The sequence below is a fragment of the Streptococcus mitis ATCC 6249 genome (genome assembly GCF_000146585.1).
GTDB classification, from domain to species: Bacteria; Bacillota; Bacilli; order Lactobacillales; family Streptococcaceae; genus Streptococcus; species Streptococcus mitis_AZ.
The window spans coordinates 709,937-767,607 of the sequence record NZ_GL397179.1 but is presented as its reverse complement, the minus strand read 5'-3'; the positions used below and the strand labels follow the sequence as shown (position 1 = coordinate 767,607).

General features: G+C 40.6%; 53 protein-coding genes and 3 riboswitches. Of the genes, 8 read left to right on the top strand and 45 right to left on the bottom strand.

The window, feature by feature from the left end; translation table 11 throughout:
• Positions 1-48 precede the first annotated feature (48 nt).
• Together HMPREF8571_RS05510 and HMPREF8571_RS05505 are read right to left on the bottom strand one after the other, a co-directional pair.
• Positions 49-516, bottom strand: a complete 468-nt coding sequence (locus HMPREF8571_RS05510) for a deoxycytidylate deaminase (protein ID WP_000136991.1) — start codon at positions 514-516, stop codon at positions 49-51.
• Between the two features lie 18 nt (positions 517-534).
• The gene (locus HMPREF8571_RS05505; RefSeq protein ID WP_000003902.1) at positions 535-1,092 is read right to left on the bottom strand and encodes a TetR/AcrR family transcriptional regulator; all 558 of its coding nucleotides are present in this window, start codon (positions 1,090-1,092) and stop codon (positions 535-537) included.
• A 124-nt stretch (positions 1,093-1,216) separates the two neighbouring features.
• Here HMPREF8571_RS05505 and HMPREF8571_RS05500 point away from each other — a divergent pair, with 124 nt between their 5' ends.
• From HMPREF8571_RS05500 to HMPREF8571_RS05490, 3 genes are read left to right on the top strand one after another with little or no spacing between them, the layout of a single operon-like run.
• A complete protein-coding gene (locus HMPREF8571_RS05500) occupies positions 1,217-2,062 on the top strand; it encodes a DegV family protein (protein WP_000219958.1) in 846 nt (281 codons plus the stop codon).
• A 57-nt stretch (positions 2,063-2,119) separates the two neighbouring features.
• Positions 2,120-3,295: an NAD(P)/FAD-dependent oxidoreductase gene (locus HMPREF8571_RS05495; RefSeq protein ID WP_004239943.1), complete on the top strand. Its 1,176-nt coding sequence runs from the start codon at positions 2,120-2,122 to the stop codon at positions 3,293-3,295.
• 19 nt (positions 3,296-3,314) lie between these two features.
• On the top strand, positions 3,315-3,770 hold the full coding sequence (locus HMPREF8571_RS05490; RefSeq protein ID WP_004239942.1) for an 8-oxo-dGTP diphosphatase: 456 nt from the start codon (positions 3,315-3,317) through the stop codon (positions 3,768-3,770).
• 28 nt (positions 3,771-3,798) lie between these two features.
• Here the strand turns inward: HMPREF8571_RS05490 and HMPREF8571_RS05485 are convergent, their stop codons facing one another.
• Positions 3,799-4,539, bottom strand: coding sequence for a MerR family transcriptional regulator (locus HMPREF8571_RS05485; protein ID WP_000274760.1), 741 nt, complete (start codon positions 4,537-4,539; stop codon positions 3,799-3,801).
• Between the two features lie 252 nt (positions 4,540-4,791).
• Here HMPREF8571_RS05485 and HMPREF8571_RS05480 point away from each other — a divergent pair, with 252 nt between their 5' ends.
• Positions 4,792-6,132 carry a sodium-dependent transporter gene (locus HMPREF8571_RS05480; RefSeq protein ID WP_004239940.1) on the top strand — a complete coding sequence of 447 codons (1,341 nt, stop codon included), beginning with the start codon at positions 4,792-4,794 and terminating at the stop codon, positions 6,130-6,132.
• Positions 6,133-6,174: 42 nt separating this feature from the next.
• On the opposite strand, the gene manA is transcribed toward HMPREF8571_RS05480, so the two are convergent.
• The 7 genes from manA to HMPREF8571_RS05445 form a co-directional block, all read right to left on the bottom strand.
• The gene (gene manA, locus HMPREF8571_RS05475; protein WP_001294325.1) at positions 6,175-7,119 is read right to left on the bottom strand and encodes a mannose-6-phosphate isomerase, class I; all 945 of its coding nucleotides are present in this window, start codon (positions 7,117-7,119) and stop codon (positions 6,175-6,177) included.
• A gap of 257 nt (positions 7,120-7,376) precedes the next feature.
• On the bottom strand, positions 7,377-7,637 hold the full coding sequence (locus HMPREF8571_RS05470) for a SemiSWEET family transporter (RefSeq protein ID WP_001291473.1): 261 nt from the start codon (positions 7,635-7,637) through the stop codon (positions 7,377-7,379).
• A 217-nt stretch (positions 7,638-7,854) separates the two neighbouring features.
• Complete coding sequence (locus HMPREF8571_RS05465; protein ID WP_001052646.1) at positions 7,855-8,202, bottom strand: VOC family protein; 348 nt, start codon at positions 8,200-8,202, stop codon at positions 7,855-7,857.
• A 58-nt stretch (positions 8,203-8,260) separates the two neighbouring features.
• The gene (gene spxB, locus HMPREF8571_RS05460; protein ID WP_000191792.1) at positions 8,261-10,036 is read right to left on the bottom strand and encodes a pyruvate oxidase; all 1,776 of its coding nucleotides are present in this window, start codon (positions 10,034-10,036) and stop codon (positions 8,261-8,263) included.
• Positions 10,037-10,357: 321 nt separating this feature from the next.
• Positions 10,358-12,580 carry a heavy metal translocating P-type ATPase gene (locus HMPREF8571_RS05455; protein WP_000161822.1) on the bottom strand — a complete coding sequence of 741 codons (2,223 nt, stop codon included), beginning with the start codon at positions 12,578-12,580 and terminating at the stop codon, positions 10,358-10,360.
• 9 nt (positions 12,581-12,589) lie between these two features.
• The gene (locus tag HMPREF8571_RS05450) at positions 12,590-12,961 is read right to left on the bottom strand and encodes a cupredoxin domain-containing protein (protein WP_000935072.1); all 372 of its coding nucleotides are present in this window, start codon (positions 12,959-12,961) and stop codon (positions 12,590-12,592) included.
• Between the two features lie 10 nt (positions 12,962-12,971).
• Positions 12,972-13,367: a CopY/TcrY family copper transport repressor gene (locus HMPREF8571_RS05445; RefSeq protein WP_001167221.1), complete on the bottom strand. Its 396-nt coding sequence runs from the start codon at positions 13,365-13,367 to the stop codon at positions 12,972-12,974.
• Between the two features lie 183 nt (positions 13,368-13,550).
• Positions 13,551-13,649: riboswitch (TPP riboswitch) on the top strand.
• 82 nt (positions 13,650-13,731) lie between these two features.
• Between HMPREF8571_RS05445 and thiD the strand changes: the two genes are divergently transcribed.
• Positions 13,732-14,523, top strand: coding sequence for a bifunctional hydroxymethylpyrimidine kinase/phosphomethylpyrimidine kinase (thiD, locus tag HMPREF8571_RS05440; protein ID WP_000221728.1), 792 nt, complete (start codon positions 13,732-13,734; stop codon positions 14,521-14,523).
• A 48-nt stretch (positions 14,524-14,571) separates the two neighbouring features.
• Here the strand turns inward: thiD and thiE are convergent, their stop codons facing one another.
• The 19 genes from thiE to typA form a co-directional block, all read right to left on the bottom strand.
• Positions 14,572-15,204 carry a thiamine phosphate synthase gene (gene thiE, locus HMPREF8571_RS05435; RefSeq protein ID WP_001078213.1) on the bottom strand — a complete coding sequence of 211 codons (633 nt, stop codon included), beginning with the start codon at positions 15,202-15,204 and terminating at the stop codon, positions 14,572-14,574.
• Positions 15,197-16,000, bottom strand: a complete 804-nt coding sequence (locus HMPREF8571_RS05430; RefSeq protein ID WP_001155203.1) for a hydroxyethylthiazole kinase — start codon at positions 15,998-16,000, stop codon at positions 15,197-15,199. Before HMPREF8571_RS05430 ends, thiE begins: the two co-directional genes overlap by 8 nt.
• The gene (gene thiW, locus HMPREF8571_RS05425) at positions 16,000-16,524 is read right to left on the bottom strand and encodes an energy coupling factor transporter S component ThiW (RefSeq protein WP_001244067.1); all 525 of its coding nucleotides are present in this window, start codon (positions 16,522-16,524) and stop codon (positions 16,000-16,002) included. Before thiW ends, HMPREF8571_RS05430 begins: the two co-directional genes overlap by 1 nt.
• A 3-nt stretch (positions 16,525-16,527) precedes the next feature.
• On the bottom strand, positions 16,528-17,220 hold the full coding sequence (tenA, locus tag HMPREF8571_RS05420) for a thiaminase II (protein ID WP_000397183.1): 693 nt from the start codon (positions 17,218-17,220) through the stop codon (positions 16,528-16,530).
• Between the two features lie 10 nt (positions 17,221-17,230).
• Positions 17,231-17,881 carry an energy-coupling factor transporter transmembrane component T gene (locus HMPREF8571_RS05415; protein WP_000598432.1) on the bottom strand — a complete coding sequence of 217 codons (651 nt, stop codon included), beginning with the start codon at positions 17,879-17,881 and terminating at the stop codon, positions 17,231-17,233.
• Between the two features lies 1 nt (position 17,882).
• Positions 17,883-19,268, bottom strand: a complete 1,386-nt coding sequence (locus HMPREF8571_RS05410; protein ID WP_000242272.1) for an ATP-binding cassette domain-containing protein — start codon at positions 19,266-19,268, stop codon at positions 17,883-17,885.
• The gene (locus HMPREF8571_RS05405; protein WP_000915275.1) at positions 19,269-19,829 is read right to left on the bottom strand and encodes an ECF transporter S component; all 561 of its coding nucleotides are present in this window, start codon (positions 19,827-19,829) and stop codon (positions 19,269-19,271) included.
• A gap of 158 nt (positions 19,830-19,987) precedes the next feature.
• Positions 19,988-20,076: riboswitch (TPP riboswitch) on the bottom strand.
• Positions 20,077-20,199: 123 nt separating this feature from the next.
• Positions 20,200-20,868, bottom strand: coding sequence for a TenA family protein (locus HMPREF8571_RS05400; protein WP_000449894.1), 669 nt, complete (start codon positions 20,866-20,868; stop codon positions 20,200-20,202).
• Between the two features lie 213 nt (positions 20,869-21,081).
• A riboswitch (TPP riboswitch) is annotated at positions 21,082-21,170 on the bottom strand.
• 158 nt (positions 21,171-21,328) lie between these two features.
• Positions 21,329-22,465, bottom strand: coding sequence for an L-lactate oxidase (gene lctO, locus HMPREF8571_RS05395; protein ID WP_000120731.1), 1,137 nt, complete (start codon positions 22,463-22,465; stop codon positions 21,329-21,331).
• A 162-nt stretch (positions 22,466-22,627) separates the two neighbouring features.
• Positions 22,628-23,260: an orotate phosphoribosyltransferase gene (gene pyrE / locus HMPREF8571_RS05390; protein WP_000170890.1), complete on the bottom strand. Its 633-nt coding sequence runs from the start codon at positions 23,258-23,260 to the stop codon at positions 22,628-22,630.
• Between the two features lie 42 nt (positions 23,261-23,302).
• On the bottom strand, positions 23,303-24,004 hold the full coding sequence (pyrF, locus tag HMPREF8571_RS05385; RefSeq protein ID WP_001209288.1) for an orotidine-5'-phosphate decarboxylase: 702 nt from the start codon (positions 24,002-24,004) through the stop codon (positions 23,303-23,305).
• A 205-nt stretch (positions 24,005-24,209) separates the two neighbouring features.
• Entirely contained in the window at positions 24,210-25,334 is a 1,125-nt protein-coding gene (locus HMPREF8571_RS05380; protein WP_000031127.1) for a cell division protein FtsQ/DivIB, read from the bottom strand.
• A 9-nt stretch (positions 25,335-25,343) separates the two neighbouring features.
• Positions 25,344-26,402 (bottom strand): UDP-N-acetylglucosamine--N-acetylmuramyl-(pentapeptide) pyrophosphoryl-undecaprenol N-acetylglucosamine transferase, encoded by a 1,059-nt coding sequence (locus HMPREF8571_RS05375; RefSeq protein ID WP_000724848.1) that lies wholly within the window; start codon positions 26,400-26,402, stop codon positions 25,344-25,346.
• Between the two features lies 1 nt (position 26,403).
• Positions 26,404-27,756, bottom strand: a complete 1,353-nt coding sequence (gene murD / locus HMPREF8571_RS05370) for a UDP-N-acetylmuramoyl-L-alanine--D-glutamate ligase (protein ID WP_000863073.1) — start codon at positions 27,754-27,756, stop codon at positions 26,404-26,406.
• Between the two features lie 103 nt (positions 27,757-27,859).
• Positions 27,860-28,501, bottom strand: coding sequence for an ABC transporter ATP-binding protein (locus HMPREF8571_RS05365; RefSeq protein WP_000571293.1), 642 nt, complete (start codon positions 28,499-28,501; stop codon positions 27,860-27,862).
• A gap of 1 nt (position 28,502) precedes the next feature.
• Positions 28,503-30,524 carry a bacteriocin-associated integral membrane family protein gene (locus tag HMPREF8571_RS05360; RefSeq protein ID WP_000732360.1) on the bottom strand — a complete coding sequence of 674 codons (2,022 nt, stop codon included), beginning with the start codon at positions 30,522-30,524 and terminating at the stop codon, positions 28,503-28,505.
• Positions 30,525-30,595: 71 nt separating this feature from the next.
• On the bottom strand, positions 30,596-30,895 hold the full coding sequence (locus HMPREF8571_RS05355) for a lactococcin 972 family bacteriocin (RefSeq protein WP_000448304.1): 300 nt from the start codon (positions 30,893-30,895) through the stop codon (positions 30,596-30,598).
• 199 nt (positions 30,896-31,094) lie between these two features.
• Positions 31,095-31,349, bottom strand: a complete 255-nt coding sequence (locus tag HMPREF8571_RS05350) for a DUF3165 family protein (RefSeq protein ID WP_000262663.1) — start codon at positions 31,347-31,349, stop codon at positions 31,095-31,097.
• 19 nt (positions 31,350-31,368) lie between these two features.
• Positions 31,369-33,210, bottom strand: coding sequence for a translational GTPase TypA (typA, locus tag HMPREF8571_RS05345; protein ID WP_000164128.1), 1,842 nt, complete (start codon positions 33,208-33,210; stop codon positions 31,369-31,371).
• Between the two features lie 158 nt (positions 33,211-33,368).
• Here typA and HMPREF8571_RS05340 point away from each other — a divergent pair, with 158 nt between their 5' ends.
• Complete coding sequence (locus tag HMPREF8571_RS05340; protein WP_001235080.1) at positions 33,369-34,094, top strand: 16S rRNA pseudouridine(516) synthase; 726 nt, start codon at positions 33,369-33,371, stop codon at positions 34,092-34,094.
• 38 nt (positions 34,095-34,132) lie between these two features.
• Here HMPREF8571_RS05340 and HMPREF8571_RS05335 read toward each other — a convergent pair whose 3' ends face one another.
• The 3 genes from HMPREF8571_RS05335 to HMPREF8571_RS05325 form a co-directional block, all read right to left on the bottom strand.
• A complete protein-coding gene (locus HMPREF8571_RS05335; RefSeq protein ID WP_001088139.1) occupies positions 34,133-34,393 on the bottom strand; it encodes a hypothetical protein in 261 nt (86 codons plus the stop codon).
• Positions 34,394-34,479: 86 nt separating this feature from the next.
• Positions 34,480-34,860, bottom strand: a complete 381-nt coding sequence (locus HMPREF8571_RS05330) for a rhodanese-like domain-containing protein (RefSeq protein WP_000158114.1) — start codon at positions 34,858-34,860, stop codon at positions 34,480-34,482.
• Positions 34,857-35,090, bottom strand: a complete 234-nt coding sequence (locus tag HMPREF8571_RS05325; protein ID WP_002874361.1) for a YqgQ family protein — start codon at positions 35,088-35,090, stop codon at positions 34,857-34,859. Before HMPREF8571_RS05325 ends, HMPREF8571_RS05330 begins: the two co-directional genes overlap by 4 nt.
• A gap of 102 nt (positions 35,091-35,192) precedes the next feature.
• Between HMPREF8571_RS05325 and HMPREF8571_RS05320 the strand changes: the two genes are divergently transcribed.
• Positions 35,193-36,101, top strand: a complete 909-nt coding sequence (locus tag HMPREF8571_RS05320) for a LysR family transcriptional regulator (protein ID WP_001222580.1) — start codon at positions 35,193-35,195, stop codon at positions 36,099-36,101.
• Between the two features lie 45 nt (positions 36,102-36,146).
• On the top strand, positions 36,147-37,946 hold the full coding sequence (locus HMPREF8571_RS05315; protein ID WP_000722519.1) for an N-acetylmuramoyl-L-alanine amidase: 1,800 nt from the start codon (positions 36,147-36,149) through the stop codon (positions 37,944-37,946).
• A gap of 31 nt (positions 37,947-37,977) precedes the next feature.
• On the opposite strand, the gene HMPREF8571_RS05310 is transcribed toward HMPREF8571_RS05315, so the two are convergent.
• The 13 genes from HMPREF8571_RS05310 to HMPREF8571_RS05250 all read right to left on the bottom strand — a co-directional run bounded on the left by HMPREF8571_RS05310 (position 37,978) and on the right by HMPREF8571_RS05250 (position 57,231).
• Positions 37,978-38,289, bottom strand: a complete 312-nt coding sequence (locus HMPREF8571_RS05310) for a LiaF transmembrane domain-containing protein (protein ID WP_000734659.1) — start codon at positions 38,287-38,289, stop codon at positions 37,978-37,980.
• 226 nt (positions 38,290-38,515) lie between these two features.
• Positions 38,516-39,415, bottom strand: a complete 900-nt coding sequence (locus tag HMPREF8571_RS05305) for a DUF6287 domain-containing protein (RefSeq protein WP_001034439.1) — start codon at positions 39,413-39,415, stop codon at positions 38,516-38,518.
• A 407-nt stretch (positions 39,416-39,822) separates the two neighbouring features.
• Positions 39,823-46,254, bottom strand: a complete 6,432-nt coding sequence (locus HMPREF8571_RS05300; RefSeq protein WP_000750023.1) for a S8 family serine peptidase — start codon at positions 46,252-46,254, stop codon at positions 39,823-39,825.
• Positions 46,255-46,684: 430 nt separating this feature from the next.
• Entirely contained in the window at positions 46,685-47,470 is a 786-nt protein-coding gene (locus HMPREF8571_RS05295; RefSeq protein WP_000760738.1) for an ABC transporter permease, read from the bottom strand.
• A gap of 1 nt (position 47,471) precedes the next feature.
• Entirely contained in the window at positions 47,472-48,290 is an 819-nt protein-coding gene (locus tag HMPREF8571_RS05290) for an ABC transporter permease (RefSeq protein ID WP_000240156.1), read from the bottom strand.
• A gap of 1 nt (position 48,291) precedes the next feature.
• Positions 48,292-49,284, bottom strand: coding sequence for an ABC transporter ATP-binding protein (locus tag HMPREF8571_RS05285; RefSeq protein ID WP_001240821.1), 993 nt, complete (start codon positions 49,282-49,284; stop codon positions 48,292-48,294).
• A gap of 372 nt (positions 49,285-49,656) precedes the next feature.
• Positions 49,657-50,589, bottom strand: coding sequence for an alpha/beta hydrolase (locus HMPREF8571_RS05280; protein ID WP_000698052.1), 933 nt, complete (start codon positions 50,587-50,589; stop codon positions 49,657-49,659).
• Positions 50,590-50,718: 129 nt separating this feature from the next.
• Positions 50,719-51,600 carry a class II fructose-bisphosphate aldolase gene (locus tag HMPREF8571_RS05275; protein WP_001018996.1) on the bottom strand — a complete coding sequence of 294 codons (882 nt, stop codon included), beginning with the start codon at positions 51,598-51,600 and terminating at the stop codon, positions 50,719-50,721.
• A 139-nt stretch (positions 51,601-51,739) separates the two neighbouring features.
• Positions 51,740-53,068, bottom strand: a complete 1,329-nt coding sequence (gene vncS, locus HMPREF8571_RS05270; RefSeq protein WP_000831365.1) for a sensor histidine kinase VncS — start codon at positions 53,066-53,068, stop codon at positions 51,740-51,742.
• Positions 53,065-53,721 carry a response regulator transcription factor VncR gene (gene vncR / locus HMPREF8571_RS05265; RefSeq protein WP_000697949.1) on the bottom strand — a complete coding sequence of 219 codons (657 nt, stop codon included), beginning with the start codon at positions 53,719-53,721 and terminating at the stop codon, positions 53,065-53,067. Before vncR ends, vncS begins: the two co-directional genes overlap by 4 nt.
• 142 nt (positions 53,722-53,863) lie before the next feature.
• The gene (gene vex3 / locus HMPREF8571_RS05260; RefSeq protein WP_000903000.1) at positions 53,864-55,243 is read right to left on the bottom strand and encodes an ABC transporter permease subunit Vex3; all 1,380 of its coding nucleotides are present in this window, start codon (positions 55,241-55,243) and stop codon (positions 53,864-53,866) included.
• Positions 55,244-55,293: 50 nt separating this feature from the next.
• Complete coding sequence (gene vex2 / locus HMPREF8571_RS05255) at positions 55,294-55,941, bottom strand: ABC transporter ATP-binding subunit Vex2 (RefSeq protein ID WP_000173735.1); 648 nt, start codon at positions 55,939-55,941, stop codon at positions 55,294-55,296.
• Between the two features lie 12 nt (positions 55,942-55,953).
• Complete coding sequence (locus HMPREF8571_RS05250; RefSeq protein WP_001068255.1) at positions 55,954-57,231, bottom strand: ABC transporter permease; 1,278 nt, start codon at positions 57,229-57,231, stop codon at positions 55,954-55,956.
• Positions 57,232-57,671: the final 440 nt, after the last annotated feature.

Here is a 57,671-nt window from a genome sequence, read left to right as displayed (position 1 = left end):
CAAAAAACGGTTTAAAAAGCTTTCTAAACCATTTATTTTAATTAATTTTTAAATCAAATCTGCCTCTTGAAGAGCTGCCTGAACAGTCTCTAATGGTAGATGGGTCAACTCGGTGCCTTTATCTTGATAAAGGTACTGGGCATAGTCATCCATTCGGTACTGGTTGATATAAACCACGCGCTTGCAACCAACCTGTAGCAGTTGTTTGGTGCAGTTCAGACAAGGGAAATGGGTCACATAGGCTGTAAATCCTCTTGGAACCCCTCGTTCAGCTCCTTGTAAAATGGCATTGACCTCGGCGTGAAGGGTTCGGACACAGTGTCCTTCAATAACTAGACATTCGTGGTCAATACAGTGCTCAGTTCCTGATACAGAACCATTGTAGCCTGTTGAAATGACCTTATTATCCTTAACAAGGACAGCTCCCACCTTGGCACGTTTGCAGGTCGAACGATTGGCAATCAGTAAGGCTTGAGCCGCAAAGTACTCATCCCAAGCCAGTCTTTTTTCTGTCATAAGTCTTCTCCTTTTCCTCTATTTTTTGAAAAATGGCAAGCGTAAATCAGCAATCTTTTCAGCCGGAACCTTCATGCCATCCTTGATCCATTTGAGCAGAACCGATACGATGGCAGAACTCCAAAAGGAATGAAGGTAGCTGCTAACGCCTTTTGACTTTCCGTGGTATTTTTCTAGAAATTCCTGCATGGCTTGGACGAAAATCTTTTCCAAATGGTAGTCCAGAGCAAGTTGGATAACCTTGGCTTCTTTCTTGGCTGCGCGGAAAAGGTGTACCCAGACCAGATAAAGGTCTGTTTTGACATCGTAATGGCTCAACTGTTCCATGATGTTATGGACAGTGCGTTTAAAGACGCTTTCCAAAATCTCTTCTTTAGAACCATAATTGCGATAGAAGGCAGCGCGAGAGACACCCGCCCGCTTGACCAGCTCTGAAATACTGATCTTGGCCAAATCTTTTTTCTCTAGAAGTTGCAAAAGAGCCGTCTCGATTGCTTCTCTGGTCAAGAAATTGGATTCTTGATTTGATTTTCTGAGATTTTCAAGAGATTTTTCAGATATTTTACGTTCAGACATAACAATTTCTTTCTACTTGTGACAACAGAGAGGTGGTACTTTTGTTTCAAGGGCTTTCATGATATAATTGTAAAAAAAGACAGAACCTTTGTCAATGTATAAGTGACAAAGATGGAGAATTTCTATGACTTGGAAGATTGTAGCTGACTCTGGTTGTGATTATCGTCAACTGCCTACTCTTGCTATCGATACTGAATTTGTGAGTGTTCCTTTAACCATTCAAGTAGCTAATCAGGTCTTTATCGATGATGCCAATCTCGACATTAACCACATGATGGAAACCATGTATGCGACTTCTGAGGCTTCAAAATCAGCCTGTCCTAGCCCTGATGATTACTTGCGTGCATTCGAAGGAGCCAAGCATATCTTTGTCGTTACTATCACTGGTGCTCTTTCTGGCAGTCATAATAGTGCGCAACTTGCTAAGAATATCTACCTTGAAGAACATCCTGACACTCAGATTCATGTTATTGATAGTTTATCTGCAGGTGGGGAAGTTGACTTGATTGTCGAAAAAATCAATGAATTGATTGATCAAGGACTTTCTTATGAGGAGATTGTTGAAGCTATCACAGCCTACCAAGAAAAAACCAAGTTGCTCTTTGTCCTCGCTAAGGTCGATAACTTGGTAAAAAATGGTCGTTTAAGCAAGCTTATCGGTACAGTTGTTGGTCTTCTCAACATCCGTATGGTCGGAGAAGCGAGTAATACTGGAACCCTAGAACTGCTCCAAAAGGCTCGTGGACCAAAAAAATCCCTTCAAGCAGCCTATGAAGAACTCATCAAGGCTGGCTATGCTGGTGGTCGTATCGTCATGGCTCATCGCAGCAATGAAAAATTCTGTCAGCAATTGTCAGAACGCTTGCTGGAAACATTCCCACAAGCTGAAATTAAGATTCTTCCAACATCTGGTCTCTGCAGTTTTTATGCAGAAGATGGCGGTTTGTTGATGGGATATGAAATCAACTAAGATTATAAGCAACAAGAGATGCCAAGCATCTCTTGTTTTTTGTGGTACAATAGAGCTATGAAACATTTTGATACTATTGTCATCGGTGGAGGGCCTGCTGGCATGATGGCTACCATTTCCAGTAGCTTTCATGGTCAGAAAACTCTTCTCATCGAAAAAAATCGGAAACTCGGAAAAAAATTAGCTGGTACTGGTGGTGGCCGTTGCAATGTCACCAATAACGGAAGCTTAGATGACCTTCTGGCTGGAATTCCTGGAAATGGACGCTTTCTATACAGTGTCTTCTCCCAGTTTGATAACCATGATATCATCAACTTTTTCACGGAAAACGGTGTTAAACTCAAGGTTGAAGACCACGGCCGCGTCTTTCCTGCCAGCGACAAATCGCGGACTATTATCGAGGCCCTAGAAAAGAAAATCACTGAGCTAGGAGGTCAAGTTGCTACTCAAACGGAGATTGTTTCTGTTAAAAAGATAGACGACCAGTTTGTCCTTAAGTCCGCAGACCAAACCTTCACTTGTGATAAACTCATTGTCACAACAGGTGGTAAGTCTTATCCTTCGACTGGGTCTACTGGCTTTGGTCACGAGATTGCTCGTCATTTTAAGCACACCATTACCGAGCTTGAGGCTGCTGAAAGTCCTTTATTGACAGATTTTCCACATAAGGACTTGCAGGGAATTTCACTGGATGATGTGACCTTAAGCTATGGTAAGCATGTCATCACTCATGATCTGCTCTTTACTCACTTTGGTTTGTCAGGCCCTGCTGCCCTACGCATGTCCAGCTTTGTCAAGGGTGGCGAAATCCTTTCACTGGATGTCTTGCCTCAACTTTCAGTGGACGACTTAGTAACATTTCTAGAAGAAAATCGAGAAAAATCCTTGAAAAATGCTTTGAAAACTTTACTTCCGGAACGCTTGGCTGAGTTTTTTGTACAAGGATTTCCTGAAAAAGTTAAACAGCTGACTGAAAAAGAACGCGAGCAACTGCTCCAGTCTATCAAGGCTCTCAAAATTCCTGTCACTGGTAAAATGTCATTGGCTAAGTCCTTTGTCACCAAAGGTGGTGTCAGTCTTAAGGAAATCAACCCTAAAACCCTTGAAAGTAAGCTGGTACCTGGTCTCCACTTTGCTGGCGAGGTACTGGATATCAATGCCCACACGGGTGGCTTTAACATCACTTCTGCCCTCTGTACCGGCTGGGTGGCTGGAAGTCTGCATTATGATTAAAAATCAAAGGGTGTAAAAAATGAATAGAAGAGAATCAGTTGAATTTGTCAACATGTGTATGATTCAAAACGGAGACAAGGTGCTGGTCCAAGACAGAGTTAGCCCTGACTGGCCTGGTATTACTTTTCCTGGCGGGCATGTTGAACGTGGCGAATCCTTTGTCGATGCAGTCATTCGTGAAGTGAAAGAAGAAACTGGTCTGACCATTTCCAAACCCCAACTCTGTGGTATTAAAGACTGGTATGACGACGAGGATTATCGTTATGTCGTCCTTTTTTACAAGACAAAACACTTTACTGGTGAACTCCAGTCTTCAGACGAAGGAAAGGTATGGTGGGAGAATTTTGAAAATCTTTCTCATCTAAAACTTGCAACTAAGGATATGTCTGATATGCTTCGTGTTTTTTTGGAAGATGATCTCAGTGAATTCTTTTACTACAAAGACGGTGACGACTGGCTTTATGACTTGAAGTAAAAAATAGGCTAGGAAATTCCTAGCCTATTTATTCTGCATTTGTCCGAACGTAAGCTGCAATGGCATCTGATGTGTATTGAGCTGTACCAGGTCCAAACTTGTCAATGTTTTCCTTAAACTCTGGGTTGTAGACGTAGCCTTTACCGATATGACCGAAGACTTCAATAGAGCAGTCAAATCCATAAGTACGAATGGCTTGCAAGAGCTTGGCTGCTTGCTCTTGGTTTTCAGTTGCTGTTGCAGGTAAACCAGCTTGAAGATTTTGTGCCAAAGTTTGAAAGACTTGGTTAAAAGCGGCCGTAGACTCATCTTCAAGACCTTTTTGTCGCTCGAGGGCTTGATCCATGACTTCTTGCCCATATTTCTCTACCGCTTCTTGGTGATATTTTTGGTTGTCTTGATAGCTAAATCCAGTAAATTTTTCCTCAATAGTCATTTTTCTTTCTCCTTTTTGTTCTTGAATGGTTTTTTGCAAGGTGGAAATCAAGGTATCCAGATGTTGCCTTTCTCGAGTCAAATAGTCCAACTGTCTAGTCAAGTGAGGCAACAAATCTGATCTATCTTCCTTTAATAGCTCTGCTATTTTTTCTAAAGAAAAGCCTAGATATTTGTAATACAGAATAACCTGAAGGCGTTCCAAATCCTCCTGACTGTAGGTTCGATAGCCGTTTTCCGACTTTAAAGGAACCAAAATTCCTATCTTATCGTAGTGGTGCAGGGTCTTGACAGAGACACCTGAAAGCTGCGCAGCTTCTTTTATATGGTACATGATTTCCTCCTTACAATGATAGTATAACCCCTCCCCTTAGGTCAGAGTCAAGCGTTTTTGAGAAAAATTTTTAACTTTTTGAGAAAGGTGTGAAAACTTGAAAATGGATTTCTTGACAGACCTTTGAAAACATGATAGGATAGTCAAGTCTATCAATCAAACAGAAGGCTCATAAAGAGCCATTGAGAGAAGGCTATTTGACAACTCAAGTAGCCTTTTCTTATTTTAAAAAACGAGATTGGAGTTTCAACTATGTCAGAAAAATCGCAATGGGGCTCGAAACTAGGCTTTATTCTAGCATCTGCTGGTTCAGCAATCGGACTTGGAGCCGTTTGGAAGTTTCCCTACATGACTGCTGCTAATGGCGGTGGAGGCTTTTTACTGGTCTTTCTCATTTCCACTATTTTAATTGGTTTCCCGCTCCTGCTTGCTGAGTTTGCCCTTGGCCGTAGTGCTGGTGTTTCTGCTATCAAAACCTTTGGAAAACTGGGCAAGAATAGCAAATACAATTTTATCGGTTGGATTGGTGCCTTTGCCCTCTTTATCCTCCTCTCCTTTTACAGTGTCATTGGAGGATGGATTTTAGTCTATCTAGGCATTGAGTTTGGAAAATTGTTCCAACTCAGCGGAACGGGTGATTACGCTCAGTTATTTACTTCAATCATTTCAAACCCAGCCATTGCCCTAGGAGCTCAAGCTGTCTTTATCTTATTGAATATCTTTATTGTATCACGTGGGGTTCAAAAAGGAATCGAAAGAGCTTCAAAAGTCATGATGCCCCTGCTCTTTATCATCTTTGTCGTGATTATTGGGCGCTCTCTCAGCTTGCCAAATGCCATGGAAGGCGTTCTCTACTTCCTCAAACCAGACTTCTCAAAACTAACTAGTGCTGGCTTCCTTTATGCCCTGGGACAATCTTTCTTTGCCCTTTCATTAGGGGTCACAGCCATGCTGACCTATGCATCCTACTTGGATAAGAAAACCAATCTGGTCCAATCAGGGATTTCCATCGTAGCCATGAATATCTCTGTGTCCATCATGGCAGGTCTAGCCATTTTTCCTGCTATGTCAGCCTTCAACATCCAATCCGAGGGTGGACCAAGCCTGCTCTTTATCGTCTTGCCTCAACTCTTTGACAAGATGCCTTTTGGAACCATTTTCTACATCCTCTTCCTCTTGCTCTTCCTTTTTGCGACAGTCACTTCATCTGTCGTGATGCTGGAAATCAATGTGGGCAATATCACCAATCAGGACAACAGCAAGCGGGCTAAGTGGAGTGCCATTTTAGGAATCTTGACCTTTGTTTTTGGAATTCCTTCAGCCCTATCTTACGGTGTCATGGCGGAAGTTCACATTTTTGGTAAAACCTTCTTTGACGCCATGGATTTCTTGGTTTCCAATCTCCTCATGCCATTTGGAGCCCTCTGCCTTTCTCTCTTTACAGGCTATATCTTTAAGAAGACACTTGCCATGGAGGAACTCCATCTTGATGAAAGAGCATGGAAACAAGGACTTTTCCAAGTCTGGCTCTTCCTCCTTCGTTTCGTCATTCCAATTATCATCATTGTGGTCTTTATCGCCCAATTTATGTAAGCAAAAAGGACTTGAGTAGTGAACTCAGGCCCTTTCTTTTTTTTATGGATGACTAACAATCAATTCCAAACCTTGCCCTTCCAAGGTCCAAGCTTCAACATCGCTTGGTAGGATAAAGTGGCTACCTTTTTGGATTGGATAATTTTTCCCGTCAACAGTAAGCTGACCTTGACCAGCCAAGACGCTGAACAGGCTGTAGTCAGCTGTCTTTTCAAAATCAACTTTTCCAGTAACTTCCCACTTGTAAACGGCAAAGAATTCATTGGATACAAGTAGAGTGGAACGTAAATCATCAGCTTTGATAGTTACAGGACGGCTATTTGCTGGTTCACCAATGTTCAAGACATCGATGGATTTTTCAAGGTGAAGTTCACGCAAGTTGCCCTTGTCATCCTTACGGTCAAAGTCATAGACACGATAGGTTGTATCACTAGACTGTTGGGTTTCAAGAATCAAGATTCCCGCCCCGATAGCGTGCATGGTTCCACTTGGTACATAGAAGAAATCTCCAGCCTTAACAGGGACTTTTGTTAATAGACCATCCCAGTCTTTAGCTTCGATTTGCTGACGGAGTTCTTCTTTTGACTTGGCATTGTGGCCATAGATAATCTCTGAACCTTCGTCTGCTGCGATGATATACCAGCATTCGGTTTTTCCAAGTTCGCCTTCATGCTCGAGTCCATAGGCATCGTCTGGGTGAACTTGGACGCTGAGCCAGTCATTGGCATCGAGAATTTTGGTCAACAGTGGAAATACTGGTTCTGGACGGTTGCCAAACAACTCACGGTGTTCCGCATAAAAAGTAGCAAGGTCTGTTCCCTCGTAGCGTCCATTGGCTACCTTAGAAACTCCATTTGGGTGGGCTGAGATAGCCCAGTATTCCCCGATTTTTTCACTTGGAATTTCGTAACCAAACTCATCACGTAGCTTGGTCCCACCCCAGATTTTTTCTTGCATAACTGATTGTAAAAATAATGGTTCTGACATGTCGATCTCCTGTCTGATTTTTCTCCCCTCATTATAGCAAAAAAAGAGTTCGAATTGAACTCTTTTTCCTATCTTATAAAGTAGGGAGAAGATTTTGTAAAAATAGTAACGAAATAATCTTTTACTTGATGGAGGAACCTCTAAAGCAACACTCAGAAAGCTCGCTATCAACGGCTGTTTTCCTCAACTCTCATTAGACTTCCTTTACTTGAGAATCTATTTTTATGTACAAAAAAAGACTGAAAACACTCTTATTTTTAAATTAAAGCTGTGATAGCCGTTACTAGGCCAAAAACGATACCCGGTGCATTAGCAGCCGCAAGGGGAATATCTCTTTCTTTCTTGAAAAGACCGTAGTAAACCCATAGACTACAGTTGATGGCTGCGACCAAGGGTTGGATGAAGTTTCCTTTTTGACCAGCCAAGTTGTTCATGATTTGTGGGAAGTAAGACACATACATCATAACGGACATGAAGGTCGCTACCCAACCCAAAATTTTCATTTGTTTTTCAGACATTTTCAAAATCTCTTTCATTTTTATGAATCATATTTTATAATCTTTTTTCAAAACAATCAAGACTTTGAAGCTTTTGTTATGAAGTTGTAAACTATCACAATCTTGTGATAAGAAAGAGGAAACAGAAAAAGACCGGATTACTCCGATCTTTTAATAATTCACATTCTCAATTTCTGTTTTAAAAATAGCTAAGGTTAACGTCAAATGACTACGCGCCCTATTTCATACGATAAAAATCAATCACAAGACCAGCAGGGCCTTTAACTAGTAGAGACTCCGTTCCCCAATCCGTTTCACAAGGACCGTGTAAAATCTCGACACCAAGTTCTTTCAATCGTCGATAGTTCTGGTCCACATCCTCAACCTCGATATGAAGAATGATTCCTGACTGAAACTTTTCCAAAGAAACCAAATGACTTTGTGACAACATGAGACAATGACTGCCAATCGTAAACTGAGCAAAACTGTCATCAACATAATCGGACTTTTTATCCAAAATACGCTCCAAGTCAGCACAAACTTGGGGAACATCTGAAACGATAATATCTAATTGATTTAAATTCATTTACTCTCCTCCATAAAAAGACCGGATTGTTCCGATCTTTTTAAATTCCACGAAGGAATTATTTAATTGCGCGTGATTGCAATCCTTCTTCTTCCAAGAAGAGGCGGAATGGTACGAGTTCTTCTGCTTCGTATTTTTCCTTGAAGGCTTTGATTGCTTCTTCTGAGTGAAGTTTTGGATCCAATTCAAGTACTTCTACTGGAAGTGGACGATGTTGAGAGATGCGAGCATCGATCACAACAGTTTTACCTTCTTTGTTCAATTTAACAGCTTCTGCAACAACTGCATCGATATCTTCGATACGGTCAACTGTAAATCCAACAGCTCCTTGAGCTTCAGCGATTTTCGCATAGTCAGCATTAGGGAAGTCACAACCAAACAAGTGTTTGTTTGTGTCTTCGTATTTGTCCTTGATGAAGGCATATTTACCATTTGAGAAGACAACGTTGATAACTGGAAGGTCGTATTGAACGTTTGTGATAACGTCTGGGTAGCACATGTTGAATGCACCGTCACCCATGATGTTCCATACTTGGCGATCTGGATTGTCTTTCTTAGCAGCGATACCACCAGGAAGGGCAATACCCATTGTCGCAAAGAGTGGAGATGTACGCCACATGTTCTTAGGTGTCATGTGAAGGTGACGAGTAGATGTTTGAGTAGTGTCACCTACGTCGATTGAGTAGATAGCGTCTTGATCAGCATGTTTGTTGATTGCATTGTAAACTTGGTACAATTGCAATTCACCCTCAGTTTTACCTTCGAGTTTGTTCATGTAATCACGCCAGTTTTGGTTGTTCTTCACGTTTGCACGCCACCATGGAGTAGACTCAACTGGGTTTACTTTGTCAAGGATTGCTTTCGCTGCTTGACCTGCATCACCAAGGATAGAAGCGTCAAGGGCATGACGTTTACCAAGTTTGTAAGGGTCGATATCTACTTGGATGAATTTTTCAGTGTTCTTGAAGGCTTCGTAAACTTCAGCAAATGGGAAGTTTGAACCAAGGAAAAGAACTGTGTCTGCTTCGAAGACCACTTCGTTGGCTGGTTTCCAACCAACACGGTAAGCAGAACCTGTCAACCCTTCGTAGTTCCATTCGAAAGCTTCAAAGTTTTTACCAGTTGTGATGATTGGTGCTTTGATTTTACGTGACAATTCAGTAATCACTTCACCAGCTTTGACACCACCGTAACCAGCGTAGATAACTGGACGTTCAGCATTGTTCAAGATTTCAACAGCTTTGTTGATTTCAACTTCGTTCAAGGCAGGAGCGATGAATGAACGCTCGTATGAACCTGAACCGTAGTATGAGTTTTCGTCGATTTCTTGGAAACCGAAGTTTACTGGGATTTCAACAACAGCTGGACCTTTTTTAGAAACTGCAGCACGGCAAGCTTCGTCAATAACTTTTGGCAATTGTTCAGCGTAAGCTACACGTTTGTTGTAGACAGCTACTCCGTGGTACATTGGGTTTTGGTTAAGCTCTTGGAAAGCATCCATGTTAAGTTCGTTAACTGGACGTGATCCAAGGATAGCAAGGAATGGAGTGTTGTCCATAGCTGCATCGTAAACACCGTTAATCAAGTGAGTCGCACCTGGACCACCTGAACCCACTGCAACCCCGATTGAGCCACCGAATTTAGCTTGCATAACCGCAGCAAGAGCACCTGTTTCTTCGTGGCGAACTTGCAAGAAGCGGATATCTTTGTCTTCAGCCAAAGCGTCCATCAATGAGCTGAGTGTTCCTGATGGGATACCGTAGATTGTGTCTACGCCCCATGTTTTCAATACGTTGAGCATTGCTGCTGATGCAGTAATTTTCCCTTGAGTCATTATAACTCTCCTTCAAATATTTTTAAAATTTGATTCATCCGTTTTCATATACTAATTGGAAACGTTTCAGCAAATTTTTACTCTACTACTTTACCATAATTGTTTTTTGTCTCCTAAAAATGTGCTCAGAAGTTTTTATTCTCTATTACAGTACAGTTTGAAAGCGTTTTTCAGAACTGTTTTATAATACTCAATGAAAATTAAAGACCAAACTAGGAAACTAGCCGCAGGTTGCTCAAAGCACAGCTTTGAGGTTGCAGATAAAGTTGACGTGGTTTGAAGAGATTTTCGAAGAGTATAAAAAGCGAGCAAGCCCGCTTTTTAGTCTATCTTAGTAACGTTTAGCATGAGTGAACTGATCAAAACAGATACAGAGCTAAAGGCCATGGCTAGACCTGCCAGTTCTGGGTTGAGCACCAGACCAATACCAGAAAAAACTCCTGCTGCAATCGGAATTCCGATGACATTGTAGATAAAGGCCCAGAAAAGATTGAGCAGAATTCGATTAAAGGTTTTCTTACTCATGTCAAAGGCACGCACCACACCTAGGAGGTTATTAGTTGTCAACACCAAATCTGCTGACTCGATGGCAATATCTGTTCCAGCTCCCATAGCAATTCCCACATCCGCTACACTGAGGGCAGGAGCGTCATTGATACCATCACCAACAAAGGCTACTTTTCCAGCTTGTTGCAGTTTATGGATTTCATGGGCTTTTTCTTCTGGCAATACACCTGCAATGACCTCTTCAATGCCAATCTGATCTGCAATGGCACGCGCCACGCCAGCATTATCCCCTGTCAGCATGACTGTTTTAAGACCTCGTTTTTTCAACTGACTGATGGCAAGTTTAGCATTTTCCTTAGGAATATCTTGTAGTGCAAGCAAGCCTTTGATTTCATTGTCAACAGCCAAGAACACAACTGTCTTAGCTTCTTTTTCCAGTTCTTCTAGTTTTCCTTGATAAGTGCTAGAAATGTTCATGCCATCCAGCATTTTAGCATTTCCAAGCAAGACTTGTTTCCCATTGATTTGCCCTGAGACACCTTTTCCGTGCAAGGCTTGGAAATTTTCAACAGTTTGAATCTCAAGTCCAGCTTCACTCGCTCTTTTGACAATAGCTTGAGCCAGTGGGTGTTGAGAGGCTTCTTCTAAAGAAGCTGCTAAGCCAAGTACTTCTGTCTCATCACCAATAATATCAGTGACAACTGGTTTTCCTTCCGTCAAAGTCCCGGTCTTATCAAAGACAATAGTTTGAACTTTCTGGATTTCCTGTAGAACCGTTCCATTTTTGAGGAGAACCCCCATCTTGGCACTGCGACCTGTTCCCACCATAAGAGCTGTCGGTGTTGCAAGTCCTAGTGCACAAGGACAAGCGATAATCAAAACTGCCACCCCATAAAGGAGAGAGGTCACAAAGCTAGCCTCAAGCAAGACAAACCAAACCCAAAAAGTCAGAATCGCTAAAATGACAACTGCTGGGACAAAAATCCCTGAAATCTTATCCGTCAAGTCCTGAATCGGTGCTCGGCTGGTCTGGGCTTTCTTCACAAAGTCCACAATCTGTGCCAAAACCGTCTCTGAGCCAACTTTTTCTGCTTTAAAAACAAGCGTTCCGCTATTATTGATGGTGGAGCCAATGACAATATCTCCAACGGTTTTATCCACCGGCAGGCTCTCACCTGTCACCATGGATTCGTCAATACTGGACACACCTTCGACTACAACCCCATCAACCGCAATCTTTTCACCGGGACGCACTCGAATCAGATCACCTACCTTGACTTGCTCCAAAGGAACTTGTACATAGCTATCTTCACGCAAGACTTCTGCTGTTTTAGCCTGCAAGTCCAGTAATTTCTCCACAGCTTGGGAAGTGTTTTTCCGCATTTTCTCCTCAAAAACGGCCCCCAAAAGAACGAAGAAGAGGATAAATGCAGCACTTTCAAAGTAAACGGGGAGACCAGCGAAGAGGGCAATTAAGCTATAGAAATAGGCCACTAGGGTTCCCAGTGCCACCAAGGTATCCATGTTGGCATTGTGTTTTTTAAAGCTAGCCCAAGCACTCTGGATATAAGGACCACCGGCCACTAGCATGATAGGCGTTGTGGCTAAAAAGGTGCCCCAATGCATAACTGGATGACTGATAGTCCCTGTCAACATCCCAATCATGAGAAAAACAAGAGGCAGGGTAAAGATGCTAGTAATCCAAAAACGTTGCAAAAGTGACAAAGATTTTCGAGTCTTCTCAACTACGGTGTAGCTTCCCTTTTGCATCTTCATGCCACATGAAAATTCATGTTGCCCCAACTCTTGAGGTGTAAAACGAATTGTCTTCTCCTCGTCCACGCCGATTGGTTCCAAGATGCCTTCTTCTTCAAAAAGGATTTCCTTGTAACAGTTTGAAGGCGTGGTACGATGAAAGGTAATCTCAGCCGGAATCCCTTTTTGAAGCTGGATATGGGCAGGATGATAGCCTTTTTCAGCTGTGATATGGATTTTTTGAATGCCATTTTCCAGGCTTGCTTTCACAATTTTTGTCATCGTTTCCTCCTACTCTACAATCATCTTACCGTGCATCATGTTCATACCACATGCAAAGCCAAACTCTCCAGCCTGCTCAGGAGTGATTTCCACTACATACTCCTCACCCATAGGAAGATCCGCATGCACACCAAAATCTGGAAAGACGATCTGATCCAGACAGGGTGACGGGTCCTTGCGGTCAAAGACAATACGGGCTGGAACTGATTTTTTAAGAATAATCAATTCAGGAGTATACCCTCCCATGACTTCCACTCGAATCTCTTGGTAGCCCTTTTTTTGCTGGGCCTTTTGTCCAGATTTTTCAGGCTTTTTGAAAAACCAAAACAAGATAAATGCGATAAGGGTAATACAAATAATGGTTACAATACTATTTAACATGACATCTCCTTTACATACAATTACATTTAACTTCAGCAACTGCCCTGGCTTTCTTTTCAGAAATCACAGCTTCCAAATCTGCCAAGTCAGCCAAAGTAAAATCACATTCGACAATCAAATCAGCCAACAAGTTCTTAATCCTACGAGAACAAACCTTGTCTTTGATATCTTGGACAAGCAAATCCCGACTTTGGTCTAGATTAAAAAGCGCCGAATAGACAAAGGACTTGCCTTCTTTTTTCCTCGTCAGACACTCTTTCTCTACTAAGCGAGCCAAAAGAGTCTGAATGGTCGACTTGGACCAGTCGAACCGCTCCGCTAAAACCCTGATCAAATCGCTACTGGTCTGCTCTCCCTGCATCCAAACAATCTTCATAACCTGCCATTCTGCATCTGAAATCTGCATAATCACACCTCCTGAATCTACATTTGTCAATTACAGTTATTAGTATACTCTCAAAATCTACATTTGTCAACTATAATTTTTATTATTTTTTCGAAAAATAGAATTATAATCATGTAACGAGAGATTTGCAGTCAAATTTTACTATATAAACTATAAAAATATGCTATACTGGAGAAAAAAGAAAACAACCACTAGGGGTGCGTAAAGCTGAGATTAACGACTGTTAGATCCCTTTGACTCAATCTAGGTAATGCTAGCTGATGGAAGTGGAAAATAGTGAGGACTATCTGGTCTTCTATTACTTTCCTGAAACATACTAGCTTGTTCTTAAGAATACAAACTTTAGTTGGTTGGGAGGTTTCAGATGACTTATTTACCCGTTGCTCTAACTATTGCAGGGACTGACCCTAGTGGCGGTGCTGGCATTATGGCTGACTTAAAGTCGTTCCAAGCTAGAGATGTCTATGGAATGGCCGTTGTGACCAGTCTTGTCGCTCAAAATACCAGAGGCGTTCAATTAATCGAGCACGTCTCCAACCAAATGCTGAAAGCTCAATTGGAGAGTGTCTTTTCGGATATCAAACCTCAGGCTGTAAAAACAGGGATGTTGGCAACTACTGAGATCATGGAGATCATCCAACCCTATCTTAAAAAGCTGGACTGTCCCTATGTGCTGGACCCTGTAATGGTTGCTACGAGTGGGGACACCCTGATTGATTCTAGTGCCAGAGACTACCTAAAAACAAATCTGCTTCCCCTTGCAAGCATTATCACACCCAATCTTCCTGAGGCAGAAGAGATTGTTGGTTTTTCAATCCATGACCCTGAAGACATGCAGCGTGCTGGTCGCCTGATTATAAAAGAATTTGGTCCTCAGTCTGTTGTTATCAAAGGTGGCCATCTTGAAGGTGGTGCCAAAGACTTCCTCTTTACCAAGGATGAACAATTTGTCTGGGAAAGTCCAAGAATTCAAACTTGTCACACCCATGGTACTGGATGTACCTTTGCTGCTGTGATTACGGCTGAACTAGCCAAGGGCAGAAGTCTTTATCAGGCAGTTGATAAGGCCAAGGCCTTTATCACGAAAGCCATCCAAGACGCTCCTCAACTCGGACATGGTTCTGGCCCAGTCAACCATACAACTTTTAAAGATTAAGAAAAAAACTCTCTAGTTCCCTCAATAAGGAAATTAGAGAGTTTTTGATTAGGAAATCATGTCATCCAGCTTTGTTAAAAAGGCGTGCGCTTTTGCCTCAATATCTTCTGCCTGCATCAAATCACGTACGACAGCTACTCCAGCTATACCCGTGCCGATAAGTTGGTCAATATTCTCTGACGTCAAGCCTCCGATAGCAACTACTGGAATGGCGACCGTTTGGCAAATTGTTTTCAAGGTTGAAATCAGGGTAATGGGTGCATTTTCTTTGGTCGTAGTCGGGAAAATGGCTCCTGTTCCCAAGTAATCCGCACCTGATGTTTCTGCTTCGAGAGCTCTATTAACTGTTTTAGCAGTGACACCGAGGATTTTTTCAGGACCCAAGACTTTGCGGGCAACCGAAACTGGTAGTTCATCGTCGCCGATATGCAGACCTGCAGCATCTACTGCAAGACAAACATCCAACCGATCATCGATAATCAAGGGGACCTGATAGGCATCTGTTATTTCTTTAACTTGTTTTGCCAAGTGATAGTATTGATTGGTTGTGAGATTTTTTTCTCGTAATTGGACAATGGTAACACCTGAACGGCAGGCCGTCTCAACTTTTTCAAGAAAGCTTCCCAAGGAATCTTGGTAGCGATTGGTTACTAGATACAGTCTAAGTGCTTCTCTATTCATAAAAGTCTCCTTTGATGGCTTCTAGCCAATTTTCGTCTCTTTTTAGGAGAGAGAGTTGATTGAGAACTTGGTAACGAAAATCTTCTAATCCCATTCCTTGAACAAGAATTCTCTCAGCAGCGATATTGAGATAAGAGACCGCTAGACAAGAAGCTTCAAAGGCAGTCTTTCCTTGACTGAGAAAAACGGCTGTCAAGGCTCCAACCAGGTCTCCTGTCCCTGTTATCCAGTCTAATTCTGCACAGCCATTTCCCAATATTGCAATCTGATTCTCCGAAACGATGAGGTCCTTGGGGCCAGTGACTAAGAATGACATACCAGGATAAAGCTGACACCAGTCTTTCAAGACTTGAAGCAAATCCTCCGTTTCTTGATCTTTATGGCTAGCGTCAACTCCAACTCCGTGGTGCTTTAAGCCAACAAGACTTCGGATTTCTGACATATTTCCTTTAAGGACCGTGGGCTTGTATTCTAAAAGATCTCTGACTAGATCCTTACGAATGGGGGAAGCCGCAACGCCAACTGCATCTACTACCATTGGGAGACAAGCTTGAGCTGCATAAGTAGCTGCCATGCGGATTGCTTTCTCCTTCTCAGCTGACAAATGCCCCAAATTGATGAAGAGAGCTTGGCTTTGTTTGGTAAAATCAAGGACCTCACGGGGATCATCTGCCATGACAGGTTTAGATCCCAGAGCCAAAATGCCATTGGCCAGCATCTCACAGGAAATCTCATTGGTGATGCAGTGAATTAAGGAGCTAGAGGTTAGAGGAAAGGGATTTGTAAATTCCTGCATCAGTCTATCCTTTCTCCAAAGAAATATCCTTGTACTTTTTTAAAGAATTCCTGCTTGATTAAAAATCGAAAGGCAAGAAAAGCTATGGCTGTACCGATCAAGGTTGCTCCGAAAAATCGCGGAGTATAGATAAACCAGCTGAGCTTGGCCGCAGATCCCGTAAAGAGAACCATGACAGGATAGGAAACAATGGAACCGATAATCCCTGTTCCCAAAATCTCTCCTAGGGCAGAATAATGAAATTTTCGACCGTACTTATAAAAGAGACCTGCAAGGAGGGCTCCAAAAGTAGCTCCTGTGAGCGCCAAGGGCGGAATGCCTTGAGTAGACATACGGATAAAGGCTGTGACTGTAGCCATGACCAAGGCATAAACAGGCCCCATCAAGATTCCTGCAAGAATGTTGACTACACTGGACATTGGTGCCATCCCTTCAATTCGAAAGATGGGTGTAAGAACTACGTCAAGGGCAATCATCATGGATAAAATGGTTAATTTGTGAACTTGAAGTCGGTGGTTTCTCATTTTCTATTTCTTCTCTTTTCCTAAGGACTGCAAATCACTCGTCCATGTTTGGTGTTGGTAAGCCATCTCCCAAAACTTGGCTTCCATGTGAACACTGATGTGGAAGGCATCTAACATTTTTTTCTTGTCTGTCTCATCACTTTCGCGATAGAGTTGATTGACCAGCTCTTCTTCCTCTTTAATCTGCTGTTCTAATTCATCGGTGATATAAGTTTCAATCCACTGTTGATAAAGAGGATTCGGGGATGGTTTGCGATTAAGTGTCTTGCCCAAATCATGGTATAACCAAGGACAAGGCAGCAAACTTGCAAAAGCAATGCCCAAGTTTGGCTCTGCAAATTGCCGATAAATGTGAGAAATGTAATGATAGCAGGTGGGAGCGATTGGATGTTGCTCCATTTCCTGATCGCTGATTTCCAATTCCTTGAAAAATTCTTGGCGGATAAACAACTCACCCTCCACTAGACTCTGAGCATTTTGTTTCAAGAGTCTTTTCATCTCTTGATTCGAAGTCTTATCAGCCAAGAGGTGATAGATTTCTGAGAAGGCCTTCAGATAGTAGGCATCTTGAATCAGGTAATAGCGGAAAATATCAGGTTCTAAATTTCCCTCTTGTAATTGTAAAATAAAGGGATGATGAAAAGAAGCCTGCCAAGCTTCCTTGGATAATTCCATCGCAATATCTGTAAATTCCATAATAACTCCTTTATAAAAATAGACTAGTTTGAAGCAATAAAAAGAAAAGCAGGTAGATTAATTTTGTTTTTTTAGGAATATAAAAAGTCCGATAGCTATTCTCCACCTGTGCATGTTCATCATATCCATGCGCCGACAGAGCTCTCAGATAAAGATGGCGCCACCTAAAGACTGTCATCAGAACCTTGCTGTAAATCAAGGGAGACCAAACATGCAGTTCTTGACCACGTAATAGGCAAGCTTCTTTGAGGGACTTGATTTCTTTCTGAATAAGGGGAAAGGCATTGAATACTACAATTAAGGCATAGGCCCAAGAACGCGATAACCCCTTTTGAGCCAAGTACAAGAGAAGCTCTTTTAGGGAAATACTGGAAACAAAGACAAGACCAATACAAACCGTCACAAAGGCCCTCGTTCCAAGCATCACCGCCTGCGAAGCATCTCCGTGTAACTGAACTGCCCAGTAGTTGGCCAAAGATGGCAAAATGGCTAGTAGAATCATCCAAGCCAACATCTTAAATCGACGGTAATAGAGCATAAAGAGAATACAAAATGCGACTACCGAAAGATTCAGAGCAATCGAAGGAATGAAAGATGTTTCCAAGGATAAAATCAGCAAGAAGAGACTGATAATCGGTGTCTGGGTTGCTACTTTGATCATACTATCTTACCTCCCCTTGAATATTGCTACTCTGAGATATGAGTGGTTTGGTAATTGTCACTTCTTTCACATGACTGAGACCCTGACTAGTCATCTTAATCCAATAATCGACCACAGAGATCAAGGGATCTAAACGATGGCTAATGATCAGAAAACTTCTTCCTTGATTTCTCTCCTCCACAATCCACTGACAAAAATAATGGCAAGCTCTATCATCCAAACCTGCAAAAGGTTCATCTAGCAAGATCACAGAGGCCTTACTAGTCAAGATGGTCAATAGCTGAAGAATCTTTTGCTGGCCACCACTTAATTGATAGGGACTCTTATCAAGCGCCTGCTCCAGATTAAAATATCGTAAAGCTTGGAAAATTCGCTGATTTCTTTCAGAATCAGGTCCATCTAATTGAAGCTCTTCTCGCAGACTGGCTCTGATAAACTGCTTCTCAGCTTCCTGAACAACACCCGTCAGGTCACGGTACAAACTCTTTTTCTTTTTCAGGACTGTCCCCTTCCAGGTAATGCGCCCCTCATACTTTTGAAATTGAAGAATAGACCGAAAGAGGGTTGATTTCCCAACACCATTATCACCCAAGATACAGGAAATTCCTTGGTAGATAGTAAAATCAGCAATCGAAAAGAGGGGACGCTTATCCAGCTCACAAGTCGTTCTATCCATATGGAACAATTCCGGGCTAGAAGCAACATTCTTTGAAGAAACCTGTGTCATCTCAGAGGTAGGGATTTGAAACACTTCCCTTAGTTGACCGTCTCTTAGCTCCACAATATGGTCGATATAGGCTTCATAGTCTGTTAAATCATGGTCACACAGGATGACTGTCTTCCCATTAGAGGCCAACTCTTTTAGAATCTCCAATATCTCGATTCTGCTCTTGCGGTCAATGGAAGCGAAGGGCTCATCCAAGAGATAGACCCTAGGATTCATAGCAAAGAGAACAGCCAAAGCAGCCTTTTGCTTTTCCCCACCTGATAAGTGATGAATGGGACGGTGCAAAATCGCCTTACAGCGACATTGCTGGACAACCTCTGCTATTTTAGCATCAATTTCCTGAACGGGATGGCCGATATTCTCCAAGGTAAAAATCAGCTCCTCAAACAAGTTCTCCATGGTAAATTGATGATTGGGATTTTGAAAGAGAATGCCAACCGTCTGGACACGTTCGACGATAGAAAGCTGACTGACCTGGCTCCCATCTATCAGGACTTGACCACTATAGGGAAGAGAACTGACTTGGGCAATCATTTGAAAGAGACTCGATTTTCCTGAACCACTGCTCCCAACTAACAAGGTGAAGGCTTGCGCATGAAAAGTAAAATCAAGCGGCTCAGAGAAGATTGGGGACTGAATCGCTCGTAGTTCCAGCACCATCTATGCCTTGCCCCCAGCTGCAAACTGATGATAAAGTTTGACAATGGCACGAACCAAGATGGTACAGAAGAAAAAGACAGAAATAAAGCGCACCACAAGCAAGGAAAGGACAAAAGGAAGGGAGAAAGCGTAGTAACCTAACTTAATGTATTCATAGACAAAACTAACAAGCGTAATCCCAATACTATTAGCAGTTAGAGAGAGCCAACTTTCATAGCGATTCTTGGTTACGATAAAACCAAGTTCACTTCCCAAACCTTGAACCAAGCCAGACAAAAGGGCACCTAGACCGAATTGGCTACCATAAAGGACTTCAGCAAGCGCAGCGAGCACTTCTCCAATCGTTGCACTTCCGACTCTTGGAACAAAGATAGCCGCAATGGGCGCAGCCATACACCAGAGACCAAAGAGGATTTCATTGGCAAAGGCCTGCAAACCAAGAGGGGCCAAGATCAGGGTGAGAATATCAAACAGATAGCCCGAACCCACAAAAACGCCACCAAAAAAGATAGACAAGAAAGCAAGCAAGATAACATCTTTTAACTGCCATTTTTTCAACATAAAAAACTCCTTTTTTAAAGAAAAGTGGGGCATTCAAGGAGAGCTACCAAAAGGCTTGCCGTCAAGCCTATCCTCTTTTGATAAACAAAAAAACTCCAATTACAAACGAGAATTAGAGTTTAGCTTACAAGATTAGACAGTTCTTTTCGACATACGAAAAAAACCTTTTCACATTTCCCTTCGCCAGTATTAACTGTATCAGGTTCAATGGGTATCATCTCAGCCTAAAGCACCCCAAATGTCTTTATTATTTAATTACTGGACCAGTATAACAGAATTTGAAAGCCCTAGCAAGATATTTGACCGGAAAATATATTTATATAGTTTGTTTGTTCATTCTTTTAATCTACATAAAAGTATTGAATCTGTCCTATAATTCATAACCGATATCAAAAAAAGCTAATTCCAAAGCAACTGCTTGATTCCAGCGTTGCTGAAGTTCTGTCAAATCTTCTCTACCTTTACCGACACGATTGAGTTCGTCAACCAGAAATTGAACCCACTCTGTAAAGAAAGGACCTCTGTGGAGATTGATCCATTCCAAATGAATATAGGCTTCAGGTAGAGCCAAATCTTTAGAACCCCAGTCTAAATAGAGACCTTCTGCAATGACCAGCATGACCAAAAGATGAGCATAGTCTGATGAAGCCACAGCAGAATACATTAGCTCCTGAAAGGCTTTTGTTACAGGGTGCAAGGTCACTTCTAGATAGTCATTCTCTGCTACTTTTAACTCTTTGAAAGCCTTTTGGAAATAACCATCTTCATCTGCTTCAAGAAAGCCTAGTTGCTTGGCAAAACGAAGTTTGGATTCAAGCTGGTCTGCGTGAGCTACACAGGCACCCAGCATGGATAAGAAGGCATCAAAGAAATGATAATCTTGAATCAGGTAGTCTTTTAAGACCTTATTCTCAATTGTCCCCGCAAAAAATTCCTTAACAAAACGATGATTGATTGCAGCCTGCCAATCCTTCTGACTGCTTTTTAATAATTCTCCAACGGTCAAACCTGGCTGAAATGCATAGTTTTGTGTTTCCATATTTTTCCTTTCTTTACTCCTTAGTAATCAATAAAATATCAAGAGATACCAAGCAAAATCGTAATTCCACTTGATACTTTTTAAGAACATCGAGGGCATTTGCAGAGAGCTACCTAAACAAGCCTATCCAGTTTGTATAAACAAAAAAACTCCAATTACAATCAAGAATTAGAGTTGACTTACAAGATTAGACAGTTCTTTTCGACATACGAAAAAAACCTTTTCACATTTCCCTTCGCCAGTATTAACTGTATCAGGTTCAATGGGTATCATCTCAGCCTAAGGCACCCCAAATGTCTTTATTATTTTATTACTGGACCAGTATAACAGAATTTTAAAGCTCTAGCAAGATATTTGATTGGAAAATATATTTATATAGTCTTTTCCTCCTTTGTTATGATATGTCACCCTTCCTCAGGACGAGAAAAGCCTCCACATCAAATGGAGACTTTCTACTTTCTCAATACAACTTCAAATCACGTGAATCAACTGGGAAGGATGGATTGTATGGATTGTGACGCAGTTTGAAGTGTTTGACATCCTCAATAGTCTGAGTTCCAGATAATTGCATGACTGTCTTCAATTCTGCATTCAAGTGCTCAAAGACTTGACGCACACCAACACTACCACCGAGAGCCAAACCATAGATCACAGGGCGACCAATAGCTACCAAGTTTGCTCCTGAAGCCAAGGCTTTAAAGACTAGCTGACCGCGACGAACACCAGAGTCAAAGACAATTGGTACACGTTTATCAACTGCTTCAGCCACTTCTTGAAGCGAGTCAAAGGATGCTGGTCCACCGTCGATTTGGCGACCACCGTGGTTGGTTACCCAGATACCAGAGGCACCCGCAGCAAGCGAACGTTCAACGTCCTCACGACACTGTGGTCCTTTCACATAAACAGGAAGTCCTGAGTATGCAGCGATAAATTCTACATCACGTGGAGACAAGCGTTGTTTGGCTGACTTGTAAACAAAGTCCATTGATTTACCAGCACCTTCTGGAAGGTATTCTTCAACAATCGGCATGCCAACTGGAAAGACGAATCCATTGCGCTTGTCGACCTCGCGATTGCCCCCTACAGTTGCATCTGCCGTCAAGACAATCGCTTTGTAGCCTTCAGCCTTCACACGGTCCATGATGTGGCGGTTGATCCCGTCATCTTTACTAAAGTAAAATTGGAACCAGTGAGGTGTCCCTTGAAGGGCTTCTGTAATTTCTGGAAGGTCAACTGTAGAGTAGGAGCTGGTTGTATAGAGGGAACCGAACTCATGTACACCACGCGCAGTAGCTACTTCCCCCTGCTCATTTGCCAATTTATGAGCCGCAACAGGCGCCATAATGATTGGTGAAGACAATTTTTCACCTGCAAATTCAATCTCTGTACTTGGATTTTCCACATCACAAAGCGTATGAGGAACGATGAGTTTGTGGTTAAAGGCACGGATGTTCTCGCGTAAAGTGAAAGTATCCTCTGCTCCACTGGCGATATAACCAAAGGCAGCTTTAGGAATGACTTGTTGCGCCATTGCCTCTAAATCATAAGCGTTAATAAAGTCTACAGGTCCTTCTGCATTACTTGTTTTATATGACATAAAATGCCCTCCTTGTTAAGTAAGCGTTTGCTTTTTATCTTACTTAAACATCTTAACTCTTTTTCATACTGTTTTCAAAAAATTTGTCTGAGAATTTCAAACTGATTACCTGAACCTTTCAAAAAATCAGGTAATCCTTGTGACTACCTGATTTTCTATGTTTTAAGCATTTTGCCAATTTTCTTGGTCTTCTTTAAAGCGTTTTAAGAGAGCGAGTCCCTCTGGTGTGATGTAACCTTCTTCTTGGGCTAGGTGAATGAGCTCGCTATAGTTAGATAGTGTCACCAATTTGACACCAGCATCCGCAAAGTTCTTATCTGCTTTTGGTAGTTGATAACTAAAAATCGCTACAACACCAAGAACATCTGCCCCTTCACGTTTGGCAGCTGCAACGGCTTCTAGTACAGAACCACCAGTTGAAATCAAATCTTCGACAACGACCATCTTTTGACCTTGGGCTACACGGCCTTCGATTTGGTTGCCTGCTCCGTGGTCTTTTGGTTTGCTACGAATATAGGCAAAGGGTAGATTCATTTTGTCAGCAATGATGGCTCCGTGGGGAATCCCTGCTGTCGCTGTTCCTGCAATCACTTCTACCTCTGGAAAGGCTGCCTTGATAGCATCTACAAAACCATTTTCAATCAAGGTTCTAGTTTCTGGGTAAGCCAGAGTCACGCGGTTATCTGTATAGATAGGTGACTTGATACCCGATGCCCAAGTAAAAGGCTCTTCTGGTTTGAGGTAAACTGCCTGAATTTTCAATAGGTGGCTAGCAATGTCTTTAGCAAGTGTCATGGTTTTCTCCTTCTTATCCTTACATCTCTTAGCGAATACGCTTTAGGCCCAGTCTCGTGTCCATTCTTCCTTGATAGCATGGTAGGCTGCTACAGGGTCTTCCGCCTGCGTGATTGGACGGCCTACTACAATGTAGTCACTACCGATTTGATAGGCCTGACCAGGGGTCACTACGCGTTTTTGATCCGCTGCTTCAGCACCTGCTGGTCGAATACCTGGCGTCAAGCAAATAAAATCTTCGTTTGTAGCTTCCTTGATGAGTTGGGCTTCTTGGGCTGAACAAACCACACCATCCAATCCAGCTTCTGCTGTTTTCTTAGCATAGTGAATCACTGATGCTTGCAGACTTGTTTGAATATTTTGGCAGTCTTGCATCTGTTCTTCGGATGTTGAGGTCAACTGGGTCACCGCGATGAGAATTCCCTTATCTCCCAACCCTTCACGCGCAGCCTGCATCATTTCAACCCCACCTGCAGCCTGAACATTGGTCATATCTACACCCAAACTAGACAAGATTTTCATGGTCGATTTGACTGTGTTTGGAATATCATGCAACTTGAGATCCAAAAAAACGCTGTGTCCTAATGATTTCAAATAACGTACAACCTCTGGGCCTACCGCATAATAGATTTCCATTCCAACCTTGACATAGAGCTTTTCCTCTGCTGGAAAAAGGGCTAAAAATTCCTTTGCTTCTTCAAAACTTGGAAAATCTAGGGCAATGACCGGGCGACTCTCACGCATATATTTCTCCTTCTGATTCTTCTTACAGTCCACCAAACTCCTTAAAATGACTATGAAAAAAGGAACCTGCTAGCAGCAAGGTTCCACGAAAAATGGGTAGTCTCCACCCTTTCACCGTCTAACCTTAGCTGCCTCTCTGGACTGCTTTAAAGGTTTTTTTCTATTCTATTATTTATATAGGAACTTGTCAAGTAAAAACTGGGCTTTATTGTTGCTGTTGTTTCTTTTCTTCAGCTTCTTTTTCTTCCTGTTTTTTCTTCTCAGCTTCCTGTGCCTCTTTTTTAGCTTTTTCCTCAGCTTCTTCCAAAAGTTTATCCGCTAGGCTCGTACTATAGATTCCAGCTTCCATATCGATAAAACTCGGTTCTGCTAATTGTGGCTTAATTTTACTGTAATAAGGCAATTTTTTACTCAACTCTGACAAGGGAACCAATATTTCATCTGTATCCAGCATTGTGATTTTTAGAAGATCTGCAGTTGCCTTACTTGGAGCTAGTTCGATCTTCTGGATTTGACTCTTTATGTCCTCGCTGATGCTAGAAAGACCCGCAATCAGATCCTTCACCTGCTGCTCATCGTTAAAGGTAACTGTTAGGTAGGTCTCAGGCAGGTTCAAAAGGTTGACAGGGCTTGAGTCAATTGTTCCACTAGACAGGATTGGATAGTGGTCTTCACCAGTCACATAGTAGCCAACAATCTCAAACTCTTTGACTTCAATCGTAAAGTTTGTCGGAAATTTGTAGTCAATCTTTGCTGACTCTATCCAGTGATTCAACTTGATCTTCTCAGCGTGCTTGTCCTTGTTCAACAACAAAGACAAGGTATAGTCACTATCCTGAATACCAGAAACCTGTTTAATGTCATCCGCTTGGGTCTGGACATTCCCCTTAACCTCGATATGCTTAAGAGTCGAAAGAGGAGTCAAGAGATAGATAGAAAGGAGGAGAACCAGAACACTCGGCACCAAGATACTGACTGCCCTCCAAATATGAACGGGAGCAATTCTCGGCTTGGCGGGTTTTTCTGGCTTTTCTTTTTTCTTCTTCTCTTTCTCTTTTTTAACTTCTGTGTCTTCCTTTTGAGGCTTCTCATCTTTCTCGGAGGGTTTCTGACTTTGACTTGTATCTTCCTCGTCCGACTGACTCGAGGATTTCTTGGCCTCCTCCAATAACTTCGAGTTGGCCTCCTTCCGAGCTTGTTTTTCCTTTTCCTTCTCCGCAGCTAGAGTAGCTTCCTCCTCAGCCTTCTTTTTCAGATATTCTTGATTCCGTTTCTGCCATTCAGACAATTCTTGTTTCTGGTTTGATTCTTTTTTCTTATCCTTCGACATTGGTTTTCCTTATGATAAGTCTTTTCTTAGTAGGGCATAAAAATCATCAAGAGATTTCAATTCAGTTGAAGCCCTCATACTAGCTTGGTATTGGTCCTTATGACTAAGCAGGTGACTGATTTTCTCCTCCAAGCTTTCCAAGGTCAATTCTGTCTCTTGGAGTTCCGCTGCATAGCCCTTTTTAACAAAATAGGCCGCATTTTCAATCTGGTCTCCTCGGCTCGCCTCACGTCCAAGAGGGACAATGAGATGGAGTTTCGCCATTGCCAAAAGCTCAAAAATCGTGTTGGCACCACCTCGAGTCACCACCACATCCGCCATCTCCATCAAAGGTTGATAGAGATCCGTCACATAATCAACACGAAAGAGATTTTTACTCAACTCATTGAGGTTTGAATCCCCAGTTAAATTGATAATATTGTAGCGTTCTGTCAGTTCTTTCTGATGGTCTGTTACCAGTTGGTTAAAAACACGGGCTCCTGCAGAACCTCCGACAAATAATACGGTTGGCAATTTAGGATCAAAGTGGGTTTGGATATCCACCAATTCATCTGGTTCAGGAGTTTTTTGGTCTGAAACCTTGGTCACTGCCCCCACATGCTCAACTTTTGCAAGACTAGCAGGTTGCTCAAAGGTTGAGTACATCTTGGTCGCAAATTTATAGGCGATTTTATTGGCCAAGCCCATGGACAGGTCCGATTCGTGGATAAAGACAGGCACTCTAGACACACGTGCTGCGATAACCGGCGGTACTGAGACAAAGCCCCCCTTAGAAAAGATAGCCTGCGGACGCAGTCGTAACATGATAAAGAGGGATTGGACAATTCCCCAACCAACTTTAAACACATCCAGCATGTTTTGCCATGAGAAATAACGACGCAACTTCCCAGTCGCAATAGAATGGAAGGTCACATCCAGACCTGACTTGAGGATTTCTTGGTGTTCGATTCCGTGTTTATCACCAATATAGTGAACTTCCCAGCCGTCTTTGATGAACTTAGGCATTAACAAAAGGTTGAGGGTAACATGTCCAACCGTCCCCCCACCTGTAAAGACAATTTTTTTCATATTATTCCTTTAACTCCGCTACTGTGTCGATGAAAAGATCTCCACGTACTTCAAAGTTAGCATACATATCCCAGCTAGCATTTGCAGGACTGAGGAGAACCACATCTCCTTGAGTCGCGAGCTCATAAGCCTTGCGGGTCGCATCAGCAATATCTTTCGCATCCACATAAGCCACACCAGCCTTATCCGCTGCCCGTTTGACCCGTTCTGCAGACTGACCGAGGATGACTATCCTCTTGAGCCCTGTGATATCTGGTACCAATTCGTCAAACTCATTCCCACGGTCCAAACCACCTGCAATTAAGATGACCTTACTATTATCAAATCCTGACAAGGCTTTTTGAGTAGCTAGGATATTGGTTGACTTGCTATCGTTATAGAATTTGATCCCCTTGATTTCATCCACAAACTGGAGACGGTGTTTAACACCACCAAAGGCTGAGAGAGTTTCCTTGATGGTTTGATTGTCCACACCACGAAGTTTGGCTACTGCAATTGTTGCAAGGGCATTTTCTACATTGTGGCTACCTGGAACACCGATTTCACTCGCTGCCATGACCACTTCCCCACGGAAGTAGAGTTGACCATCTTCCAGATAAGCTCCATCAACCTTCTCAAGTGTTGAAAATGGTACAACAGTAGCTTGTGTTTTGGTAGCCAATTCTTTTGCCAAATCTTGGTTAAAGTTCAATACAAGGAAATCAGCTGCTGTCATCTTGTTCTGGATATTCCACTTGGCTGCCACATACTCCTCAAAAGAACCATGGTAGTCGATATGAGTAGGCATGAGGTTGGTAATGACCGCAATCTCAGGATGGAATTCTTGAACACCCATCAGTTGGAAAGAAGAAAGTTCCATGACGAGCGTGTCCTTAGCTGTCGCAGTTTGAGCCACTTGACTAGCAGGATAGCCGATGTTCCCTGACAAGAGACCGCGTTGACCAGCAGCAGTTAAAACTTCCCCAATCATCGTCGTTGTAGTTGTTTTCCCATTTGAACCAGTGATACCGATAATTGGTGCTTCTGAGATCAAATAAGCCAATTCCACCTCAGTCAGGACTGGAATCCCCTTTGCCAATGCCTTTTCAATCATGGGATTGCTATACGGGATACCTGGATTTTTCACCATCAGAGCGAAATCTTCATCCAAGAGTTCCAAAGGATGCCCGCCAGTGACAACCTTGATTCCCTCTTCCAGCAAGCTTTGAGCAGCAGGATTTTCCTCAAAAGGCTTGCCGTCATTTACTGTCACAATAGCACCCAGCTTGTCCAACAAACGGGCCGCAGACTCACCAGACTTGGCCAAACCTAAAACAAGGACTTTCTTATTTTTAAATTGATCGATTACTTTCATGTCTCAAACTCCATTTCTACTCCTACTATTTTACCATTTTTATGGAAATAAAAAAGCCACAAAGTGTATTTGTGACTCTTTCTTCTAACTTAATGTTCTCTTATCATCGATGAGATAAATCGGTAACTCGAATTACTTGATCCACTTGCTCCCAGATAAGAGGATTGTGGGTCGCAATAATAATCGTTCGATTCTGATTTTTTAGAGATTCTAATATAGAAAGTAATTCCTCAGAGTTTTTGGGGTCTAGTGAAGCAGTTGGTTCATCTGCGAGGATAAAAGGTGGATCTTTTAAAATTATTTTCGCTAGTGCAACACGTTGTGCTTCTCCTCCTGATAATTCAAAGATAGGTTGCTTTAAATCTAAATAAGAGAGGTTAACACGGTTTAGAGCTTGTTTCATCAAAGAGATTTTCTCTTTTTCTTTCAACTTATTACCAACTAAACCCAGATTGAGATTCTCTTTGACGGTTTGACTTTCAATTAAGCCAAAATCTTGAAATAAGTATCCTAAGTAATCTCTAAAGAAAACAGAAGGCTTGATGTCCTTAAGAGAAGTGCCATCATAGATAATTTCTCCATTGTCATATGGCTCTAATCGTCCAATCATATTCAAGAGGGTTGTCTTACCACAGCCACTTGTACCGATTAAGGCATAAATTTTCCCACCTTCAAAATGAAGATTCGTATCTGAAAATAGCTGACGGCTTCCAAATTTTTTAGATATATTCTTTAGTTCAATCATCCTATTTTCCTTTCATAATGGTCATAGAAACACGAGATTCTTTCTTTGCTTGACGGTAGAGAGTCAGTATAGCACTAACGAGGAAGATCGATAAAGTTACCAATCCAATCACCACATCCCGACTACGCCAAATAAAGAGACTCGCACCGAATACAAAACTAGCAAATTGACTAATCATATACTGAGCGTGCGTTTCAAAAAATCGCAAACCAGAAATTCGTTTAATCAAAATCTCACGACGGAATTGTTCAAAATAAAGAAGATTCACAGAATAAAAGAGAAGCAAAGAACTCGCGATTCCAATAATAGCTCCTAAAATAAGGGTTAGAGTTTGTGTTTGAATCTCATAGTAACGTGCGAGGTAAACACTTCGTCCCTCCTTGAGGTAGGATACTTGATCATAAATTCCTGCATTTTTCAAGAGTTTAATCCCATCTTCATATCCTTTGACAAAGATATTCTTACCAGCATTGATAGACCAACTAGATAAGGATGTAAAACTATCACCTGTAGAAGTCGGCGTGAATACCACTAAAATCGGATCCGTCAAATACTGAGTGGATACGGGGTTCTCACCGTTATTATAAACAAATCGCTTTTCTCCCATTGAAAGATAACTAACGTGCGCTTTCATCTCATAATCCAAAGGAGCACTTGCCTCCTCACCAGATTTTCCATAATAACTCAATCTCTCTTCAAAGATTTTTTTTAGTTCTGCTTCTTGAGAGCGCAAATGTTCTGGGAGCAAGAGGACAAACTCACCTTTTTGGAGATGGGCTAACTTCTGTTTGGTCTCAGCATCTACCACGACCTTTTCCTTCTCCAAATAACTAGGACTAACATAGAGCGTATTAGCATCTGGACTATAGGTATCCAGTGTCTCTCCCTGTTCATTTTTTCCTTGTGGATTGGCAAAATGGAGCAGATTATCCTTTACATAAAGAGCTTGTTCTTCTTCGATTGCTTCCTTGGCAAAAGCATACCACTTGCTCTGATTTTCTGCATTTTTTCCTCTATCACCGAGCCCAAAGGAAATCTGGTAATAATCTGCTCGGTCTTCCCAAGCTTGCTTGGATAGCTGGAGTTCCTGTAAACGCTGGTAAGAAGTCAAGCCAGTCTTGACTGCATAACCTACTGTAAAGACAGCAACCAACTGACATAGTAAGGTCAAGGTCATCAAACGTTTGAGGGGCAAACGTCCTTTTAACACAGGAACCAAAGCCTTGTAGCTCAAGCTCATCAAGTAGAGCAGGCTCAGTACGAGCGAAATTCCCAATAAAAAGAGAAGATAAAGCCCCACTCCGATACTAAAGGCTGCTAAAAGAACGGGATAAAAGAGCCCTTGTCCGAGGAGGACAGCACCTCCCACTATAAGGGATCCCCCCCCAGCTAAGCAAAGCCACTTGACGTCATCGTATAAGGCGCTTCCTATGATGGACAAGAGAGTCTGTCCTGAAAAGAGCTGAATCCCTGCAGCCCGCATTTCCTTAATCCGGGTGATAATCACCATAGCAAAGAAAGCTAATCCAAATATAGCTAAACTAATCAATAACAACGGATTTAAAGCAATCCAAAAAGCTAAAAGATACGGAGGAGTTTTGCGGTCTGCAATCGCTTTATAACCTAAATCATCTAATTTTGCAGCTAATTTTTCCTTGGTCAATGAACCAGACAAGAGAAGGTAACTATTGAGAGGATCGCTCCGTTCTCGGCTTTCTTGGCTAGCCGCTTGAAACTCTTTTGGCAAGCCTCCCTGACCATAAGTCGCATAGGTGAAGTTGGTCCTTCCATCCTTACTCGGCTCTACTATCCGTCTGGCAATCAAACTCTGCTCCGAGCTTGCAAACTTCTCCAACTCTCGCTCAAACTCCTCACGAGTCGGCTCTTGTGCCCCATTTTTAACACGTAGCAAGGTAACGGAGTCATAACTAGTATAGAGATACTGAGGGGCACGTAAGATAATAATCCAAATGAAGAAGCAACTGAGAAAAATAGTAGACAAGCAAATAAATAGTTTCTTCATAGTAGACTCCTTATAAAAGAATGATTCCCCTTGTACGAGCTACAAGGGGAACGATTTAAATCAATGAACGATTACTTATAATCATAGTAAAATGCTACTTGTTCTCCCCATTTGGTCCAGATCCATGCGTAGGAGGTTTTTCCAGCAGGAGCTTCTCCTTTATCAGAATCACTATCCCATCTGCTCACGACGGATGAATAATGGTATTTTTTACCATGGTAGTAATTTGAAAAAGCCCATCCTCCTCCAGAACCCTCACCATAGGTCCAAACACCACCATCAGGATGCTCCACTGCGGCAGATACAGCCCCCAACAGTGCAAAACTTGAAACAAGAATGAGAGTAAGTAATTTGTGTTTTTTCGTTTCCAATTTTTATTTCCTCTCGATTCAAGCACACCCAGAGTGACAAGACGATAATTTAAAATCTCCTCCTATCTGAATTTTGAAAACGTTTTCTTTTGTGTTTATGGTATCATTTTTATCATAGTTTGTCAATAAATTTTACAAAAATATTTTAACAATTTTATCTGTCTAAGTCTAAAAAAGAGAGCCGAAGCTCTCTTTCTATTTATCTTCTTCTGCTCTTTTTTTCAGACATGAGCGTAATGTCTCTCAAGCTAAAGTAGGCTAGAGCCAGCATGGCGATTGTGACAAAGAATTCTGTCGGTAATTGGAAGATTTGCAAGATGGACAACATCAGCAAAATCAAGAGTGCAACAACTACAAAGACCAAGATAACGATGTTGACTGTTCCTTTAATACTTTGAGGTGTCGCAAATACATAGAGTAGTAATAAGAGTATCCCTATGATTAAATAGACCATCTTTATCTCTTTCTAGCTCTTATTCAGCTGATTTTTTCTTTTTGTTGGCTTTCTCGCGCTCTGCCTTGTTGAGGATTTGTTTACGCAAACGGATAGACTCAGGCGTTACTTCCATGTACTCATCGTCGTTCAAGAACTCAAGCGACTCTTCAAGAGTCAAGATACGAGGTGTCTTGATAACCGCTGTTTGGTCCTTGGTAGCTGAACGGACGTTGGTCATTTGTTTGGCCTTAGTGATGTTAACTGTCAAGTCGTTTTCACGAGAGTTTTCACCGATGATCATTCCTTCGTAAACCTCAGTACCTGGGTTGACAAAGATCGTACCACGTTCTTCGATAGACATGATTGAGTAAGTTGTAGCCTTACCAGCATCGATAGAAACAAGGGCACCACGGTGACGTCCACCAATTTCACCCGGAATCAATGGCAAGTATTGGTCGAAGGTATGGTTCATGATACCGTAACCACGAGTCATTGACAAGAACTCAGTTGAGTATCCGATCAAACCACGCGCTGGAACAAGGAAGACCAAACGGGTTTGACCATTACCAGTTGAGATCATATCCAACATCTCACCCTTACGTTCAGAAAGGCTTTGGATAACTGATCCTTGGTATTCTTCTGGAGTATCGATTTGAACACGTTCAAATGGCTCACATTTAACACCATCAATCTCTTTTACGATAACTTCTGGACGAGATACTTGAAGTTCATAGCCCTCACGACGCATGGTTTCGATCAGGATTGACAAGTGCAATTCTCCACGTCCTGAAACAGTCCATTTATCTGGTGAGTCCGTTGGGTCAACACGAAGGGAAACGTCTGTTTGCAATTCTGCTTGCAAGCGTTCTTCTACCTTACGAGAAGTCACCCATTTCCCTTCACGACCTGCAAATGGTGAATTATTTACCAAGAAGGTCATTTGAAGAGTTGGTTCATCGATATGTAAGATTGGAAGAGGTTCAATGGCATCCGTCGGAGTAATAGTTTCACCAACAAAGATATCTTCCATACCGGAAACAGCAATCAAGTCACCTGCTTTAGCTTCTTGGATTTCACGACGTTCCAAACCAAAGAAACCGAAGAGTTTTGTGACACGGAAGTTCTTCGTTGTACCATCTAGTTTAGAAAGGGTAACTTGATCTCCAACTTTCACACTACCACGGAAGACACGACCGATACCAATACGACCTACGAAGTCATTGTAGTCCAAAAGTGACACTTGGAACTGCAAAGGCTCATCTGAGTTGTCCACTGGAGCAGGGATATGGTCGATAATGGTGTCAAAGATTGGTGCCATTGTTTTTTCTTGATCAGCTGGATCATCAGACAATGAAGAAGTCCCGTTGATAGCTGAAGCATACACCACTGGGAAGTCAAGCTGGTCATCATCCGCACCAAGCTCGATGAAAAGTTCCAAGACTTCATCTACTACTTCTGCTGGACGAGCTGATGGTTTGTCGATTTTGTTAACAACCACGATTGGGACAAGGTCTTGTTCCAAGGCTTTTTTCAATACGAAACGAGTTTGTGGCATGGTTCCTTCGTAGGCATCTACGACCAAGACAACACCGTCAACCATTTTCATGATACGCTCAACTTCTCCACCAAAGTCCGCGTGTCCTGGTGTATCCATGATGTTGATGCGTGTGCCATTGTAAGCTACAGCAGTATTTTTGGCAAGGATGGTAATTCCACGCTCTTTTTCGATATCGTTTGAGTCCATAGCGCGCTCTGCCAACTCTGTACGAGCGTCCAATGTTGAAGATTGTTTCAACAATTCGTCAACGAGGGTTGTTTTCCCATGGTCGACGTGGGCAATAATAGCTACGTTACGGATATCTTCTCTTAATTTTGTCATGATTTCCTCTAATATTTAAATTTTTATTTCTAACTGAACAATTATACCACAGTCTCATTCAAAAATCACAGTTCAGCTAAGTGTAAATGTTTTCACTTTGCTTTTCTGGCCATGTCACCTCTTTTCAAAGTCAGAGACTTATGATAAGATAGGCTGGTATGCGTTTAGATAGATTATTAGCCCAAGAAAAGGTCAGTCGCAAGGCTATGAAACAGGCTCTATTAAAAAAAGAAATCCTAGTGGACGATTGTCCAACCAGCTCCCTCGCTCAAAATGTCGATACAGGATTGCAAAAACTAGTCTTTCAAGGACGGCAAATCCAAGGATATGAGCACATCTACCTCATGCTTCATAAACCAAACGGAGTCGTTACAGCCAGCAAGGATAAGAAACTGCCAACCGTCATGGACCTAGTCCCCAAAAATATCCAGTCAGGCCAACTCTACGCGATAGGTAGGCTAGACCGCGATACGACAGGACTGCTCCTTTTGACAGACAATGGACCTTTAGGCTTCCAGCTCCTTCATCCCCAGTACCATGTCGATAAATCCTATCAAGTGGTAGTAAACGGACCGCTCACGTCAGACCATATCCAAAAATTCAAAGAGGGGATTGTCTTTTTAGACGGGACCACTTGTAAACCTGCTCAGCTTGAAATTCTGTCCTCAAGCCCAACAGAGAGTCGAGCCTCCATCACCATCTCTGAGGGCAAGTTTCATCAAGTCAAGAAGATGTTTCTCTCAGTTGGTGTCAAGGTGACCTCTCTCAAACGAGTCCAGTTCGGTGATTTTACATTAGACCCCGAACTAGCAGAAGGGCAATACCGTCCCTTGAATCCAGAGGAATTAGAAATCATTAAAAACTATTTAGAGAAAAGTGGATAAAAGAAAAAAAGCTTTATATAAAGCTTTTTGTTTATTGCTTATCTAAAAAATACTGCGACAGCTACAATTCTAAAAAATACTGCGACAGTTACAATCCAGTTAAGTACAGAAACCACAAGTCCTACGATGTTGAGAATTTTTTCTGTTTGATAGTCTAGTCCAGATTCTTTTTGGTATGAAAAAGCCAAGACCAATCCTATGATCCCCAAAATTAGACCCACTATTGGAGAAAGCAAACCAAGGACGATAGATAAGATACCTAAAATAAGTGAAGGTTTTTTCTTTTGTTGTGAATTCATATTACAAAATCTCCTTAAAATTAATATAAATGATGACACCATAAAATGCAAGCTTTATCTATCATTCGACATTTTTTAACAGAATGTTAGCTCGTCTTGACCTTCCCGTTCCAAGAATCCAATCCATAAGAAAGGATATAAATATCAGAGAAACCTTGCTTTTTTAGATAGAGGGCTGCATTGGTCACTCGTTGTCCACGTTGGTTTTCGTAGAGAAGGACAGGTTTATCCTTGCGAAGGGCTGCAAGGCTTGACTTCAACTGATTTGAAGGAATATTGCGAGCTCCGAGGATATGTTTTCTGTGAAATTCTGCTGCATCACGGACATCAATCAACTGCCCTTTTCGAATCAAGGCTTCAAATTCTGCATTGTCCACAATCTTAGCCGCACGACGAATACGAAGGTAGTTATACCCCATCCATGCTGCCATCGCTAGTACGATTCCCCACAAAATCCAAATTGTCATAAGTTCTTATCTCCATTTTTCTCTATGTAGTCTAATTCTATCTTGTGCTCTCTACGAAGAACAGCTTCTGCCTCTAGATAGTCTAGCTTGTCCATCAGACCTGCATCATAGATCCGAGAGAGTTCGAGCTTCATCAGTTCAATATCATACAAGCGCTTCCCCACATAGACAATAATGCCAAACTGTTTGAGAAATTGCTGCACATCATAGAATGTTTTCATAGCTTTCATTCTAACAGATTTTAGACTTTTTTTCAATACTGGACCGGCTCTTTCCCCCTATTTTCTTCGTCTTCATTGCCCATTCTTCCGCAAGTATGGTACAATAAAAGCATGAGAATTCAACAATTACACTATATTATCAAAATCGTCGAAACTGGCTCTATGAATGAAGCAGCCAAGCAACTCTTTATCACCCAACCTAGTCTCTCCAATGCCGTTCGAGACTTGGAAAATGAAATGGGCATTGAAATCTTTATCCGCAATCCCAAGGGCATTACCTTAACCCGTGATGGGATGGAGTTTCTCTCCTATGCCCGTCAGGTCGTTGAGCAAACTCAGCTTCTTGAGGAACGCTATAAAAATCCTATCGCCCACCGCGAACTTTTCAGTGTTTCCTCTCAGCACTATGCCTTTGTAGTCAATGCCTTTGTCTCCTTGCTCAAAAAAAGTGATATGGAAAAATACGAACTTTTCCTTCGTGAAACTCGGACTTGGGAGATTATCGACGATGTCAAGAACTTCCGTAGTGAAGTCGGTGTCCTCTTTTTGAATAGTTATAACCGTGATGTTTTAACGAAAATGCTGGATGACAACCACCTCTTGGCCCACCATCTTTTTACAGCCCAGCCCCATATCTTCGTCAGCAAGACCAATCCTCTGGCAAAGAAAGATAAGGTTAAACTAGAAGACTTGGAGAACTTCCCTTACCTCAGCTATGACCAAGGGACTCACAACTCCTTCTACTTCTCTGAAGAGATTCTCTCTCAGGAATACCACAAAAAATCTATCGTAGTCAGCGACCGTGCCACCCTCTTTAATCTCTTGATTGGTTTGGATGGTTACACGATTGCAACAGGGATTTTGAACAGCAACCTTAACGGAGACAATATCGTTTCCATTCCACTGGACATTGACGACCCGATTGAACTAGTCTATATCCAGCATGAAAAAACCAGCCTGTCTAAGATGGGCGAACGCTTTATCGAGTATCTACTAGAAGAAGTTCAATTCGATAATTAATAGGAAAAATGAAAAAGAGAAAAAGAAAAAGTTAGGAAATGGAAAGTGAAAAAGATACTACTGACCAGTGCTTTAATCCTTTCAATCGCAGGATTAGCACCCGCATCCGTCTTAGGAGAAGAAAATACAACTCAAGCCACACCTGCTGTCAAGGAAGCAATTGCCAAAGAAGAAAAGAAAGAATCAAGTATTGAGGAAAACTCTAAATCAGAAACTCTTCCGAAAGTAGATGTGCAAGAAGACAAGCCCAAAAAGGAGGGCTGGTACCAAGAAAATCATCACTGGCGCTTCTACCAAGATGACCAACCTGCAGTGAACTGGAAAAAAATTCAAGGCAAATGGTACTACTTCGACCAAAATGGTGACCGTCTCCAGTCCACTATCTATAAAGGTTATGCCTTTGACCAAGAGGGTGCTATGGTGGAAAATAGCTGGACCAAATTGGAGAATCAATGGTATTACGCTGCTCCTTCTGGACGATTAACTCAAAATGCTTGGAAAAAAATCAATGGTGCTTGGTACTATTTTGACCAAACTGGAATCATGCTCAGCAATACAAGCATTGATGGCTATTTCTTAGGTCAAAGTGGAGCCATGGTATCTCAAGGTTGGAAAGAGGTCAATCACGTTTGGTACTACGTTCTGCCGTCAGGAAAAATCTCTCAAGACAAATGGGAGAAAATCAAGGGTACTTGGTACTATTTTGACAAAGAAGGAAGGATGTTGAGCGAAACAACCTTCAAGGGCTACCTCTTTAAGAAGAGTGGAGCTATGGCAGAAAACAACTGGGTCAAAATCAAGGATACTTGGTTCTATGCTAGCGATTCAGGCAGATACGTCCAAGACAAGTGGCAAAAAATCCAGGGCTCTTGGTACTCTTTTACTCATGATGGGGGAATGCTAGCAGATAAATGGCAAGGAAGCTACTACCTCAAGACCAGTGGGGCCATGGCTGAAAAAGAATGGATCTTCGACAAGACTTATAAGAGCTGGTTCTATCTAAAAGCGAATGGGCATTATGCAAATCAGGAGTGGATTGGAGCTTATTATCTCAAGTCTGGTGGCTATATGGCCAAAAACGAGTGGATCGATGATAGTCAAGACAAAGGGCGTTACTATTTGGATGAAAATGGTCGCTATGTTACAGGAATTCACAAGATTTCTGGAAAAGACCATCTCTTCCAAAAAGATGGGAAATGGATTTCTGAAGTTTCAACTGAGGGTGGATTTGTAAAAGGCCAATACAGTAACACCATCTTCCTCGATCCCGGACACGGTGGTCGAGATTCTGGCGCCTTTTACTACAATGTAGCTGAAAAAGATCTCAATATGCAAATCTACCGTAAACTTCGCACCAAGTTAGAAGAACTAGGCTACAAGGTTCTCACCTCACGTGATAGTGATATTGATGTAGATTTCATTACAGAACGTTCCCGTATGGTCAACAAAACCAACTCTGACATTTTTATCAGTATCCACTTCAATGCAACTGGAAACGCATATTCAAAAGCGAGCGGTATTCAAACCTACTCCTATAGCGATGAACCTGATTATCCAAGTAAGATTAATCCATACTGGCACAACCATCCTGATCGCATTAGTGAAAGTAAGCGCCTCGCTGCTGCTATCCACTCCTCTCTCTTAGCCGAAACAGGGGCTAAGGATGCTGGTCAGTTAGAAAGAAGTTTTGCCGTACTACGCGAAACAGCCAAACCAGCCGTCCTCCTTGAACTTGGTTATATGGATAATTTCACTGAAAGCCAACAAATCAGAGATAGTCGCTACCAAGATAAACTGGTCGCAGGCATCGTAAAAGGGATTCAAAAATATTACGCTGGTAAATAAAAATAAAGTCTCGAGAAACCTCGAGACTTTTCTATTTGTCTTCTTTTTTATCTGGAAAGAGATAGCCAAGTCCTACACAAGCTAACACACCGGCACCAATCACCAAACCACTTGAAATTGGTAAGAGATCCAAAATAGCATTTGCAATGATAAAGGCAATAATCAAGCACATCAGACTAGCCTTGTAGTCTTTTTTCAAAAGATTTTCTAGAGTAAAATAGAGGAACAAGCCAACTGGAATCAGTGACCAGAGGTTGATATCCAAACTTGGCCAACCAACAGAACCGAAATACAATACCAGCGCTGCAGCTACTAAAAATACAAGTCCCAATAATTTTTTCATTTTTATGTCTCCATTTTCTTTTTTATTGACTTGAGTTGTCTGATACTGACCCCTCACGTCACTTACATGAACCATTATAGCAGAGGAATTTTTCAAGAACAAGCCCTTTTGCCTATCTGGTCAATATCTCTGTCTAAGAGGTTGAATAGTAGTGATAAAAGAAAAGAAGCTCATTTGAGCTTCTTGATTTTACCAAGTACAAGGGAATCTAAAGTTAGATTCTAAACTAGTTTTTCTTTTCCTTAGATTCTAGAGAAGATTTGATTGCTTCACGATCAGCTTGCAGTTGAGCTAAGTTCTTTTCTGCTTCCTCAAGTTTACTGGTATCTGGTTTCACACGATAGTAAACATCTTCTGGTTTCATTAACATCGATCCATAATCTTGGCCCGAAAGTAGTCTTTCTTCAGCATGATTGCTTTTATCCGTAATCTTTCCATCATCAGCAGGTTGCATAACAACTCCACTTGGAACAGCAACTACTACAAATCCTCCAGCAACAGAATCTTTTACCCACGCGCTGATAGAAGCTGTCTCAGGGTTACGACTATCTTGACCTTTTGATACCTTTAATCCAACTACAGATTCGTACTTTTGATCATTTGTAAACCAAGTCGCATCTACTTCTCCAGAATTCTTAATAATGTATTCATTACCAGATTGACTACGCCAAGTGCCTTCTAAACTAGACAAATCATTGTTCTTGATTGCTTCAATATCTAGTTTTGGAACGGTAGTTTCTTTCTTTAACTTGCTAACAAGTGCTTCTGCTTCAGTAATTTTGGTATCTAAAGCAGTCAGTTGATCCTTGAGTTTCTGAATTTCCTCTTGTTTATCCTTATCAGCCTCATCTGTTTTTCCTTGGCTTGTAGACGATTGACTTGTTGACTCTGTAGTTGAAACAGCAGACGATGCTTGATTTGACTCTTTCTTTCCAATCAAAGAATGCGAGAAAACACTTACTAGGATTATAGCAACCAAAATACCGAGGACTAACCCAATATAGATTTTAATGTTTCTAGTTCCTCTCGCAAACTTTTTAGTTGACTGCGCCTCTGCTAATTCTGATGCAGTCGGCTTGCGGCCATTGACCTCCTCAAATTGTTTTACCCATTCTTTCTTATTCATAATTTTCTCCTTTTTGATTTCTATTCAGCCAAGCTTACGAGACTTCATCCGTTATTATCCATGGATTTTTATAATTTTTAGAAAATCTATGCAAAAAATTCTAAAATGATTAACAGCCTATAGTCCTCTAAAACGGAACGAAAACAAGTACTTGTTAATATATATTATACCACAAAAATATAAATTTTAGTTTTTATTTATAAGCAGGAGACACAGACGTTAAACAGAACCCATCTCCATTAGAAAAAGCCTGTCCTGAGACAAGGCTTTTACATATATCTCTTTTAAATCTCCCATTTTCATAGAAATCTAAATAATATATTTATAAATCAATACTTTCACAAAACTATGTCATCACCTCACTATCTAATCTCAGTACATAAACCATTTTTTCTATAGCTTTTGTCTTAATCTTTATTTTTTCTCTTCATTCCAAGAAAAGCTCCTACTATAAACATGATTCCGGCAGCTAATAGTGTCTGGGCTCCGCTTGCTGTTCCGGTTTTTGGCAACTCATTAGGATTGTTAATAGTTGATTTACTATTGATGTTGGTATTTTTATTAGTTACGTTTCCTTGTTCATTTAGATAAACGTTCTTGTCAATTTCAAAGTTTTTATCATTTTCATCAGAAACAATGCTGTTGACATCATTAGTTGAATCAGATTGTGTTTTTTCTTTCTTTTTGGATACATCAAAAGTAGGTTTATTTTCCTCCTCCTTTTTCTCCTCTATTTTCTTGAATACAGGTTTTATAAAGGTATCTTTTGATAGATTAAGAACATAGCCGGCGTCTTTTTTCCCTTCGAAACCAGAAATTTCCCAACCATCAAATTGGTATCCTTTTTCTAATTCACCCTTATAGACAGGTAACATAAAATCTTCTTCCGACACTATCGTTGAACTCATTTCTTTTCCATTTTGAATGGTCACAGTTACCCTATGAGGTTTTAATTCACTTACCTCTCCCGTGTCTTTATTTAAAATGAATTCTTTTACGGTTGTATTTCTTGCAAAATCTTTTACAACAATCTTAATGTTTAGTGTCTTATCTGTTAGTTGTTTAATATCATCAAATGATTTATATTCTTTTCCATTTACATAAATATGTTGTTCTTGAATCTCACCATCGAATCCATTATTTCTTTTATCATTGATGTTAAAGACTACAGATTTTCCGTTAGCATATTCGATACTAGTATTTCCCTTAGGATCAATGTTTACTTCTGGTTTTACATTATCATATAAAAATTGATAGTGTACTCCAACCGCTTTCGCATTCAAATCGCTATAGCCAGTTTGAAGATAAACATTTCCATCCATATCTGTTACCTTATCTGGAAATCCGTTTGCTTTATAGTCTTTCATTCCCCAGTCCATGATGTCACCGTCTTTAACATTAAGCTTAATGTTAAAATCTCTAGTGTTATCAATGTGTAAATCTCCGTAGATTAAATAATTATCTACAACTGATTCATTAACTCTCAACTCCCAGTTAAAACCACCCTTATCAGAAATCTTACCTCTTAAATAAAATTCTGGATTTCGTACATAAATTTTATTAGATTTAGATGGATTAAAGTAGTTCTTGTCCATTGAAAGATTTACTGGTTTTGCATCAATAAATAACGTAGAGCCATCTTCTTTTATAGCTTCTACATTGGACTTATCCTCTCCAGTGTACTCTTTACCATCCTTACCAAATAATACCAGTTTAGAAGGATCTGTTACAAGATTGCCATCTTTATCGATTGCTTCCCCTTTATCATTCATTTTAAATGTAAACACTTGATACCTTACAATGTTAAAGCCGTCCAAAGCCGACATTAATACTGATTGAGTACTTCTTCCATCTTCAACATTTCTACTATCAGCATAAATTGTTGTTTCTGATAAAACTCTTAGATTAGGATTGGCCTTTTGGATTTTTGCTATATCTTCCTTGTTATAGACTCCATTCCCTTCTAACATATCCGTTTTTCCAGGATTATAGGTAGTCACTTTTAGTACATAGCCTTTTCTCAGAATGATGTTATCCTTTAACAGATATTGTTGTTTTTCTGAATCAGCATAGATTTTACCAGATTCCATTTCAGTTAAATTGTTTGGTTTGTTTTTTGAAAGATCTCCTTCTCCTAATTCTATTACATTCCCATAACTTGATGCATACGGATATTCTGCTTTAGTTTCCTTATTTTTTTCAGGCATTCTAATTTTAGTTTCAGCTTTTATCTGATCATCATCTTTCACAAAGAATCTCATATCTCCTGCAAAAGCTAATCCATCCACAATATCATTAATATTAGCGTATAAATCAAATGTCATCGTTTTTGAATGTGAATCATACTTGGTCGTTTTGATTTCTATCGATTTATAATTATTGCCATAATATACCTTGGCATTTTTAGAAACATTACTGATCTTTCCAAGAATTTCAAAGTGTCCATCTTTAGATGGGTTTAGAATGCCATAAATTTTTGATTTGATTTCATCAAGTTTTTCAGTTTCATATTGTAAGGCACTACCATCGTCATAAGCAATGATATTTCCCTTATCATCGTATTTATAATCGTATTCCTCTATTCTCTTACCAGTTTCACTTGTAAAGTCATCAACTTCTCTAAATTTCTTTTTAATGAGTTTCTTTAAGTCTTTGCTTTCAAAATCTCTAATTGTTGAAATAGTTTTATGAATAGTCAAGCTAGATTTTTTTTCGATAGACTCTTCATTTTCTTGATGATGTTCTACTTCAGTTGTATCTTTTTTAAGACTATCCTCTTTTCTATTTTCTAAATTTTTAAATTTAGATTCGGAAATCTCGCCAAGCTTTTGGTATTTAGATGAATCCTGATCAGGATCTACTAAATAATAGGAAATCATCCCATTTTCATCAGCATGATCAGCAAATTTAATTCTATGAATCTTTGTGAAATTGCTAGAACCGTCTAATGCAATCACTTCAATGATTTTGCCCCTTAAATCTCCTGCACCTTTAATTTCATAAATGGTATTTCCGTCTTTGTCAAGTTTCCTATTCCTTCCTTGACCCTCACCTGCATAAGTTACTTCAAGATTTTTCTCAACCTCTCCATCTTCATTAACAAGAGCGGCCCCAGCATACCAAACTTCGTTGGCAATCTCGTCAAATTTTTCAGGATGTTCTTTTTGATCTCTCGCAAATAGCGTTTCATTCTTGTATTGCTCTTTGACCTTGTGATAAGTATCCTTTGTAATCAACTTAATTTTTTCAGGGTTTGAAAAATCAATTGAAACAATCTTTGGAGGGGTGTTATCAATTTTTACAGGAATATAGGAAACCTGCCATGGGTAATCCTTGGTTAATCTATATTTAAATTTATAGAAATATTGGCCTTCCGCAATCGGTTCAAATTGTCCTCGTATCTTAGTAGCAGGATCTTTTTTGTCATTACTTTCTGGGGCATTTTCTTCTCTACCTCTAGGGTTATAAATGAGTCCATCCCATTTCAAATCACCCCAAACTTTTAGCTTAGAAGATTTAATGCCCTTTGCATCATTTCTTTTAGAGTTTAAAATTCCTTTAATAAAGTGTTCTCTCGAAATGACTTTTAAGTCTCTTTGATTTTCTCCTTCTTTATTTGTATTTACTATTGAAATCACTCCTTCTTCTGCACTTCTTAATACAAGTGGAGAAGGCGTTAATCCTCTCTCAAGTTGAGCATCTTGAGGATTTCCATTTGAATCTAAAGGATAAATTTTAGCAATATTAGAACCACTTGATGAGGGTGCGTTGATTCCTTCGTTATTGAAAGCAAATAGTTCTGGATTTTGATCTAGGGATGTTGTATTTTTATCTTTTCTATTTTGGATAACTCCTGCTGGATTAAATTTATCTATACCATGTTCTCCACCGATCCCCTTATTTAAGGTACCTGGAATTTTTGGTTTGCCATCATCATCATAACCTTCCATCGCTTTTGATTTTGACCCTTCTTCCCAGGCCCATTTATCAAGGATTGGTTCGTGGTTCCAATTCCCAGCAAATCCCATTAGAGGCATCGACAAAGAAGGTTGGAAGTTTCTTTTCTTCCCGTTGGAGTTTAGAGCTTCCATTTCTTCCACTGACTCAAAATGAATAAATGATTCTACAAATTTATTTTTGTTTTTAGCCTCTCCAACATTTATAACCGCATTTAAATCAAAGCTGGAATTTGGACCTATAGTGAAAGTGTCATGCTCAAATGTGATATTTGCTCCTTTGACTTTTTCTGGGTGAATTTCTGGAACAATTTGCTTCCCGTCCGGAGATTTTTCATCTTTATATGTTTCATCGAGTTTTAGCCTATCAGTTAGAGCATCTGTAGTTACAGTTGATGCAGAAACTTTAAAGGTTAAAGGTCTATTTGAGGTATTGTGAAGCTTGATTGTAAAGTATTTTTTATCACCTTTTATTTCTTTAAGAGAAATGGAACCATATGAATTTACCAAACCTTTAGAATCTGTATTTTTGAAAGTCGCTACAACTTCATTTCTCAAAGCATTGGCAACATTAATTAGCCCCGCTCCCTGCTGTCTAGGTGATGCAAAGTATTGACTCTTTTCTTTCCAAGAGGTTGCATCCATCATAGGTCTTGCAGTATTTTGTAGGGCTATTTTTGTAAGACTTGTAAGGTCTATTTTGTCATCTCCCTTAAGATTTTTCAGGACAGGTCTTTCAAGCAATTCCTTTAATTTTGGTCGAATCAAAACAGTAGAAGCTGCTACGATTGGAGTTGCCATGCTAGTTCCTGACATATAACCATAAGTGGATTTACCATTAATAACATTTAGAGTGGATTTAATATTTTTACCAGGTGCTGAAACATCCGGTTTTAAAAGCAAGTCTGTTCTTGGCCCCCAAGATGTAGACCCTGCTGGAACTATAATATCTTCTTTATAAAGTTCTTTGTCTGTGTCAGCTGCAAAATTAAAGTCAATTTCTTTTTCATCACCTACATTTGGTTTATTAGAATTATAGCTTTCCATATCAATTGGATAGTATTGTTCTAAGTTATTTTTAAAATCTTCCTTATTATTTCTTTTGACTTCAGTTTTTTTATCAGGGTTAATCATGTTCCATAATTTTACACCATCATCTCCTGAAATTGAAAATACTTGACTTTTAGTCCCTTCATCCGCTTCATATCCCATAGCTGGAAGCTCTGTCCAATTATCTCTATTGTAGTAATTTACAGTATTTACAACCATAATGGCACGTGCGCCTTTATCCGTAGCTCTTTTAAAAGCATCTTTTAAATCCTTGGTATAAATTCTATCCATTACTGCAATTTTGCCCTTAAGATCCAAGCCTATCAAATCTTGGTCTTGACCTTTGCCTATATATACAAATTTTAATTTATTTGGAGTTTTTGAGCCATCCTCATTTGTTAGGATTTTATTTTTATCGAAAAAAGCACCTATATTTCTGTATTTAAAACTTTGTCCACCTATGTTAACTTTATCAAACTCAATGGTTTGATTTTTAGCAGAAGCGACCGCTATCGCATCTTCATGTGCGGCAGTTCGTGTTACATTTCCAGTATCTGTCATTTTCAGATTATTATTTGCTACTAAATCCCAAGAAGAACTTGAAGCAGAAGTCGCAAAGTTACCTGTAGCAACAACCATTGGGATTCCAGCTTTTCTTAATGCTCTAATAGCCTCCCAATATTTCTCGCCTACAAGACCTGTTCCCGTAAAGCCAGATGATACCGAAACAACATCAACATTGTGTTTGATCGAATCCTCAATAGCATGAAACATTGTTTCATCACCCGCAAACCCAGATCCTGCGTCAGAGTACATTTTATAAGAGAAAATTTGTGCATTAGGCGCAATTCCATCTATGCCATTGAAGTTCTTGATGTCTTTTTCAGTATCATTTCCAGCAAGAATCCCTGCAATGTGCATCCCATGTGGGTCAAAATAATCCCTTCCATCATCATATTTTTCTACAGTGATTTTACCACCATTATAATAATTGAACGCATGAGGGATTTTATCACTCAACCAATAATTTTTATCAGTACCTTTTAAGTCTTCTTTTTTAAATTTCATTGAGTCTTTGGCATCATCATCGATCCTCATAGCCTTATGCCTATAATCTGTTCCAGTATCGATATTTGAAATGACCATACCTCTACCATCAAAATTTTTCCCAAATGGAGCATTAATAGACTTTAGGTAATCAATAGCTTCCTCAACTCCAATTTCCTTTCTGGCATGATTCATCATTGGTTGGACTTTTTGTGATCGTTCAACCGACGAAACACCTTCTATTTGTTTAATTTTGTCCAAATTATCTGGAGTTGTTTCAATGGCAGCGCCATTAAAAATCGTATTATAGGTATACAAAACTTTTGTATCCTTCAGATTGGATAGTTCCTTAATTACTTTTTCTCCAGATTCTTTATCTTTAAATTCAGCAATATAGACAACTTTATCTTCTTTTTTCGGATTTTCTGTATCTTTATTTACAGATGAGTTCGCATCATCTCCTTTGGATTCATTGGAGTCTTCTTTGATACTTTCTACTTCGTTACTAGTTTTTTTGTCTATCTCAAACTTTCTACTAACAACTTCTTTTTCCTCAATAACTGTTGTCTTCTTCTCCTCAGTATCCTTTGAAGTTTCTATAACATTATGAAGTTCTTCAGATTGTTCATTGTTTTTTGTTTCTTTATCTGCTACTACTTTTTCTTTATCAGAAATTCTTAAAGCATCTTCAGAACTAGGTGCATCTGCTAAAATCACCTCATTGGGGGCATATGCTGCTAAAATAACTGCAGCAGTAGTTAATGACAATACCGTACTTTTTTTCATTTTAATTCCTTCATTTTTTATTTTAAACCCAATAGATAGAAAACTTTAACCTTGCTAGCCTTTGTTATAAAAAGTTTTATGACGTATTATCTAGTGGGATAGAGTAGTACATTTATATATAATTGTTAGCTCTCTGAAAAATAGTATATCAATTAAAAAAATTTAAGTCAAGAAAAATTAACCCGGGTTAATTTTTTTTTAATCCATGTTAACAAATAGTCTAGTCAATAAATATTATAGTTAACTGGGTACAGTATAAACTCATTCGTGCCATCAAAAATATTATCAATCAACTGGAATAACTACCAAAATCGCAAAAAGGGGGTATGGATACAATTTATGCATCAATAAATATATAAAAACAACCGCTATAATTTTCAACGGTTGTTTGTAACATATTTAATTTTTAAATCTCATTCTATCTTATCTCTTACGAACCCGCACTTTCGTAGGCATCTAAGCCCTTGTCCCATAGTTTCAAAGAAATGACAAAGAAGACAAGGGAAATCAGAATCAAACCACCGATATTAAAGAGTCCGTTCTTTTCCTGCAAGAAATAGCTGGCAGGATAGTAGGCCGTAAAGGCAAAAGGTACGATGAAGCTAATTAACCAACGAAGGAGCGAATTGTAAATAGAAATCGGGTACTTGGCAAAGTCATTAAACATATAAAAAATGTAAATCATGGCTCCTGACTGCTTGGTCCAAAAAGCGATACTGGCAGTCGCGATTTTCAGGGAAGTATAGATCAAGGTCGCAAAAGGAATACAGACTAGGAAAAGCAGGAATTTGGGAAGAGTCCAAGCAATGCTTGATACTGTTGTCCCTAGTAAAATGCCACCAACCAATAGTTCACCCAAGGCATCAATCTGAAAGGTCTCAACGAGGATATGGAAGAGCGGATTGATAGGACGAGTCAGATACTTATCAAACTCTCCCTTTCGCACCAAGCGCTGCCCCAGTGCCCAGAGATTGTCAAAAAAGAGATGGTCCAATCCCTTTGGAATCAAGGAAAAACCATAGATAAAGGCAATCTCTTGAAAGGTCCAGCCTTCTAGAGATGGAATGTGTTGAAAGATGACATTGAGAAACAAGAGATTCAGACCTTGGGTCAAAAAAACTCCTAGCACACCAACCACAAAATCCACCTTGTATTCCATGATTTGCTTGATGTATTGTCTGATAAAAATCAGATGCATGCGTTGATATTTTTTCATACTAACCTCCTTGAATAGTGATGAATGACTGGACTCGTTTCCAAATCAACTGAGACAGACCCACCATCACTAAGAGCCAGAAAAACTGTAGCAAGATGGCCTGAAGAATCTGACTAGCATCGTATTTCCCAACAATGATCATGACCGGAGTATAAATCAAAGATGAGAAAGGCAAGAAGGACAGAATATCTGAAACAAGCTTTGGAAAGAAAGCCAAGGGAATCAGACTTCCAGACATAAAGGCCACTATAGAAGTCTTGAGTAGATTGGAACCCCATAGATTTTTAAACACAAAGGCTGAAAATCCAAAGCAGATATTAAAGAAAAAGTTAATCAGATAGGCCAGCGTTAAGCTAAAGAGATAAAGGACAGTTAAGCCCAGCACCTCTACAATACCTTGTCCAGATAAGATTTTCATCAAGACAATGACACTTAAAAATGGCAGTCCAACAGAGATAAAAATCAACCACTTGGATCCAAGCTCTGTAAAGAGGTAAGAAGCCGCAAAATGCACCGGTCGCAACAAGCGCATGATAATGGAACCATCCTTGACCTCCTCCCCGATCATAAAGGAGCTATCTGACCTGGTCAAAAGATTAGTCACAAAACTCATGATGATGTAGAGGGTGATATCTGCCATACTAAAGCCCTGAATCAAAGACTCCTGCGAGGAATCAAAGACCGCCTTCCAGAGATAGAAAGCGACAAAAGCTCCCATTACATCCCCAATCCGATAAAGAAGAAAATTGACTCGATAGGTAGTCAACTCCTGAATCCCTGCATTGATAAAGGGTTTATAACGTCTCCACAATTTGACCATCTTAGAGCTCCTTTCGATAGAAGCGACGGATAATATCCTCAATATCCGTATCCAGCATCTTCAAATCGCGAATTTCAAAATCAGACAGGGTTTGCTTGATAATCTCAGCCGACTGGTAGCGGGAACTATCGAATTCAATATTGAGACTGTTTCCTTGTCTATCAATGGTCATATCAGGCAAGCCTTCATAATGAGAGACGAGATGACTTTGACCTGGCGTCAGCTCAAAGGAAAGAGTCTTCATCTTGCCAAAGGTCTCCTTGAGCTGGCTAACCGTTCCATCAAAAATCTCTTGCCCCTTATCAATCATAAAAATTCGATCACAAAGCTGCTCAATGTCGCTCAGGTCATGAGTGGTCAAGAGAATGGTTGTTGCTTCCTCTTGATTGATCTGAGTAATGGCCCGACGAATGTTATCCTTGACCGAAACGTCCAAACCAATGGTCGGCTCATCTAAAAAGAGAACTTTAGGATTGTGAAGCAAGGAAGCCGCAATATCCGCCCGCATCCGTTGACCTAGTGAAAGAGTCCGCACGGGGTCCTTGATAAAGTCCTTCAAATCCAAGACTTCATTTAAAAAATCCATGCGTTTATGAAAGAGCGAGTCTGGCACATCGTAAATCTCTTTCAAGACCGTGTAAGTCTCTTGCAGAGCCAAATCCCACCATAGCTGGGTGCGTTGTCCAAAAACAACTCCAATATCCTTGACATAATCTTGACGATTGTCCTGCGGAATCTTGCCATTAATCCGACAAAAACCAGATGTCGGTTTCAAAATTCCTGTCAGCATTTTGATGGTTGTCGACTTCCCAGCACCATTTGCTCCGATAAAGCCTAAAATTTGGCCTTTTGGAACTTCAAAGGTCAAATCTTTAACCGCTTCAAAGGTCTGCTTTTCAGGATAAATAAAGGAGCGCAAAGCCCCCTTTAACCCCGGTTCCTTTACTGTCTTCACAAAATTTTTCTGAAGATGTTCCACTTCTATCATTGCCATATCTATCTCCCTATCGCAAGGAATAGCAACATTGTGTTTTTGACTACAAACATTCTAAATCCTTACTTTCTACACCTTCTACATTTTATTATTACAGAAGGCTTTATACCAACCTATTATAGTCCAATAAAAAATGGAATGCAAGCGTTTGCCTATGGATTATGAAATTAGAAATTTCACTCTTAAAATAATAGTTTTAATCAAAAATTCTGGTTTCATCGTTTCCTTATAATACAAAGAAAACCTGCCCAGAAGGGCAGGTTTGTTGGTAAGAAAAAGAATTTTTTTACCGAAAAAATTTACGATTCTACTGTTAATCCTTCATTATTTAATTAGAGTCATCAGTCTAAAATTAAAAAAATCTCTAAACCATCAATTACTCTTTAAAAAATCTTCAATCTGCGAAACTATTTCATGACTTTGATAATGATAGAGATCGTGTGGCGCATCCATATAGACGACTTGAACATTAGACTGGTCGCTTGCAAATCTCTCTGCATAACGTTGCCACTCAAATTGGCTAAAACCAGTGCCTTTTCCGTTAGACACCAGTAGTAAGGTGGGAATTTTCGGATTAATGTTTGAGGGAACTTTCTTGGCATTTTCCTTTACCGTTTGGGATTCATGAAGCATAGCTTGTGACATCAACTGCTTATAAGCTAGAAGTTTATATTGTTTTCGTTCACTCTCGGTCAGAGTTTGATTTTTTATATAAAAGGATTCAGGGAAATAACGTAATAACCCAATCTTACTGCTCCAATATGCCACAGTGAGCAAGGCCTGATTATCCTTTAAATTCTCATAACTTGACGGCAGTGCCCAATCCAGACCAATCAAGGCTTTCACTTCATCAGGATACTTCTCTTGCCAAGCCAAACTCTCTAGACTAGCCATGGAATGAGATAGAATGATAAACGGCCCTGTGATATTTGCTTGCGAAAGTGCTTGGCGAGTCTCAGACAAAACCTCCATCACATCTCTTGAATGATTGCTATCATCACTATAACCATATCCCACCCGCTCCACGATAACTACCTTATACCGTTTCGATAAGGATTCCGATACTTCTTTAAAATCCAATATAGGAGAAGCAATACCAGCACCTGAGAGAACTACTATAGTCTCAGGACCATCCCCCTCAACATAAACATTTATTTGATGTCCATTGACGAGAACTTGTTGCCCAATAGGTGTCAGTGAGGCTTCTTCCTTTTCCAAACAGATACGGTGAAAGATGAATGTAGCGAGTAAAAACAAAAGAAGCAAACTAATGAAGCCAAAACACCATTTTTTCAGTATTTTCATAGCATTATTGTACAAAAAATAGAACCTTTTAGCAACTTAAGATTGGTTCTTCTACAGTATATTGGCTATATATTCACAAACCAAAAAACCCACCCAATGGGCAGGTTTCATCTGTATTGTTCAGCTAGATTATGCTTTACCTTCTGAACCGAATACGTCGATACGTTCTTCAACTGATGCTTGGATAGCTTTTACACCGTCAGCCAAGAATTTACGTGGGTCGAAGAGTTTCTTCTTGTCGTATTCAGCTTCGTTTGCTTCGTAGTCACGAGCAAATTTACGAGTTGCGTTAGCGAATGCGATTTGGCATTCAGTGTTAACGTTAACCTTCGCAACACCAAGTTTGATAGCTGCTTGGATTTGCTCATCAGGAATACCTGATCCACCGTGCAATACGATTGGGAAGCCTGGAAGAGCTTCAGTCAATTTCTTCAAGTGGTCAAGGTCAAGACCTTCCCAGTTTGCTGGGTATGGACCGTGGATGTTACCGATACCAGCTGCCAAGAAGTCAATACCAGTTGCAACCATTGCTTTAGCGTCTTCGATTGGAGCCAATTCACCTTTACCGATGATACCGTCTTCTTCACCACCAATAGTACCAACTTCAGCTTCTACTGAGATACCTTTAGCGTGTGCTTTTTCAACAACGTCTTTAGCCAATTTAAGGTTTTCTTCAACTGGAAGGTGTGAACCGTCAAACATGATTGAAGTGTAACCAACTTCGATACACTCAAGTGCATCTTCGTAGTGACCGTGGTCAAGGTGGATAGCTACTGGTACAGTAATACCCATTGACTCAACAAGGTTAGCGATCAAGTTGCGAGCAACTTTGTAACCACCCATGTATTTAGCAGCACCCATTGAAGTTTGGATCAAAACTGGAGCTTTTTTAGCTTCTGCTGCACGCAAGATAGCTTGAGTCCACTCAAGGTTGTTTGTGTTAAATCCACCAACTGCATAACCGTTGTCACGAGCTGCTTGGACAAATTTTTCTGCTGAAACGATTGCCATTTGTCAGGCCTCCTATATATTTTTTGGGACATCCCATTTACATTGTTCATTTTATCACTTTTTGACAAAAAAAGCTAGTTTTTCCCATACTTTAGATTGAATTTCTTCCAACTCAATCAATGTAAACCCTTTCTTTCCCTTAGTCTTGATCGACTTTAGGATAAGACATGAAGAAGGTCAAACGATCATCTTGCATCTCAAAATGATAAGGTAATTTCTCGTGTTCTAATAAACTTTTGACCACAAAGAGCCCCATTCCTGAACCCTTGGCCTTGCGACTAGCATTGCCAGAAAAAGACTGAGCCAATTTTTCTTGTTCTTCAGGACTACAGCTATTCTCGATAAAGAGTTCTCCTTCTCTATCGCCAATGCGGACCAGGCCACCTGAAGTGGAGTGCTTGATAGCATTGCTGATGAGATTCGATAGAATCAACTTCATGACAGATGGGTTTATGTAAGCCTGCTGATGGGACAAGCTAATGTCTATCTGAACTTTTCTTTCCTTGGCTAGTAAAGTATAATCCTTAACCAGAGTTTGCGTCATTTGGAGTAGGTCGATGTTTTCCTTCTCCTCTCGCAATTCCTGGACCGAAGAAAGAGAAAGTATCTGAAGAACGTGGTGACTGAGGTCATCCACAATCCCCAAGGCAACTCCCAGATAGTGGTCTCTATCTTTATAACGACCGATATTTTCTTTCATATTTTCGATTAGGATTTTGAGACTAGCCAGAGGTGTTTTCAATTCATGAGAGGCCCCTCGTAGGAATTCAACCTTCATTTTTTCTAACTGGAGAATGGCTTCATTCTTGTCATGCAAGTCCGCAATGACAGTCAAAAGATGCTGGTAAAGGCTATTGATTTGTTCCTTAAGATCACCGATCTCATCCTTAGAGTCCACGCGCAACCGCACTTGAGCATCCAGGTCCATCATCCGACGGGTCACCCGCTTGATTTCCAAGATCGGCGCAACAATGGTCCGAGCATAGATGTAGGCCACCAAGAGGGAAATCAGAAAGGATGCCAGTAAGGTATAGGGGAGAAACTGGAGACTAATCTGCTCCGCTTCCTTTTGCAGGTCCATCGAAGCTAGAAATTGAAGTGTCATAGTGCTACCATCTTGGGTTGTCACCTCACGCTCCTCGATAAAGAGAGAGGTGGTCTGGCGATTCGTGTCCAGAGGAAGATTGTCCTTGACCTCCAACTTGTCCTCGGTCATCTCTCCCTTAACAGCCCCCTTGATATCACTAGTCTGGGAATACAAGTCCAACACTTGCTCGATACTCTGCCTATCTTTCCCTTCTAGGGACTGGGCAATGGCTGTCGCTTTCTGGCCAATGGTTTCCTGACGATGACTTAGATAAGTTGATGGAAAGAGAAAATAAATGGCTAAATGAAGACAAATAACCAGAACACTAAAAATCGAGAAGGTATAGATAAATATTTTAGTAAATAGACCTGTTCGTTTCATTTTCGCTCCAATTTATAACCAACATTACGCACAGTGAGGATACAATCCAAGTCTAGCTTTTTCCGCAGTTCCTTGATGTAAACATCAATAACACGGTCAAAAGGCACCTCATCTGTCACCTTCCAGACAGCATCGATTATCTGAGATCGAGTCAAGGCCCGTCCTTCATTTTTCACCAGATAGTCCAAAATTTCTAACTCTTTAGCATTGATAGCCACTTCCTCGCCTGCTAGGCTTGCACTGTAGCTCTCAAAGTCCACCTTGGTATTCTTATAGGAGAAGATTCGTCCCGTATCGTAGTAGCGCTTGAAAATCGCATCTACTCTCACTTTTAAAAGGGAGAGTGAGAAGGGCTTTTCCAGATAGCCATCTGCCAGAGAAGCAAAGGCACTCATCTTGTATTCTTCATCCTGAAAGGCAGTCAACATCAAGACAGGAACCTGACTGGTTTTACGAATCTCAGCTAGGACTTCTAAACCATTGAGCTTGGGCATCTGGATATCCAGTAAAACTAGTGCTACTTCATAGCTGGAAAATTGTTCTAGAGCTTCCTCACCGTCCGCAGCCTGAATGGTCTCATAACCACAATCTGTCAAATAGTCACTGATCCCCTCACGGATCATCTCTTCATCTTCTACAATTAAAATTTTCATAGAAAAAACGTTTCACATTCCTTTAAATTTCTTGTAAATCTTCTCTGTTTCATCCTGATAGGTAGAGTCCTTATCAAGATGAAATAGATAAAAATGCTACCTATATTATACCCCATTTAGGGGAGAATAGGTAGCAAGTTTTTTATTCACTATCGAGCAAGAGCTCTTTTGGTTGTTTTCTAAGGAGATTGCTTGAGGCAAGCGCCATAACGAGAACCACTAGAACCAGAGCAAGGACAAAGACGATGATGAAGTCTGATGTCTGAATGGAAATGTCTAGGCTCGACAAGGTCTTGCTAAAGCCATCTACTTCTGCACCACCACCAAGATTAGAGGCTTGAGCAGCCTTGCTGGCTTGCTTGGCAACACCTGAAGTGACATTGGCAAGAACAGTATTTCCGATGGCACGGGCTGTGTAGTTGGCTAGGAAGTAAGCCGAAACAAGAGCAGGAATGGCAATCAAAATCGATTCGGTGATGAATTGCCCCAAGATACTTGCCTGCTTGAGACCGATAGAGAGGAGAATTCCCACTTCCTTGCGACGAGCATTGATCCAAAGACTGAGCAAGAGTGCAAGGAGAAGAACTGAGAAGCTCAAGCTACCCCAGAAGAGGAGGTTGGCCATCTTGTACATACCAGAGATGGATTGCTCTAGAGCTGGGTAGTTAGAGGAGCTCTTCACAAGTGTGTAGCTCTTCCAGTTAATACCACTGATACCATTCAACTCTTTCATGACGTCATCCAAGTTCTTGTCTGCTGTTACAAAGAAGGTTGCGTCCCCATAAATAGCTGTGTCTTCTGTGTATCCATAAAGTTTTGCAGCAGTGTGAATGTCTGTGATAGCTGTGTTTTCGTAGAGTTCTTGTGAGTAGGTTACTGCTGACTTATTGTGACCATCAAAGAGTCCCTTAATTGTCACTTCGACTGTTTCCTTGGCACCTTTTTCATTGTCTGCATCGTAGACATTGGAATCCAGTTTAACCTTGTCCCCTACTTTCCAGCCGTGTTTGGCTGCCAAGTCCTTGTGCAAGAGGATTTTGTCCTTGTCGTCGTTGGTTAGGTGCTCACCTTCAACCAGCTTATATGAGCCAGAGACAAACTTATCTTCTTTTGAGGAGTCATTGACACCTGTAATCATCAAACTACTTCCAAACCGTTTGGCACGGTCTGCGGTGAGATTTTTCTTGGTTTCTGGCGTTTCGATAAGGTCATATCCAGTCAAATCTCCGATAGCATTGATACGTTTAACATAAGACTCGATGGCCTTGTTTTCGGTGATTTTTTTGATGTCCTCACCCTTGATATTCCCAGAACCTCGAGGCGTTCCTTGATTGACGCGTCGATTGATTTGCATGGAGAAGCTATTGGTGATATTTTTAAAGGTCTCCTGAGAAGCCTTGGCTGTAGCTCCCTTGATCGACAAACCGACCAAACTCAAGCTCGCCATGAGGAGAATAATCAGGAAGATAACAATCGATTTGAAAAACTTCCTTGTAACATAGGCAAATGCGTTGTGTAACATAGGTTCCCTTTCTAGATTTGATTTCATAATTCTATCAAAACAAGCTCATATTATTTAGTAGTATTGCGAGTTTCAGTCAGTTTCTTGTCCTTCAACTCAAGTGTAATATCTGACGCTTGCGCCACTTCTTTACTGTGCGTAACGACGATGACACATTTACCTGTTTTCTCGGCAAGTGATTTGAGCAGTTCGATAATATCTCCAGCAGTTTTAGGGTCCAGATTTCCTGTTGGCTCATCAGCTAGAATAACTGGAGCTTCTGATACCAAACTGCGAGCAATAGCAACACGTTGCTGTTGACCACCTGATAACTGGAGAACGTTCCGCTTGATCTGACTTTCATCCAAACCAAGTTCAAGAAGAGTATCCTTGCTGGCTTTTTTGTTGACCAAGCGGATATTTTCCAGTGGAGAAAGATAATCTATCAAGTTATAATTTTGAAAGACTAGAGAAATATGGTGCATGCGATGGTAAGAATATCCCTTATTCCGAATGTCCTCTCCTTGGAAAAGGATAGAACCTTCAACAGGACTATCTAGACCAGCAAGCAGGGACAAGAGAGTGGATTTTCCTGCTCCTGACTCACCAATGATACTATAAAACTTTCCGGGTTCAAAATTATACTTGATCTGATATAAAACTGCCTCAGCAGTGTTCTTATAACGGTAGGTAACATCTTGCAATTGTAATAAAGTCATGATTTCTCCTTCTTAACTAATAGATGATAAAATTTCCTTAGGTGATTTTCTAAATAAGAATAGGAAACAAAGAGCTACGGACAAGCAACCAATCAAGAGCAGAAAGACATAGGATTCTGTAAAGGATAGGAGACTGGTTGATAGACTGCTTGCTTTAGCTAGTGTGTCTTGTAAGGTTGCCTGATCTCCACTTGCTAGTACAGTTTGTAGCAGATAGGATGTAATGGCTTTCCCAGCAATAAAGGATGGAAGCAAAGCTCCAAGAGATACCAACACCACCTCTAAACAGAACTGTAGGAAGATTGAGCTCTTGCCTTTTCCAAGTGCCAGTAAAATCCCTACTTCGTAGACCCTTTCTCTCAACCAGAGAGACAAGACCAAAATTAAGGCTCCAGCTCCAGCTATCAACATTCCATAAAGAAAGATAGTTAGGAAGGTTTGGAAGGTTGCCACTGAGTCTTTGATCTGTTCAAAGGCCTTGTTTTCCTTTTCGACTTGATAGCCTTGATTTTCCAAGGCCAAGTTTTCCACCTGCTTCATGAGTCCGTCCATTTCCTTAGGATTTTCTATATAGAAGCGCGCTGCACTAACTTGAGGTTCACTATTTCCCAAAAGGGTTTGGCTACTTTCATAGTCTGTAAAGACTTGGTTTTCACTGAAGTCAGAAGACAAGCCTGTAAATTTCTCTTGTTTTTTACCAGAAAAGATGCCAACAATTTCAAACTCAACTGTTTGTCCTTTTCCAGATTCTGACTGTCCAGCATCCAAGCGAATCTTGTCATGAAGCGAAAGACCGTTCTTCTTAGCCAACTCTTCGTGGATGAGGATTTTCTTGGAGTCCCCTTTTTGAAGGTGTCGCCCTTCTTTTAGATTGAAAGCCGAACTGGTAAAGGTGACATCCTTGGATGAATCCTCGAGAGCCGTTAAGCTAACCAAGTTCTTGTCTGCAGCTGACAAATCATCACGTTCAACGCTCTGCTCACCACTCACTGCTTCCTTGTCTTTCAGTTTTGCGACCGTTTCGAGTTCAGGAGAGACATTTTCCAGTCCCTTAATCTTGCTCACGGATGCTAGGTCCGACAACTTGAAGGTCTGTCCATTTTCTATCTTTTTGATAGAAAATGAAGTATTGAGTGATTTGTAAAGATTGCTTTCTACTGTTTTGTTGGACTTCATCAGAGTCAAACAGGCTGAAATTCCTGCTAAAAGAACAAATAAAATCAGAAATAAAATAAAACTTCTCAGTCGTTTTCTGCTGACATAAGCCCAAGCTCTTTGGATTGGATTCATTTGTCACCTCCATATTTGTAAGATTATTATAAAATCCAAATATGAAATGTTTATGAAATCGAAAAAACTTTTTGATTTATTTTTTATAAAAAATAAAAAAGCTAGCGTCCGCTAACTTTTCTTCTTATCTAAACAAATAATTTACTAATCAAAAATCTACTTCATTCTATATATGATGGGCATCATCTTTCAGCTAAGTATTTTTCAATTTCTTCGACTTTTAATTTCCTGACTTGTGTTTGAGGAAATTCTTGATAAGGCTAGATAGAAAAGCTTGGTTGCAAGTTGTCGCATCTTTTATCTGGATTCTTCTTGAGGTAGTCTGCTAAAGCTTCCCTGTTGGCAAAAATCTTATATGAAATCCTTCCTTTATTTGACTTGATTTGGTAAATGCCACAGCTTGTCTTCATACTATAATCTGCCGCCCGTAAATAATAGCT

What these genes read in the sequence shown, in the direction of transcription:
- HMPREF8571_RS05365 (WP_000571293.1), bottom strand. Translation starts at nt 28,501, where the DNA reads ATGATTGAACTAAAGAATATATCTAAAAAATTTGGAAGCCGTCAGCTA.
- HMPREF8571_RS05495 (WP_004239943.1), top strand. Translation starts at nt 2,120, where the DNA reads ATGAAACATTTTGATACTATTGTCATCGGTGGAGGGCCTGCTGGCATG.
- typA (WP_000164128.1), bottom strand. Translation starts at nt 33,210, where the DNA reads ATGACAAAATTAAGAGAAGATATCCGTAACGTAGCTATTATTGCCCAC.
- HMPREF8571_RS05320 (WP_001222580.1), top strand. Translation starts at nt 35,193, where the DNA reads ATGAGAATTCAACAATTACACTATATTATCAAAATCGTCGAAACTGGC.
- HMPREF8571_RS05350 (WP_000262663.1), bottom strand. Translation starts at nt 31,349, where the DNA reads ATGGTCTATTTAATCATAGGGATACTCTTATTACTACTCTATGTATTT.
- thiW (WP_001244067.1), bottom strand. Translation starts at nt 16,524, where the DNA reads ATGAGAAACCACCGACTTCAAGTTCACAAATTAACCATTTTATCCATG.
- HMPREF8571_RS05430 (WP_001155203.1), bottom strand. Translation starts at nt 16,000, where the DNA reads ATGCAGGAATTTACAAATCCCTTTCCTCTAACCTCTAGCTCCTTAATT.
- thiE (WP_001078213.1), bottom strand. Translation starts at nt 15,204, where the DNA reads ATGAATAGAGAAGCACTTAGACTGTATCTAGTAACCAATCGCTACCAA.
- HMPREF8571_RS05335 (WP_001088139.1), bottom strand. Translation starts at nt 34,393, where the DNA reads ATGAATTCACAACAAAAGAAAAAACCTTCACTTATTTTAGGTATCTTA.
- manA (WP_001294325.1), bottom strand. Translation starts at nt 7,119, where the DNA reads ATGTCAGAACCATTATTTTTACAATCAGTTATGCAAGAAAAAATCTGG.
- HMPREF8571_RS05445 (WP_001167221.1), bottom strand. Translation starts at nt 13,367, where the DNA reads ATGCAGATTTCAGATGCAGAATGGCAGGTTATGAAGATTGTTTGGATG.
- HMPREF8571_RS05380 (WP_000031127.1), bottom strand. Translation starts at nt 25,334, where the DNA reads ATGTCGAAGGATAAGAAAAAAGAATCAAACCAGAAACAAGAATTGTCT.
- HMPREF8571_RS05310 (WP_000734659.1), bottom strand. Translation starts at nt 38,289, where the DNA reads ATGAAAAAATTATTGGGACTTGTATTTTTAGTAGCTGCAGCGCTGGTA.
- HMPREF8571_RS05305 (WP_001034439.1), bottom strand. Translation starts at nt 39,415, where the DNA reads ATGAATAAGAAAGAATGGGTAAAACAATTTGAGGAGGTCAATGGCCGC.
- lctO (WP_000120731.1), bottom strand. Translation starts at nt 22,465, where the DNA reads ATGTCATATAAAACAAGTAATGCAGAAGGACCTGTAGACTTTATTAAC.
- spxB (WP_000191792.1), bottom strand. Translation starts at nt 10,036, where the DNA reads ATGACTCAAGGGAAAATTACTGCATCAGCAGCAATGCTCAACGTATTG.
- vex3 (WP_000903000.1), bottom strand. Translation starts at nt 55,243, where the DNA reads ATGTTACACAACGCATTTGCCTATGTTACAAGGAAGTTTTTCAAATCG.
- vncR (WP_000697949.1), bottom strand. Translation starts at nt 53,721, where the DNA reads ATGAAAATTTTAATTGTAGAAGATGAAGAGATGATCCGTGAGGGGATC.
- HMPREF8571_RS05505 (WP_000003902.1), bottom strand. Translation starts at nt 1,092, where the DNA reads ATGTCTGAACGTAAAATATCTGAAAAATCTCTTGAAAATCTCAGAAAA.
- HMPREF8571_RS05455 (WP_000161822.1), bottom strand. Translation starts at nt 12,580, where the DNA reads ATGACAAAAATTGTGAAAGCAAGCCTGGAAAATGGCATTCAAAAAATC.
- HMPREF8571_RS05280 (WP_000698052.1), bottom strand. Translation starts at nt 50,589, where the DNA reads ATGAAAATACTGAAAAAATGGTGTTTTGGCTTCATTAGTTTGCTTCTT.
- murD (WP_000863073.1), bottom strand. Translation starts at nt 27,756, where the DNA reads ATGAAAGTAATCGATCAATTTAAAAATAAGAAAGTCCTTGTTTTAGGT.
- HMPREF8571_RS05295 (WP_000760738.1), bottom strand. Translation starts at nt 47,470, where the DNA reads ATGAAAAAATATCAACGCATGCATCTGATTTTTATCAGACAATACATC.
- HMPREF8571_RS05360 (WP_000732360.1), bottom strand. Translation starts at nt 30,524, where the DNA reads ATGAAGAAACTATTTATTTGCTTGTCTACTATTTTTCTCAGTTGCTTC.
- HMPREF8571_RS05290 (WP_000240156.1), bottom strand. Translation starts at nt 48,290, where the DNA reads ATGGTCAAATTGTGGAGACGTTATAAACCCTTTATCAATGCAGGGATT.
- pyrE (WP_000170890.1), bottom strand. Translation starts at nt 23,260, where the DNA reads ATGACACTTGCTAAAGACATTGCTAGCCACCTATTGAAAATTCAGGCA.
- pyrF (WP_001209288.1), bottom strand. Translation starts at nt 24,004, where the DNA reads ATGCGTGAGAGTCGCCCGGTCATTGCCCTAGATTTTCCAAGTTTTGAA.
- HMPREF8571_RS05275 (WP_001018996.1), bottom strand. Translation starts at nt 51,600, where the DNA reads ATGGCAATCGTTTCAGCAGAAAAATTTGTCCAAGCAGCTCGTGACAAC.
- thiD (WP_000221728.1), top strand. Translation starts at nt 13,732, where the DNA reads ATGACTTATTTACCCGTTGCTCTAACTATTGCAGGGACTGACCCTAGT.
- HMPREF8571_RS05480 (WP_004239940.1), top strand. Translation starts at nt 4,792, where the DNA reads ATGTCAGAAAAATCGCAATGGGGCTCGAAACTAGGCTTTATTCTAGCA.
- HMPREF8571_RS05340 (WP_001235080.1), top strand. Translation starts at nt 33,369, where the DNA reads ATGCGTTTAGATAGATTATTAGCCCAAGAAAAGGTCAGTCGCAAGGCT.
- HMPREF8571_RS05485 (WP_000274760.1), bottom strand. Translation starts at nt 4,539, where the DNA reads ATGTACCATATAAAAGAAGCTGCGCAGCTTTCAGGTGTCTCTGTCAAG.
- tenA (WP_000397183.1), bottom strand. Translation starts at nt 17,220, where the DNA reads ATGGAATTTACAGATATTGCGATGGAATTATCCAAGGAAGCTTGGCAG.
- HMPREF8571_RS05330 (WP_000158114.1), bottom strand. Translation starts at nt 34,860, where the DNA reads ATGACAATTTGGATTTTGTGGGGAATCGTACTAGCGATGGCAGCATGG.
- HMPREF8571_RS05250 (WP_001068255.1), bottom strand. Translation starts at nt 57,231, where the DNA reads ATGAATCCAATCCAAAGAGCTTGGGCTTATGTCAGCAGAAAACGACTG.
- HMPREF8571_RS05400 (WP_000449894.1), bottom strand. Translation starts at nt 20,868, where the DNA reads ATGGAAACACAAAACTATGCATTTCAGCCAGGTTTGACCGTTGGAGAA.
- vex2 (WP_000173735.1), bottom strand. Translation starts at nt 55,941, where the DNA reads ATGACTTTATTACAATTGCAAGATGTTACCTACCGTTATAAGAACACT.
- HMPREF8571_RS05500 (WP_000219958.1), top strand. Translation starts at nt 1,217, where the DNA reads ATGACTTGGAAGATTGTAGCTGACTCTGGTTGTGATTATCGTCAACTG.
- HMPREF8571_RS05510 (WP_000136991.1), bottom strand. Translation starts at nt 516, where the DNA reads ATGACAGAAAAAAGACTGGCTTGGGATGAGTACTTTGCGGCTCAAGCC.
- HMPREF8571_RS05465 (WP_001052646.1), bottom strand. Translation starts at nt 8,202, where the DNA reads ATGAATTTAAATCAATTAGATATTATCGTTTCAGATGTTCCCCAAGTT.
- HMPREF8571_RS05415 (WP_000598432.1), bottom strand. Translation starts at nt 17,881, where the DNA reads ATGATCAAAGTAGCAACCCAGACACCGATTATCAGTCTCTTCTTGCTG.
- HMPREF8571_RS05375 (WP_000724848.1), bottom strand. Translation starts at nt 26,402, where the DNA reads ATGAAAAAAATTGTCTTTACAGGTGGGGGGACGGTTGGACATGTTACC.
- HMPREF8571_RS05285 (WP_001240821.1), bottom strand. Translation starts at nt 49,284, where the DNA reads ATGGCAATGATAGAAGTGGAACATCTTCAGAAAAATTTTGTGAAGACA.
- vncS (WP_000831365.1), bottom strand. Translation starts at nt 53,068, where the DNA reads ATGAAACGAACAGGTCTATTTACTAAAATATTTATCTATACCTTCTCG.
- HMPREF8571_RS05410 (WP_000242272.1), bottom strand. Translation starts at nt 19,268, where the DNA reads ATGGTGCTGGAACTACGAGCGATTCAGTCCCCAATCTTCTCTGAGCCG.
- HMPREF8571_RS05300 (WP_000750023.1), bottom strand. Translation starts at nt 46,254, where the DNA reads ATGAAAAAAAGTACGGTATTGTCATTAACTACTGCTGCAGTTATTTTA.
- HMPREF8571_RS05470 (WP_001291473.1), bottom strand. Translation starts at nt 7,637, where the DNA reads ATGTCTGAAAAACAAATGAAAATTTTGGGTTGGGTAGCGACCTTCATG.
- HMPREF8571_RS05450 (WP_000935072.1), bottom strand. Translation starts at nt 12,961, where the DNA reads ATGTTAAATAGTATTGTAACCATTATTTGTATTACCCTTATCGCATTT.
- HMPREF8571_RS05490 (WP_004239942.1), top strand. Translation starts at nt 3,315, where the DNA reads ATGAATAGAAGAGAATCAGTTGAATTTGTCAACATGTGTATGATTCAA.
- HMPREF8571_RS05405 (WP_000915275.1), bottom strand. Translation starts at nt 19,829, where the DNA reads ATGTTGAAAAAATGGCAGTTAAAAGATGTTATCTTGCTTGCTTTCTTG.
- HMPREF8571_RS05325 (WP_002874361.1), bottom strand. Translation starts at nt 35,090, where the DNA reads ATGAAAGCTATGAAAACATTCTATGATGTGCAGCAATTTCTCAAACAG.